This is a genomic window from Flavobacterium sp. ENC (assembly GCF_020991415.1).
In the GTDB taxonomy this organism is placed as follows: Bacteria; Bacteroidota; Bacteroidia; order Flavobacteriales; family Flavobacteriaceae; genus Flavobacterium.
The window spans coordinates 461372-519042 of the sequence record NZ_JAJMOY010000004.1 but is presented as its reverse complement, the minus strand read 5'-3'; the positions used below and the strand labels follow the sequence as shown (position 1 = coordinate 519042).

At 36.1% G+C, this 57671-nt stretch carries 56 protein-coding genes (2 of these 56 running past the window's edge); 25 read left to right on the top strand and 31 right to left on the bottom strand.

Features of this window, described 5'->3' with window-relative positions:
* Nucleotides 1-318, top strand: partial view of a GNAT family N-acetyltransferase gene (locus LPB89_RS13765; protein WP_230702341.1) — the 3' portion only. The gene continues 189 nt to the left of window position 1, outside the view; only the last 318 of its 507 coding nucleotides appear in the window; the start codon falls outside the window, past its left edge; it ends in the stop codon at nucleotides 316-318.
* Between the two features lie 251 nt (nucleotides 319-569).
* Here LPB89_RS13765 and LPB89_RS13760 read toward each other — a convergent pair whose 3' ends face one another.
* On the bottom strand, nucleotides 570-1139 hold the full coding sequence (locus LPB89_RS13760) for a Crp/Fnr family transcriptional regulator (protein WP_230702340.1): 570 nt from the start codon (nucleotides 1137-1139) through the stop codon (nucleotides 570-572).
* Nucleotides 1140-1368: 229 nt separating this feature from the next.
* On the opposite strand from LPB89_RS13760, the gene LPB89_RS13755 reads away from it, so the two are divergent.
* Nucleotides 1369-2475: a polysaccharide lyase family 1 protein gene (locus tag LPB89_RS13755; RefSeq protein ID WP_230702339.1), complete on the top strand. Its 1107-nt coding sequence runs from the start codon at nucleotides 1369-1371 to the stop codon at nucleotides 2473-2475.
* Nucleotides 2476-2685: 210 nt separating this feature from the next.
* Here LPB89_RS13755 and LPB89_RS13750 read toward each other — a convergent pair whose 3' ends face one another.
* The 3 genes from LPB89_RS13750 to LPB89_RS13740 form a co-directional block, all read right to left on the bottom strand.
* Nucleotides 2686-3069, bottom strand: a complete 384-nt coding sequence (locus LPB89_RS13750; RefSeq protein ID WP_230702338.1) for a DUF3037 domain-containing protein — start codon at nucleotides 3067-3069, stop codon at nucleotides 2686-2688.
* Nucleotides 3059-3841, bottom strand: a complete 783-nt coding sequence (locus tag LPB89_RS13745; RefSeq protein WP_230702337.1) for a HipA family kinase — start codon at nucleotides 3839-3841, stop codon at nucleotides 3059-3061. The genes LPB89_RS13750 and LPB89_RS13745 overlap by 11 nt, the downstream gene beginning before the upstream one ends.
* Nucleotides 3842-3910: 69 nt before the next feature.
* Nucleotides 3911-4759: an NAD(P)H-hydrate dehydratase gene (locus tag LPB89_RS13740; protein WP_230702336.1), complete on the bottom strand. Its 849-nt coding sequence runs from the start codon at nucleotides 4757-4759 to the stop codon at nucleotides 3911-3913.
* 235 nt (nucleotides 4760-4994) lie between these two features.
* Here LPB89_RS13740 and gcvT point away from each other — a divergent pair, with 235 nt between their 5' ends.
* From gcvT to LPB89_RS13725, 3 genes are all read left to right on the top strand, one after another.
* Nucleotides 4995-6077, top strand: coding sequence for a glycine cleavage system aminomethyltransferase GcvT (gcvT, locus tag LPB89_RS13735; RefSeq protein WP_230702335.1), 1083 nt, complete (start codon nucleotides 4995-4997; stop codon nucleotides 6075-6077).
* A gap of 219 nt (nucleotides 6078-6296) precedes the next feature.
* Nucleotides 6297-8327, top strand: a complete 2031-nt coding sequence (locus tag LPB89_RS13730; RefSeq protein ID WP_230702334.1) for a S41 family peptidase — start codon at nucleotides 6297-6299, stop codon at nucleotides 8325-8327.
* A gap of 344 nt (nucleotides 8328-8671) precedes the next feature.
* Nucleotides 8672-9385, top strand: a complete 714-nt coding sequence (locus tag LPB89_RS13725; RefSeq protein WP_007811539.1) for a YebC/PmpR family DNA-binding transcriptional regulator — start codon at nucleotides 8672-8674, stop codon at nucleotides 9383-9385.
* 296 nt (nucleotides 9386-9681) lie between these two features.
* Here the strand turns inward: LPB89_RS13725 and LPB89_RS13720 are convergent, their stop codons facing one another.
* The 3 genes from LPB89_RS13720 to LPB89_RS13710 form a co-directional block, all read right to left on the bottom strand.
* Nucleotides 9682-10590: a LamG domain-containing protein gene (locus LPB89_RS13720; RefSeq protein WP_230702333.1), complete on the bottom strand. Its 909-nt coding sequence runs from the start codon at nucleotides 10588-10590 to the stop codon at nucleotides 9682-9684.
* A gap of 634 nt (nucleotides 10591-11224) precedes the next feature.
* The gene (locus LPB89_RS13715; RefSeq protein ID WP_127337202.1) at nucleotides 11225-12265 is read right to left on the bottom strand and encodes a PLP-dependent cysteine synthase family protein; all 1041 of its coding nucleotides are present in this window, start codon (nucleotides 12263-12265) and stop codon (nucleotides 11225-11227) included.
* Nucleotides 12266-12335: 70 nt separating this feature from the next.
* Nucleotides 12336-14396 carry a S9 family peptidase gene (locus tag LPB89_RS13710; RefSeq protein WP_230702332.1) on the bottom strand — a complete coding sequence of 687 codons (2061 nt, stop codon included), beginning with the start codon at nucleotides 14394-14396 and terminating at the stop codon, nucleotides 12336-12338.
* Between the two features lie 143 nt (nucleotides 14397-14539).
* On the opposite strand from LPB89_RS13710, the gene LPB89_RS13705 reads away from it, so the two are divergent.
* Nucleotides 14540-14860, top strand: a complete 321-nt coding sequence (locus tag LPB89_RS13705) for a YbaB/EbfC family nucleoid-associated protein (RefSeq protein WP_127337200.1) — start codon at nucleotides 14540-14542, stop codon at nucleotides 14858-14860.
* Between the two features lie 162 nt (nucleotides 14861-15022).
* Here LPB89_RS13705 and LPB89_RS13700 read toward each other — a convergent pair whose 3' ends face one another.
* Entirely contained in the window at nucleotides 15023-16042 is a 1020-nt protein-coding gene (locus LPB89_RS13700; RefSeq protein ID WP_230702331.1) for a low specificity L-threonine aldolase, read from the bottom strand.
* A gap of 150 nt (nucleotides 16043-16192) precedes the next feature.
* Between LPB89_RS13700 and prfB the strand changes: the two genes are divergently transcribed.
* The 8 genes from prfB to hemN all read left to right on the top strand — a co-directional run bounded on the left by prfB (nucleotide 16193) and on the right by hemN (nucleotide 24405).
* Nucleotides 16193-17291, top strand: a protein-coding gene (gene prfB, locus LPB89_RS13695; RefSeq protein WP_127337198.1) for a peptide chain release factor 2 whose coding sequence is annotated in 2 segments (ribosomal slippage) — nucleotides 16193-16255 and nucleotides 16257-17291 — 1098 coding nt in all. Because the reading frame shifts where the segments join, the coding sequence is not laid out codon by codon here.
* Nucleotides 17292-17435: 144 nt separating this feature from the next.
* Nucleotides 17436-17882 (top strand): peptide-methionine (R)-S-oxide reductase MsrB, encoded by a 447-nt coding sequence (gene msrB / locus LPB89_RS13690; RefSeq protein WP_230702330.1) that lies wholly within the window; start codon nucleotides 17436-17438, stop codon nucleotides 17880-17882.
* Nucleotides 17883-18536: 654 nt separating this feature from the next.
* Entirely contained in the window at nucleotides 18537-19535 is a 999-nt protein-coding gene (lpxD, locus tag LPB89_RS13685; RefSeq protein WP_230702329.1) for a UDP-3-O-(3-hydroxymyristoyl)glucosamine N-acyltransferase, read from the top strand.
* 165 nt (nucleotides 19536-19700) lie between these two features.
* Complete coding sequence (locus LPB89_RS13680) at nucleotides 19701-21329, top strand: acyl-CoA carboxylase subunit beta (RefSeq protein WP_230702328.1); 1629 nt, start codon at nucleotides 19701-19703, stop codon at nucleotides 21327-21329.
* 119 nt (nucleotides 21330-21448) lie between these two features.
* Complete coding sequence (locus LPB89_RS13675) at nucleotides 21449-21871, top strand: DoxX family protein (protein WP_230702327.1); 423 nt, start codon at nucleotides 21449-21451, stop codon at nucleotides 21869-21871.
* A gap of 121 nt (nucleotides 21872-21992) precedes the next feature.
* Entirely contained in the window at nucleotides 21993-22340 is a 348-nt protein-coding gene (locus LPB89_RS13670; RefSeq protein WP_230702326.1) for a hypothetical protein, read from the top strand.
* A gap of 103 nt (nucleotides 22341-22443) precedes the next feature.
* The gene (locus tag LPB89_RS13665) at nucleotides 22444-22914 is read left to right on the top strand and encodes a hypothetical protein (protein WP_230702325.1); all 471 of its coding nucleotides are present in this window, start codon (nucleotides 22444-22446) and stop codon (nucleotides 22912-22914) included.
* Nucleotides 22915-23040: 126 nt separating this feature from the next.
* Nucleotides 23041-24405, top strand: coding sequence for an oxygen-independent coproporphyrinogen III oxidase (gene hemN, locus LPB89_RS13660; RefSeq protein WP_230702324.1), 1365 nt, complete (start codon nucleotides 23041-23043; stop codon nucleotides 24403-24405).
* Between the two features lie 11 nt (nucleotides 24406-24416).
* Here the strand turns inward: hemN and LPB89_RS13655 are convergent, their stop codons facing one another.
* The 8 genes from LPB89_RS13655 to LPB89_RS13620 all read right to left on the bottom strand — a co-directional run bounded on the left by LPB89_RS13655 (nucleotide 24417) and on the right by LPB89_RS13620 (nucleotide 33034).
* A complete protein-coding gene (locus LPB89_RS13655) occupies nucleotides 24417-25118 on the bottom strand; it encodes a sulfite exporter TauE/SafE family protein (RefSeq protein ID WP_230702323.1) in 702 nt (233 codons plus the stop codon).
* 5 nt (nucleotides 25119-25123) lie between these two features.
* Nucleotides 25124-25573, bottom strand: a complete 450-nt coding sequence (locus tag LPB89_RS13650) for a FixH family protein (protein ID WP_230702322.1) — start codon at nucleotides 25571-25573, stop codon at nucleotides 25124-25126.
* Nucleotides 25574-25585: 12 nt separating this feature from the next.
* Complete coding sequence (ccoG, locus tag LPB89_RS13645; RefSeq protein ID WP_230702321.1) at nucleotides 25586-27004, bottom strand: cytochrome c oxidase accessory protein CcoG; 1419 nt, start codon at nucleotides 27002-27004, stop codon at nucleotides 25586-25588.
* Nucleotides 27005-27013: 9 nt separating this feature from the next.
* A complete protein-coding gene (locus LPB89_RS13640) occupies nucleotides 27014-27949 on the bottom strand; it encodes a cbb3-type cytochrome c oxidase N-terminal domain-containing protein (RefSeq protein WP_230702320.1) in 936 nt (311 codons plus the stop codon).
* Nucleotides 27950-27967: 18 nt separating this feature from the next.
* Nucleotides 27968-28144, bottom strand: a complete 177-nt coding sequence (locus tag LPB89_RS13635) for a CcoQ/FixQ family Cbb3-type cytochrome c oxidase assembly chaperone (RefSeq protein ID WP_127337187.1) — start codon at nucleotides 28142-28144, stop codon at nucleotides 27968-27970.
* A gap of 5 nt (nucleotides 28145-28149) precedes the next feature.
* Complete coding sequence (gene ccoN, locus LPB89_RS13630; RefSeq protein WP_230702319.1) at nucleotides 28150-30339, bottom strand: cytochrome-c oxidase, cbb3-type subunit I; 2190 nt, start codon at nucleotides 30337-30339, stop codon at nucleotides 28150-28152.
* 2 nt (nucleotides 30340-30341) lie between these two features.
* Nucleotides 30342-30533, bottom strand: coding sequence for a cbb3-type cytochrome oxidase assembly protein CcoS (gene ccoS / locus LPB89_RS13625; RefSeq protein WP_230702318.1), 192 nt, complete (start codon nucleotides 30531-30533; stop codon nucleotides 30342-30344).
* Nucleotides 30534-30646: 113 nt separating this feature from the next.
* Nucleotides 30647-33034 carry a heavy metal translocating P-type ATPase metal-binding domain-containing protein gene (locus LPB89_RS13620; RefSeq protein ID WP_230702317.1) on the bottom strand — a complete coding sequence of 796 codons (2388 nt, stop codon included), beginning with the start codon at nucleotides 33032-33034 and terminating at the stop codon, nucleotides 30647-30649.
* A gap of 201 nt (nucleotides 33035-33235) precedes the next feature.
* Here LPB89_RS13620 and LPB89_RS13615 point away from each other — a divergent pair, with 201 nt between their 5' ends.
* Nucleotides 33236-33916, top strand: coding sequence for a Crp/Fnr family transcriptional regulator (locus LPB89_RS13615; protein WP_230702316.1), 681 nt, complete (start codon nucleotides 33236-33238; stop codon nucleotides 33914-33916).
* Here the strand turns inward: LPB89_RS13615 and mazG are convergent, their stop codons facing one another.
* The 3 genes from mazG to def form a co-directional block, all read right to left on the bottom strand.
* Nucleotides 33917-34687 carry a nucleoside triphosphate pyrophosphohydrolase gene (gene mazG / locus LPB89_RS13610; protein WP_127337182.1) on the bottom strand — a complete coding sequence of 257 codons (771 nt, stop codon included), beginning with the start codon at nucleotides 34685-34687 and terminating at the stop codon, nucleotides 33917-33919.
* A gap of 102 nt (nucleotides 34688-34789) precedes the next feature.
* Nucleotides 34790-35290 carry a DUF5606 domain-containing protein gene (locus LPB89_RS13605; protein ID WP_154340882.1) on the bottom strand — a complete coding sequence of 167 codons (501 nt, stop codon included), beginning with the start codon at nucleotides 35288-35290 and terminating at the stop codon, nucleotides 34790-34792.
* A 61-nt stretch (nucleotides 35291-35351) separates the two neighbouring features.
* Nucleotides 35352-35942, bottom strand: a complete 591-nt coding sequence (gene def / locus LPB89_RS13600) for a peptide deformylase (RefSeq protein WP_230702315.1) — start codon at nucleotides 35940-35942, stop codon at nucleotides 35352-35354.
* Between the two features lie 198 nt (nucleotides 35943-36140).
* On the opposite strand from def, the gene LPB89_RS13595 reads away from it, so the two are divergent.
* Nucleotides 36141-38363, top strand: coding sequence for an FUSC family membrane protein (locus LPB89_RS13595; RefSeq protein WP_230702314.1), 2223 nt, complete (start codon nucleotides 36141-36143; stop codon nucleotides 38361-38363).
* A 40-nt stretch (nucleotides 38364-38403) separates the two neighbouring features.
* Here the strand turns inward: LPB89_RS13595 and LPB89_RS13590 are convergent, their stop codons facing one another.
* From LPB89_RS13590 to LPB89_RS13580, 3 genes are all read right to left on the bottom strand, one after another.
* Nucleotides 38404-39900, bottom strand: coding sequence for a malate:quinone oxidoreductase (locus tag LPB89_RS13590; RefSeq protein ID WP_230702313.1), 1497 nt, complete (start codon nucleotides 39898-39900; stop codon nucleotides 38404-38406).
* Nucleotides 39901-40024: 124 nt separating this feature from the next.
* Nucleotides 40025-40441: a Holliday junction resolvase RuvX gene (gene ruvX / locus LPB89_RS13585; RefSeq protein ID WP_230702312.1), complete on the bottom strand. Its 417-nt coding sequence runs from the start codon at nucleotides 40439-40441 to the stop codon at nucleotides 40025-40027.
* Nucleotides 40442-40573: 132 nt separating this feature from the next.
* Nucleotides 40574-41194 (bottom strand): PAS domain-containing protein, encoded by a 621-nt coding sequence (locus LPB89_RS13580; RefSeq protein ID WP_230702311.1) that lies wholly within the window; start codon nucleotides 41192-41194, stop codon nucleotides 40574-40576.
* A 293-nt stretch (nucleotides 41195-41487) separates the two neighbouring features.
* Here LPB89_RS13580 and LPB89_RS13575 point away from each other — a divergent pair, with 293 nt between their 5' ends.
* Nucleotides 41488-42303, top strand: a complete 816-nt coding sequence (locus LPB89_RS13575) for a 2,3,4,5-tetrahydropyridine-2,6-dicarboxylate N-succinyltransferase (RefSeq protein ID WP_127337175.1) — start codon at nucleotides 41488-41490, stop codon at nucleotides 42301-42303.
* An 86-nt stretch (nucleotides 42304-42389) separates the two neighbouring features.
* Here the strand turns inward: LPB89_RS13575 and LPB89_RS13570 are convergent, their stop codons facing one another.
* Nucleotides 42390-43136, bottom strand: a complete 747-nt coding sequence (locus LPB89_RS13570) for a glycosyltransferase family 2 protein (protein WP_230702310.1) — start codon at nucleotides 43134-43136, stop codon at nucleotides 42390-42392.
* Nucleotides 43137-43264: 128 nt separating this feature from the next.
* Between LPB89_RS13570 and LPB89_RS13565 the strand changes: the two genes are divergently transcribed.
* Both LPB89_RS13565 and LPB89_RS13560 read left to right on the top strand, forming a co-directional pair.
* Nucleotides 43265-44341: a glycosyltransferase family 9 protein gene (locus LPB89_RS13565; protein ID WP_230702309.1), complete on the top strand. Its 1077-nt coding sequence runs from the start codon at nucleotides 43265-43267 to the stop codon at nucleotides 44339-44341.
* Nucleotides 44342-44351: 10 nt separating this feature from the next.
* Complete coding sequence (locus tag LPB89_RS13560; RefSeq protein ID WP_230702308.1) at nucleotides 44352-45131, top strand: glycosyltransferase family 2 protein; 780 nt, start codon at nucleotides 44352-44354, stop codon at nucleotides 45129-45131.
* Here LPB89_RS13560 and LPB89_RS13555 read toward each other — a convergent pair.
* A complete protein-coding gene (locus tag LPB89_RS13555; protein WP_230702307.1) occupies nucleotides 45109-45876 on the bottom strand; it encodes a Kdo domain containing protein in 768 nt (255 codons plus the stop codon). The two genes, LPB89_RS13560 and LPB89_RS13555, sit on opposite strands and share 23 nt — an antisense overlap.
* A gap of 80 nt (nucleotides 45877-45956) precedes the next feature.
* On the opposite strand from LPB89_RS13555, the gene LPB89_RS13550 reads away from it, so the two are divergent.
* The 4 genes from LPB89_RS13550 to LPB89_RS13535 all read left to right on the top strand — a co-directional run bounded on the left by LPB89_RS13550 (nucleotide 45957) and on the right by LPB89_RS13535 (nucleotide 49924).
* A complete protein-coding gene (locus LPB89_RS13550; protein ID WP_230702306.1) occupies nucleotides 45957-47033 on the top strand; it encodes a glycosyltransferase family 1 protein in 1077 nt (358 codons plus the stop codon).
* Between the two features lie 134 nt (nucleotides 47034-47167).
* The gene (locus LPB89_RS13545; protein ID WP_230702305.1) at nucleotides 47168-48130 is read left to right on the top strand and encodes a hypothetical protein; all 963 of its coding nucleotides are present in this window, start codon (nucleotides 47168-47170) and stop codon (nucleotides 48128-48130) included.
* Between the two features lie 2 nt (nucleotides 48131-48132).
* Nucleotides 48133-49098 (top strand): hypothetical protein, encoded by a 966-nt coding sequence (locus tag LPB89_RS13540; RefSeq protein ID WP_230702304.1) that lies wholly within the window; start codon nucleotides 48133-48135, stop codon nucleotides 49096-49098.
* 10 nt (nucleotides 49099-49108) lie between these two features.
* Nucleotides 49109-49924, top strand: coding sequence for a glycosyltransferase (locus tag LPB89_RS13535; protein WP_230702303.1), 816 nt, complete (start codon nucleotides 49109-49111; stop codon nucleotides 49922-49924).
* 53 nt (nucleotides 49925-49977) lie between these two features.
* Here LPB89_RS13535 and LPB89_RS13530 read toward each other — a convergent pair whose 3' ends face one another.
* From LPB89_RS13530 to LPB89_RS13505, 6 genes are read right to left on the bottom strand one after another with little or no spacing between them, the layout of a single operon-like run.
* Nucleotides 49978-50613 carry a sialic acid O-acetyltransferase gene (locus LPB89_RS13530; protein WP_230702302.1) on the bottom strand — a complete coding sequence of 212 codons (636 nt, stop codon included), beginning with the start codon at nucleotides 50611-50613 and terminating at the stop codon, nucleotides 49978-49980.
* Nucleotides 50613-51623 carry a ketoacyl-ACP synthase III gene (locus tag LPB89_RS13525; protein ID WP_230702301.1) on the bottom strand — a complete coding sequence of 337 codons (1011 nt, stop codon included), beginning with the start codon at nucleotides 51621-51623 and terminating at the stop codon, nucleotides 50613-50615. Before LPB89_RS13525 ends, LPB89_RS13530 begins: the two co-directional genes overlap by 1 nt.
* A 7-nt stretch (nucleotides 51624-51630) precedes the next feature.
* Entirely contained in the window at nucleotides 51631-52374 is a 744-nt protein-coding gene (locus LPB89_RS13520; protein WP_230702300.1) for an SDR family NAD(P)-dependent oxidoreductase, read from the bottom strand.
* Nucleotides 52374-53459 (bottom strand): aromatic ring-hydroxylating dioxygenase subunit alpha, encoded by a 1086-nt coding sequence (locus LPB89_RS13515; RefSeq protein ID WP_230702299.1) that lies wholly within the window; start codon nucleotides 53457-53459, stop codon nucleotides 52374-52376. The genes LPB89_RS13520 and LPB89_RS13515 overlap by 1 nt, the downstream gene beginning before the upstream one ends.
* Nucleotides 53456-54511 (bottom strand): 3-oxoacyl-ACP synthase III family protein, encoded by a 1056-nt coding sequence (locus tag LPB89_RS13510; RefSeq protein WP_230702298.1) that lies wholly within the window; start codon nucleotides 54509-54511, stop codon nucleotides 53456-53458. Before LPB89_RS13510 ends, LPB89_RS13515 begins: the two co-directional genes overlap by 4 nt.
* A 5-nt stretch (nucleotides 54512-54516) precedes the next feature.
* Nucleotides 54517-54747, bottom strand: coding sequence for a phosphopantetheine-binding protein (locus tag LPB89_RS13505; protein WP_127337161.1), 231 nt, complete (start codon nucleotides 54745-54747; stop codon nucleotides 54517-54519).
* A 256-nt stretch (nucleotides 54748-55003) separates the two neighbouring features.
* Between LPB89_RS13505 and LPB89_RS13500 the strand changes: the two genes are divergently transcribed.
* Nucleotides 55004-56080 carry a DegT/DnrJ/EryC1/StrS aminotransferase family protein gene (locus LPB89_RS13500; RefSeq protein ID WP_230702297.1) on the top strand — a complete coding sequence of 359 codons (1077 nt, stop codon included), beginning with the start codon at nucleotides 55004-55006 and terminating at the stop codon, nucleotides 56078-56080.
* Between the two features lie 45 nt (nucleotides 56081-56125).
* Nucleotides 56126-56698 carry an L-threonylcarbamoyladenylate synthase gene (locus LPB89_RS13495; RefSeq protein ID WP_166924393.1) on the top strand — a complete coding sequence of 191 codons (573 nt, stop codon included), beginning with the start codon at nucleotides 56126-56128 and terminating at the stop codon, nucleotides 56696-56698.
* A 249-nt stretch (nucleotides 56699-56947) separates the two neighbouring features.
* Here LPB89_RS13495 and LPB89_RS13490 read toward each other — a convergent pair whose 3' ends face one another.
* Nucleotides 56948-57671 carry the 3' portion of a cysteine desulfurase family protein gene (locus tag LPB89_RS13490; RefSeq protein ID WP_230702296.1) on the bottom strand. Its footprint extends 401 nt past the window's final position, so only the last 724 of its 1125 coding nucleotides appear in the window; its start codon lies off the right edge, out of view — the gene reads right to left on this strand; the stop codon is at nucleotides 56948-56950.

Here is a 57671-nt window from a genome sequence, read left to right as displayed (position 1 = left end):
AACGACAAGATCATCGGTTCTGTTTTACTGGTGGAAAAAGAACATCAATTGTATTTGGGAATGCTGACCGTTTCGCCCGAATTGCAAAATGGCGGTATCGGAAAAAAGATGCTGGCTGAAGGCGAAAAACATGCTAAAGCTTTGGGGTTGTCCAGTATTGTTATGACGGTGGTTTCGGTTCGTTCGGAGCTTATTGCGTGGTACAAACGCCACGGTTATGTTGAAACCGGAGAAAGGGAAGCTTTTCCGGCGAGCGATATTCATATTAATATTTCTCATGAGCCTTTGGAGTTTATTTTTTTAGAAAAGAAAATCTAGGCGGGTTTTACCGCAAAGTTCGCAAAGGGTTACGCAAAGATTCGCAAAGTTTTTTTAAACTGAATTTTATAATCACGCAAAGGCGCAAAGTCGCAAAGTTTTATTTTCTTGGCGGCTTTGCGTCTTTGCGTGGTTTTTCAAATAATATGTTAGACGCACTGCTGTGTGCCTCTATAGTTAGACGCACTGCTGTGCGCCTCTACAGAAAACCTTTGAACCTTTGTTACTCTGTACCTTTGAACCTTAGCACCTTAGCACCTCTTTTTAATCTTCGACAAAAACTCGTGTGAAACGCCCAGATAGGAAGACAGATTCCTGTTGTTGATCTTATCCACTTTGTGTGAATATTTTTCGATAAACTCCAGATACCTTTGTTTGGAGGTTTTGTTTAAGACATCTAAAAGTCTTTGCTGAATCGCAATATTGGCTTTTTCGACCATAATAATGTGAAACTGGATTAGCTTTGGCACTTGCTCAAATAAGAGTGTTTTATTGGTCTTGCTAATGACCAGGATTTCGCTGTCTTCAATTGCCTTGATGTTGTAGGTGGTAGGCTTTTGATGATAGAAACTTTCGAGATCACACATCCATTCGTTTTCGAAGGAGAAAAAAATAACACTTTCGGTGCCGTTGTCATTCAAAATGTAGGTTTTGAAAGCTCCTTTTAAAATAAAGCCTTCATAGGAACTGTTGGAATCCTGAACTTGCAGGAATTCATTTTTTTTGAGTTTGATAAACTCGGCTTTTTCAACGACAAATTTCCATTCTTCATCTGTTAATGGAATTTTGCGTTCAATACTTAATCTGAGGGGTTTGTACATGTGTTTTTACTTTTATTCTTACTTGGGGCGTAAGTATTGGAATGAATTAAAAAATAATGTAATCGATTACGTAAAAGTACTTTTTTTAGACCTTTTTGTCACTTTCCAATTGTTAAAAAAACGCTTTTTGCAAATATTTTTTCAAAACATTGAACTTGTTCAACTTTTTTAGGTGCAATTATCCGCAGATTTGTACTGTTAAAATATTATAAACCCCCAAACTTAAATTATGAAACTTAAATCAAAAATCTCAATGTTTTTGTTAACATTGGTACTCGGTTTTACAGCCTGTAATACCGAAGAAATTGGTTCATCACAAAATGATGAAAACAGTACTGCTGCAACTAATGCAGGAAGCGGCTTAACAGCGAAAGTAGGAAACTGTGCGCAGGTTCCCGGATGGGCCTCCCAAAATGGCGGAACAACCGGAGGAGGAACTTCGGCAGAAACAACGGTTACCACTTACGCACAATTGAAATCTGCTATAGAAAATGCGGCTGTAAAGGTTATTAAAGTGAGTGGAACGATTACAGTTACGACAAGATTGTCCTTTCAGGATCAGACCGGTAAAACCATTTACGGTGCAAGTGGTGCAAAACTGGTTTCTACGAATCAAACCAAAGATGCTTCCGGAATTATCAATATTAAAAGATGTAAAAACATCATTATCAGAAACCTGATTTTTGAAGGTCCCGGTGCTTATGATACTGACGGCTGGGATAATGCGATTCTTGACGAATGTACAAATGTATGGGTAGACCACTGCGAATTCAGGGATGGTGTTGACGGAAACTTTGACATCAAAAACAAATCCGATTATATTTCAGTAACGTATTCTAAATTCCATTACCTGAAACCCCCAAAAGCAGGAGGTTCAGGAGGTTCTGACGATCACAGGTATTCCAACCTGATTGGTTCCAGCGATGGTGCAACAGCAGACCGTGGAAAATTGAGAATTACTTTTGCCCGTTGCTGGTGGGCTCCCGGTTGTAAAGAAAGAATGCCAAGAGTTCGTTTTGGAAAAGTACATATTATCAACAGTTACTTCAACAGTACGGTAAGCAATAAATGTATTGCAGCTGGTTTTGAAGCTGACATTCGCGTAGAAAAGAATGTTTTCGAAGGTGTAAAAACACCTATTGATTTAATGACCGGATATACAGCTGTGACAGCAGTTGATAACATTTTCACAAATACAAGTGGCAATACCGCAGGAAGCAAAACAGCTTTCACACCTCCCTATTCTATTGTAACACTTGCCTCATCAGCAGTTAAAGCAGATGTTAGCGGTGGTGCCGGCGCAACATTAGGAGGAAATACCTGCGGCTCGTTTTAATTGAAAGAAATCTTTATTGCCCAATTTCAATCCTATACCTGAAAAACGATGGCAATAAGAATCTGAGTTAGTTAGTTTTAGTTTTAACCACGGATTACACAATCGTAAGATTGTTGTAATTCGTGGTTATTTTTTTAGAAAGAAAACATCCAGTTTTCATCTTTCATCTATATTCTTTATTCTATTCTCTTTATTCTTTCATCTTTCATCCTAAAGTACCAACTCAGCAAACAACCGCTGAATCGTATTTTCAAGATCCTCACAAAGTCCCGGATGCGGCCTCGAAGTCTGAATTGCCGAACTTCTGATAGCTGTTAACCAGCGAAAACGGGATGGGATATCCATTTCTGCAATCGGACCGCCGTCCTTGGCTCCGTTGGCAATTTTCACTAGTGACGTTAAATTACATTCCAGCTGTTCGATATCAAAATCATCAGAAAGTGCTTCAATCTTAGTGGCATTAATGTGAAAAAGTACCTTTATAAATTTAGCTCTTTTGCAGAACAAAATGATTCCGATATTTAGAAATTCTTCGCGCTCCACCCTTGGTACCACACGAATTACGGCATACTCATATAAGTGATTATCTTGCATTTTGAGCCTGGTTTACAAAGATTTCTGAATGATTTAATCGGGTTAGCAAAAACTGTAAATATACATTTCGCAAAGCCTCGGGTGTTTCGTCGGTATCCTCCCATTGCAGCCATTCCAATGGAATTGTATTGGTAATTTCCTCCAGGATTTCCGGAGTCAGCAAAGCTTTATATTCGGCGTCGACTTCCTTTAAAAGCGAAGCCTGAGGCAATAAGACGTGGTCTTTTATCAAAGCAAACGGACTTTTGGCATGTTGTTCCCAATTATTCCAGGAATGATGAAAATACAAACATGCACCGTGATCGATAAGCCATAGTTCTTTATGCCAGATCAGCATATTGGTATTTTTAAAGGTACGGTCGACATTGGTAATATAAGCATCAAGCCAGACAATCTGTGAGGCTAATTTCGCATCAGCAGTGGTTACGACAGGATCAAAAGTAATGGCACCGGATAAAAAATGAAGCGCCAGATTCAGTCCCTGGCTTCCCTGCAGCAAATCCTGAATTTCTTCGTCGGCTTCGGTTCTTCCAAACGCTTCATCCAGGTTGGCAAAAACCAATTCGGGAAGTTGCAATTTTAAGGCTTTGGCAATTTGTCCGCCGACTAGTTCGGCAATCAAAGCTTTCACCCCATGTCCGGCTCCTTTAAATTTCAGGACATATTTAAAATCATCGTCGGCTTCTGCCAAAGCAGGTAAAGAACCGCCTTCACGTAAAGGTGTAATATAACGTGTTACATTTACCGTTCTCAGGTCGAAATTGTTTTTCATAAGCAGTATTTACTGAAATACAAACTTACGAATTTAGATTTCTGATTTTATATTTTAAAAATTCAAGTTTTAAAAATCCAGAGACAAAAAAGCCTTCCCCAGATTTTTAATGATATCTGACGCGATAAAAGACTGATAACCTGTTTGAGGAAGGGCGATATCGGCCGTTAATCCGTGAATAAAAACACCTAGCCGTGCAGCCTGATCCGGTGAATATCCCTGAGCTAAAAAACTGGTAATAATTCCAGTCAGCACATCTCCGCTTCCTGCCGTTGCCAATGCTGCATTTCCGGTGGTATTCTGATAGATTTTACTTTGATTAATGATAAAAGTCGGTGCGCCTTTCATAACAATAATAACTTTATACTGCTCTGAAAAGGCAATCGTATTTTCAAATTTTTCATTCTCTGATTCCCATTTGCCTATAAGTCTTTCCAATTCTTTCGGATGTGGCGTTAAGATGGTGTTTTCCGGTAATAACTCAAGCCATGATTTATGGAGTGACAAAATATTTAAGGCATCGGCATCTAAAACCAGCGGACATATATTGGTGCTTAAAAACTTGAAAAATGCTTTTTGCGTTTCTTCCTCCTGCCCCATACCGGGACCAATTCCAATCGCTTGCGGTTCTGTTTTAAAATTTATTTTGCTAATGAAATTTTCGCTCTCATCCGTCACTACCATTACTTCAGGATTGCTTATTTGAAGTATGGCATAGCCACATTTTGGAATAAAAGCAGTTACCAGTCCGCAGCCCGATTTCAGGCAGGCTCCTGAGGCCAAAACCGTCGCTCCTATTTTTCCGTAACTTCCTCCTATAAGCATTGCATGACCCTGCATTCCCTTATGTGTCAAGGGATTTATGAGTTTGTAAAAAGTTAAAATTTCCTGTTTTGTAATCTGAAGAGGTACTTTCATCTGGTTTTCCTTTGTGTTTTTAAAATTACAAAAAAAAATAATGAGAAGAATTTTCTTATATATAAAAAATTTACTTATGAGATTCAGTAAACGATCCCTTTTTCTGTTTCAAAAAGTAAAAGAAATAATGAATTAACAAGAAATGAGACTTAATCTTTACGGATTTTATAATTTAGACTAGCTTATTTCGATATTTTTTAAATAAATTTGCGTCACAATTTTATAAAACAACACAATGAAAAATACTGCGCTTACGCAAATACATGAAGGTTTGGGAGCAAAAATGCTGCCGTTTGCCGGGTATAATATGCCAATTACTTATGAAGGTATTAATGCTGAACATGAGACAGTTCGTAACAGTGTGGGCGTTTTTGACGTTTCGCACATGGGCGAATTTTTGCTTACAGGACCAAATGCCCTGGCTTTAATCCAAAAAGTAACTTCAAATGATGCTTCGACTCTAACGATCGGAAGAGCGCAATATTCCTGTCTGCCAAATAATGATGGTGGAATTGTGGATGACCTTATTGTCTATAAAATGAAAGAAGAAGAGTATTTACTTGTTGTAAATGCTTCTAATATAGAAAAAGACTGGAACTGGATTACCTCACATAATGATTTGGGTGTTGAAATGAAAAACCTTTCTGACGACTATTCCCTATTGGCTATTCAGGGACCAAAAGCTGTGGAAGCGATGCAGTCTTTATCTTCTATCGATTTGTCGGCTATAGCTTATTACCATTTTGAAGTAGCGGATTTTGCAGGATTTAATGATGTAATCATCTCTGCAACTGGTTATACCGGTTCCGGCGGATTTGAAATTTATTGCAAAAATGAGGATGCTGAATCGATCTGGAATAAAGTTTTTGAAGCCGGTGCTGCTTTCGGAATCAAACCAATCGGACTTGCTGCCCGTGATACGTTGCGTCTCGAAATGGGTTTCTGCTTATACGGAAATGATATTAATGACACTACTTCTCCACTGGAAGCCGGTCTAGGATGGATTACAAAATTCAATAAAGAATTCACCAATTCTGACAACCTGAAAAAACAAAAAGAGGAAGGTGTTACTAAAAAATTAGTCGCTTTTGAAATGCAGGAACGTGCGGTACCAAGACATGACTACGAAATTGTTGATGCATCCGGTGCTGTAATTGGCGTGGTAACTTCTGGAACTATGTCTCCTTCAATGAATAAAGGAATTGGTCTTGGCTATGTGACCGTTAACAATAGTGCGGTTGACAGCGATATCTTTATCAGAATCAGAAAAAATGATGTGCCTGCCAAAGTGGTAAAATTACCATTTTATAAAAAATAGATTTATTCAAACCTAAATCTTCACAGATTATTTGAGGTTTACTTTTACAAATGCATTACACCACTTGTGTAGTGCATTTTTTTTGTCCTGAATTCACAAATTTGAAGGTCTTAAAAGCTGCTGATTGTCAAATTTATGGGGTCGCCGATATTTTAAATAAATTACTGTCTTTTATCAAAAAATAACCGTAATTTTAGTGTAAACGATGACTTTCTCCCTATGAAAAAAATACTTTTAGCATTTATATTGACAACAAGCACCACATTTAGTCAGACCAGCGACAAAACCTGCGAAATACTAAATAAGATAAATGCATTGATTCAGACCGAGCATGTTCGTCCTAAACCGGTAAACGACAGCTTGTCTGTGTTTGTTTTTGATAATCTTATTAATGAACTGGATCCTTCCAGAAATATATTTTTCCTGAGCGAATACAATGAACTTTCTCAAAAATATCGCCTCAATTTAGACGATTTGATTCTGCAGAACGATTGTAGTTTTTTACCCGATATCACTTCAAAATACAAAGCCGGACTGATCAGAACCAAAGCTGTGCTGCAAAAGATCCAGGGGGAACCGATCGATTATACCAAAAAAGATACCATTCGGTTTTACAAAAAAGCATTTGCGTTCTATCTTCAGAAAGAAAACACAGAAAAAGTATGGCTTAAGAAACTGCGCTACCAAATTCTGGACGATATCGCGGAAACCAGTGATAATTTAGATTCTGTAAAAACCAATTTCAAATCGATTGAAATGGCGTCAAAAAACAGGATTCTGACTAACGAAATCTGTCGGATAAATACACTTCTCGAAGAAAAAAGTACACAGGCTGAAAAACTGTATAATTTTTTCTGCACCTATTTTGATCCTCATACCGCCTATTTTAGTGATGATTCCAAATCAAGTTTTGTTGCCTCTCTGTCAAAAGAACACTTATCCCTGGGAATGACAGTCAATCTAAACGAGAAAAACGAAATCATAATTGATGAAATCGACCCCAATGGCCCGGCTTTTAAAACAGGGCAAATCAAAAAAGGAGATCAGATTGTTTCTGTTTCAAATCAAAAAGAAACGTTACAGGTTTCCTGTGCTTCATTAGAATCGGTTTCAACCATGATTTTATCAGAATCGAATAAAAATATTGTACTTACTTTAAAACGAAATTCCGGTAAAAGTTTTGATGTACATGTCGAAAAACAGGTCATGAAAGATGAAGACAACTCTGTTTTTAGTTTTATAATTGGTAAGGACAGTAAAATTGGCTATATCAAAATCCCAAGTTTTTATGCTGACTTAGACGGAAATAGCCGAAAAGGCTGTGCCGACGATGTAGCACGCGAAATAATAAAGCTGGAGAAAGACAACATAAAAGGTTTGGTCATTGATTTGATCGACAATGGCGGCGGTTCTATGGAAGAAGCCATAAAATTAGCCGGAATGTTTATCGATTACGGTCCCCTGTCTATCGTTGTTGACAATAAGCAGGGCGCATCAGTGATCAATGATCCCTATAAAGGACTTATTTACAAAGGCCCGATCGTAATTTTGGTAAACAGCAATACCGCTTCTGCCAGTGAATTTTTCTCTTCTATTCTACAGGATTACAACCGTGCTTTATTATTAGGCAGTACAACATTGGGGAAAGCTACCATGCAAACGATTCTTTCGCTTGACGAAAATAAAAATACCGACTATCTGAAAATTACCATCAATAAATTCTACAGGGTTACCGGCAAAAGCCATCAATATGTGGGGGTTACTCCGGATGTAGTGCTCCCGGAATTTTATGAAGATGTCTACCAAAAGGAAAGCGATTTTCCGACCGCCATTAAAAATGACAGCATTGCCCCTTTCTTAAAATACAAAACTTATGTAAAGCGAAACGTCATCGATAAAATTGCAAAAAACAGCTCCATCCGATTGGCCGATAATTATTATTTTAATGACATCAAAAAAATCAACCAGAAAATTGACATGATGATAAATGTTCCCAAAACAGAAATTGCAATGACCCTGGATGCTATTTTTGAGCAGAAAAAGGTAATAAACTCCCTCTGGACAGAGATTCATACCTTCAATGATGACAACAATCCTTTAGATGTTTATAATTCAACAGTCAATCAATTTTTACTGGGTGTTTATCCCACTGAAAAAACCATAAATCAATACCAAATCGATAATCTCAAAACAAATCCGTACTTAAATGAAGCCGTAAATATTATTACAGAGTTTAACGGGGCGAAATGACTTAGATTCTTAGATGCTTAGATTCTTAGATTCTTAGATGCTTAGATTCTTAGATGCTTAGATTCTTAGATTCTTAGATGCTTAGATTCTTAGATGCTTAGATTCTTAGATGCTTAGATTCTTAGATTCTTAGATTCTTAGATGCTTAGATTCTTAGATTCTTCATAAAAAATCCATTCGTAAACGAATGGATTTTTTATTTTATTGTTTCCCGTAAAACCTGAAACATGAAACTTGAAACTTTTTAATCTATAAACTTCTAACTATCTCCAAAAAAGAACAGTTTTGATTTTGGAAAAATAAGGAATAACCGTATTTTTGCATCACAAAATAAAAAATCAGTAATGGGAAGAGCGTTCGAATTTAGAAAAGGAAGAAAAATGAAACGTTGGTCTGCAATGGCCAAAACATTTACCCGAATTGGTAAAGACATCGTTATGGCCGTTAAAGAAGGCGGACCTAACCCGGATGCCAATTCCAGATTAAGAGCTGTAATACAAAATGCAAAAGCGGCCAACATGCCTAAAGATAATGTTGAGCGTGCTATAAAAAATGCCAGCAATAAAGATACTGCCAACTATAAGGAAATTTTGTTTGAAGGATACGCTCCTCACGGAATTGCAATCCTGATTGAAACAGCATCTGACAACAATAACAGAACCGTTGCTAATATCCGCAGCTATTTTAATAAATGCAACGGAACAATGGGAACCCAGGGCTCTGTGGAGTTTATGTTTGATCATACTTGTAATTTCCGAATTGCAAAAGGTAATCTTGATCCTGAAGAATTAGAACTGGAATTAATTGATTTTGGTGCAGAAGAAGTATTTGAAGACGAAGACGGAATATTAATCTATGCTCCTTTCGGAAGTTTTGGTGCTTTACAAAAGGAACTGGAAAACAGAGGTCTGGAAATTTTATCTTCAGGTTTTGAACGTATTCCTCAGATTACTAAAGAACTTACTGAAGCTCAGATTGCCGATGTAGAAAAATTAATCGAAAAAATCGAAGAAGATGATGACGTAATGAACGTTTATCACACGATGAAAGAAGAATAAAATATACCCGCATAAAGATAAAAGCTCTGAAATTTCAGGGCTTTTTTTGTTTTACATTGTTTTAATTTTAATTATAAAAAACCAGATTAACTATTATATTTGCAGCAGTCAAAATTCTTTAAATTAAAAAACCGATCCAATGAAATCATCAAAATACACCAAATTCGCCGTAATCATTCTGGTAATACTATTTGTAGTACTTAGCGTAATAAGCTAAAAAGTCAAATTGAAAAGTAAAAAACAAAAGCCTTCTGAAGTTGTACATCAGAAGGCTTTTTAACTATATAATAAGTTTATTATTTTTTTGAGGGATTGTTAGTTATCTTCAGCAGGTATGTGCCTTCGGGCAAATCACCAATATTTGTAGCGTTGCTCCCCATTATTTTTTTTCCCTGTGAAAAAACCTCAACAGTCTTAGCACCGCTATTGGTTTCAGCCGGAGTTACGACAGCTGTTGTTTTTGCAGGAATAACAGGTTTAGTAGTGACAGCAACTGCTTTTTTTACTGTATTCGAAACCGGAACTGTTTCTGTCACAGCCGGAGCAAGTGCTTTTGAGCTGTTATAAGATTCCATAACCTGTTCATCTGTCATGGCTACACTATACAGCCTGAAATCATCAATATCGGCGTTTATAGCAGTCGTAGCGTTTAATTTTCCCAGATTCAGAATGTAGCCTTTTGTCACACGCGGAATTCCATCTACGGATTTTAATAATTCGCCATTTCTGTAAATTTTTGAAGTATTGCCATCGTACGTAATGCTGTATTGATACCAAACCTCTTTTGCAAGCGGTACTGAAACAATTACATCATTTCCGGTTCCCCAGCCTGCAAGGCTTAAATCAGCATTTCCATTGGAGGAAGCCTGCTGCAATAATCCAAAATATTGTGCCGTTACCGCTCCGCCATAGCCCAAAATATAATGGGGTGAAGTAATAGCATTAAATTTCACCCAAACAGATATAGACCTGGGTTTATTGCCTTGCGGAAGATCACCAACTACTGCCTGAAAAGATTTGTTAGTCAGCCGGAGAGCGCTTTTGGCAACTCCCATTCTGTCGTTTACAAAAGTAGCGGCTCCCAAAAAGGAAATCGTATTATCTTTATTATTTAAATTTCCATTGAAATTAAATTCCTGAACAGGATTTTGTGCATTCGTACTTAAAAAACTTACAAACATTAAAGTGAGTAATAATTTTTTCATATAATAAATTTTAAGGGCCTATTTTTAACAGCATTGCTTCCAGTGCGTTAAGCGAATTTTATTCAGTACTACTTCAAAATAATCAAAATTGATAATTTTGAAATAACAATTATATTTGTCGATACTTTTTAAAAATTTGTTAAAACTATAAATTTAATTCAATATCACCAAACACTTTTCACATTTAAGTATAGTATTCTCACATAAATAAAAACAAAAAAGCCTTTTGATGTTAAATCTCAAGAGGCTTTTCAATTCAAAAATTTAATATTTACTAAAACAACATAAAACGAACTAATTTCTACTAATCAAAATCGTATACTTAATTGGAAGTGAGTCTTTAAGATTCGTGAATTGGTGTTTGGCAGCAAGGTTCAGAAAATTACAAACAAAAAGTACGAGTAGCGATTTTTAGATTTAGCATATTAAAAACAAGGTGTCATTTTAACATTACTAAACTAAATTATAATGCATTAGGACAGAAATTTTTTCGTTAACTAACCTAAATAATCGTTTAAACAACAGAATTGATGATTTTATTTAAAAGATAAAATATTTTATATAGAAGCTTCCAAAAACAAAAAAAACTCCACCCGCTTCTGCAGATGGAGTTTTATATCTAAAAGTCTTTAAACTATTTTACGAATTCTATTTTCTGAACTTCTTCTTCATTGACACTGTCAAAGAAACCTTGTTCGTTCATCCAGTCATCGCTGAATACTTTACTCATATAACGGGAGCCATGATCTGGAAAAATAGCAATAATATTGCTTTCTTTAGTAAATTCGCCTTCTTCTGCATATTGCTTAATAGCCTGCATTACTGCTCCTGAAGTATACCCCACAAATAAACCTTCTTTTCTGGTAATTTCTCTTGCAGAGTGGGCACTCTCCTCATCAGTCACCTTTATGAATTTATCAATAATATCAAAATCTGTAGCAGACGGGATCAGGTTTTTACCTAAACCTTCAATTCGATAAGGATAAATTTCTTTGTTGTCGAATTCTCTTGTCTCGTGGTATTTCTTCAATACGGATCCGAAAGCATCGACACCCAGGATTCTAATATTTGGATTTTGCTCTTTTAAGAATTTTGCTGTTCCGGAGATCGTTCCTCCGGTTCCGCTGCAGGCAACAAGATGTGTGATTTGCCCTTTTGTCTGTTCCCAAATTTCAGGACCTGTAGTGTTGTAGTGCGCATCAATATTTAACTGATTAAAATATTGATTAATATAAACCGAACCTTTGGTTTCTTCGTGTAATCGTTTAGCGACATTATAGTAAGATCTTTCATCATCTGCTGAAACGTGCGCAGGGCAGACATATACTTTGGCTCCTAAACTTCTTAGCATGTCAATTTTATCTTTCGATGATTTTGAGCTTACTGCCAAAATACAGTTGTAACCTTTTATAATGCTTACCATTGCTAAGCTAAATCCTGTATTTCCAGATGTGGTTTCGATTATGGTGTCTCCGGGAGAAAGAATTCCTTTTTTCTCGGCTTCTTCAATAATATATAACGCTATTCTATCTTTTGAGGAATGTCCCGGATTAAAAGCTTCTACCTTTGCGTAGAAATTTCCTTCTAACTCTTCGGTGATTTTATTTAGCTTAATAAGTGGGGTGTTACCTATTAACTCTAAAACATTATTATAAGCGTTTATTTCTTCTTTCATAAAAAAATAGTTAATCAAAGGTATTTTTAAATAACCTCGATAGGTTGCAAATTTAACAAAAAATTTCTAATTAGCTTTTAATTTTTTCTAAATCTAATAAAAAACTAAATTCTTTTGCTAAGTCTTTTAGTGCTTCGAATCTTCCTGAAGCGCCACCATGTCCAGCGTCCATATTGGTATCTAAAAACAAAAAATTATTATTTGTTTTCAGCTCTCTTAATTTGGCTACCCATTTGGCTGGTTCCCAATACTGCACTTGTGAATCGTGCAATCCTGTAGAAACGTACATGTTTGGATAATTTTGTGCCTTTACATTGTCATAAGGCGAATAGGACAACATATAGTCATAATATTTTTTATTATTTGGGTTACCCCATTCATCATATTCTCCTGTTGTTAACGGAATACTGTCGTCAAGCATCGTCGTGATCACATCAACAAAGGGTACCTGAGCGATAACTCCGTTATATAATTCCGGGGCTTCATTTATGATAACTCCCATCAATAATCCTCCTGCTGATCCTCCTTCTGCATACAAATGTTTCGAAGAAGTAAATTTTTCGTTAATTACAAATTTAGAGCAATCGATGAAATCTGTAAAGGTATTTTTCTTTTTTAACAGTTTCCCGTCCTCATACCATTGTCTTCCTAAGTCCTCACCTCCCCTGATATGGGCAATTGCGAAAACAAATCCCCGATCTAACAAAGAAAGCCTGGTAGACGAAAAATAAGCATCCATTGTGATTCCGTAGGACCCATAGGCATAAAGCAGTAATGGATTTTTTCCGTTTTTTTCCAGTCCTTTTCTGTAAATCATAGAGATCGGAACCTTTACTCCGTCTCTGGCAGTAGCCCAAATACGCTCTTCAATGTAATTTTCTTTATCAAATTTTCCGCCTAAAACCTCTTGTTCTTTTAAGATCTCTTTGGTTTTGGTTTTCATATTAAAATCAATAACAGAAGAAGGCGTTCCGAGCGATTGATAACTGTAACGCAAAATATCGGTATCAAAATCTATATTGGTGGTTGTGTAAGCATTATAAGTTTCACTTCCGAAAGGCAAATAGTAATCAGCTTCGCCATTCCAGGGCATAATACGAATATGATTTAATCCGTTGGAACGCTCTTCTACCACTAAGTAATTTCTGAAAATTTCGATATCTTCCAGCAAAACATCCTCACGGTGCGGAATAACATCTACCCAATGCTTCTTTCCCGTTTTATTTTCAGGCGTTTTCATCAACTTAAAGTTCGTCGCCTTGTCTTTATTGGTCAAAATGTAAAAGGAGTCCTCATAATGCGAAATACTGTACTCTAAACCACGTACACGGGTCTGAAACACTTCAAATTCCCCATCCGGATTATCGGAGTTCAGAATTCTGTATTCAGTCGTCAAAGTGCTTCCTGAGCCTATGACAATGTATTTTCTTGATTTTTCTTTGCTGATGGAAACATTAAAAGTGTCATCGGTTTCATTATAAACCAATACATCTTCTTTTGAATCGGTATTTAATTTGTGCCTGAAAACCTTATCGGCTCTTAAAGTCACTTCATCCTGTTTGGTATAAAAAATCGTATGGTTATCATTTGCCCAGACAGATCCTCCTGTGGCATTTTCAATTTTATCCTCCAGGATTTTTCCGGTTTCCAGATTCTTGATCTGTATCGTGTAAATTCTTCTTCCGACAATATCAACACCAAAACTCGCAAATTTATTATCCGGGCTAATACTCAGTCCTCCCAGTTTAAAATAAGCATGCCCTTTTGCTAATTCATTACAGTTGAATAAAATTTCTTCCGCTGCCGAAAGACTTCCTTTTTTTCTTGAAAAAATCGGATAATCCTGTCCGGTTTCAAAACGTGTGATATAAAAATAACCATTATAAAAATACGGAACAGACGAATCATCCTCTTTAATTCTCCCTTTCATTTCCTCATACAAAGCATTCTGAATATCTTTTGTATGCGCTGTCATACTTTCGTAATAAGCATTTTCCTGGTTCAGATAATCAATAACTTCAGGGTTTTCCCGATCATTCAGCCAGAAATAATTATCGATTCGGGTTTCTTTATGTTTTTTTAATTTTTTAGGAATTATGTTGGCCTTTGGGGCAATTATATCGTTTGGCATGAATTAAGCATTAGTTTTTATATAAGAAGGAGCAAAAGTACTATAAACACAACAGAACAGAATTAATATTTTCATAAAATATTATATTGATTTCATACAGCAATATACTAATTTTGTATGAAATAATTTAAAAATCAACAAAAATGGATTTAATGGGAATGATGGGTAAACTTAAAGAAACCCAACAAAAAATTGAAGATACAAAAAAACGCCTTGATACGGTCCTAATCGACGAACAAAGCGCTGATGGATTATTGAAAGTAACATTAACCGCTAATAGAAAAGTGACAGCTATTTCTATTGATGACTCTTTATTGGAGGACAAGGAACAACTGGAAGATTACTTAATTGTAACGTTAAATAAAGCGATTGAAAAAGCAACAAGTGTAAACGAAAAAGAACTTGATGCCGTTGCAAAAATGGATATGCCAATGATTCCGGGAATGGATAATCTTTTTAAATAGAGACAAAGGTTCATAGGAACAAAGGTACAAAGGTTTTGATTTTGTAAACCTTTTTGAGCTTTCTGAATAAAAAAAGACGCACAATAGTGCGTCTTTTTTTTTAAACCCTTTGTACCTCTGAGCCTTTGTACCTCTGAACCTTTGCTCCTTTGTACCTTTTTCCTAAATCTTCGAAAGCGTCTCAAGCACATACGTATGCATGACTTCTTTATAATCCAGATGTGTTACAATTCGGAGCTTGTTGTGCCCCATTGAACTGATTAAAATATTTTTCTGTTTCAGTTTTTCTATTAACAGCTGATCGCTGTAACCTTCGGCCAACGAGAAGATCAAAATATTGGTTTCTACGGGTTCTACCGCCGACACCCAGGATTTTGTACTTAAAATTGCGGCAATTTCTTTTACTCTTCTGTGATCTTCGGCTAATCTTTCGATATTATGTGCCAAAGCATATAAGCCTGCAGCAGCCATATAGCCTACCTGACGCATTCCTCCTCCAAGTATTTTCCTGATCCTCAACGCCCTATGAATATCTCTTTTACTTCCCAACAAAATAGAACCGATTGGAGCTCCTAATCCCTTAGATAAGCAAACTGAAATGGTATCGAAAATAGCTCCAAATTCTTTCGGATTTTGTCTTTTTGCTACTAATGCATTCCAGATTCTAGCACCATCAAGATGAAATTTCAAATTATTGGCGTCACAGACTTTTTTTATTTCTCTCAGGTCTTCTAATTCATAACAGGCACCACCGCCTTTATTAGTGGTGTTTTCCACACAAACCAAACTGGTTAGCGGACTATGATAAGATTCCGGATCATTGATTGCCGCAGCCACCTGGGACGCAGTAATCATTCCACGGTGTCCCTCTATCAGGCAGCAGGAAACGCCACTGTTAAAAGATACTCCGCCACCTTCATAATTGTAAACATGTGCGTATTTGTCGGCAATTAATTGCTCACCGGGCTGCGTATGTAATTTGATTGCTGTCTGATTGGCCATAGTTCCAGACGGAAAAAAAAGTCCGGCTTCCATTCCAAAAAATTCCGCTACTCTGTTTTCAAGTTCAATGACTGTAGGGTCTTGTTTATATACGTCGTCGCCAACCTGGGCATTAAACATATACTGCAACATTTCGAGTGTAGGTTTGGTAATGGTATCGCTAATTAAATTTATTTCCATATTCTAAAAACTATGTCTTATTTTTGTACAACAAAATTACGTATTACTGATAGTTATTCGAGATAAGTTTTAATAAACTTTAACGTGTGAATATCCCAGAACCAAATTAACGTAATATTTATAAAAAACATATAAAACTAGTATTAATTTATGACAACTACCGAACAAATAAAAGGTATTGTGGAGCGCCTTGGTGCGTTGAGGAGGTATCTTTGACGTTGATGCCAAACTAATCGAAATCGCCAACGAAGAAGAAAAAACCTTCGCTCCTGACTTTTGGAACAATGCTAAAGAAGCTGAAATCATTGTAAAAAACCTTCGAAACAAAAAAAAATGGATCGAAGATTACAATAAAGCCATCGAGCTTACCGATGAATTACAGCTTGCTCATGACTTTTACAAGGAAGGTGAACTTTCCGCTGAAGAGTTAGATGAGCATTACAACACGACGCAGACGCATATTGAAAACATAGAATTCAAAAATATGCTTTCTGATGAAGGCGACAGTCTAAGTGCTGTCGTTCAGATTACAGCGGGTGCAGGCGGAACTGAAAGTTGCGACTGGGCCGGAATGCTGATGCGCATGTACATCATGTGGGGAGAAAGCTATGGATTCAAAATAAAAGAACTTAACTTTCAGGCTGGCGAGGTAGCAGGTATCAAAACGGTGACTTTAGAATTTGAAGGAGATTATTCTTTTGGCTATCTAAAAGGAGAAAACGGAGTACACCGTCTCGTTCGAATTTCACCTTTTGACAGTAATGCCAAGCGCCACACTTCATTTGCATCTGTGTACGTATATCCGCTTGTTGATGACAGTATCGAAATTGACATTAACCCGGCTGATATCGAAATTACAACTTCCCGTTCCAGTGGGGCCGGAGGACAAAACGTAAATAAGGTTGAAACCAAGGTACAACTGGTCCATAAACCAACCGGAATTCAGATTCAGTGTTCCGAAACACGCTCTCAGCAAGACAACAGGCAACGTGCCATGCAAATGTTACGTTCTCAGTTATATGAAATTGAGCTAAAAAAACAACAGGCCCAACGCGCTGATATTGAAGCCGGAAAGATGAAAATCGAATGGGGTTCGCAAATACGAAATTACGTTATGCAGCCTTATAAACTGGTAAAAGATGTCCGTACAGGCTATGAAACCAGCGATGTCGATGGCGTTATGAACGGAAATATCGATCCTTTCCTGAAAGCATTTCTAATGATGATGGGACAAAGGGAGGAGGAATAAGTTTGCAGTCGCAGTTTGCAGTCGCAGTCGCAGTACTGCAGGCGTAAACTGTTACTGAGACTGAGACTGAGACCGAGACTGAGACTGAGACTGAGACTGATCCCGATAGCTATCGGGAGAAACTGAAAACTTAAAAATAAAGTTATGATAAAATGGGCAGATGTAATTCGTTTTACAAATAAGGGAAATCCGGCTCCTGAAAAAAGAGTGGAGAAAACGGAAGAAGAATGGAAACAGCTTTTAACTCCTGAAGAATATCAGGTAACGCGCTTAAAAGGAACTGAAAGGTCTTTTAGTTCTGAATTATGCAGTTTATTTGATCCCGGAATCTACGAATGTAAATGTTGCGGCACTTTACTTTTTGATGCGAGCGAAAAATTTGAGTCAGGAACAGGATGGCCTTCATTTACGCAGCCGATTAAAGAAAGCGCCATTGGTTATCATGCAGACAAGTCATACGGAATGATCCGTGTTGAAGTAATCTGTAATACCTGCGATGCACATTTAGGTCACGTTTTTCCTGATGGTCCTGAACCTAGTGGATTGCGTTATTGTATCAATGCTATTTCTCTTTCTAAAATTAAAGAGTAATTATAAATTTAAAATTATGAAAAGCGATTCCTTTTACAAAGTGAATCGCTTTTTTCGTTTAATGCTAACCTTAGAAATTTATCAGCAATTTTCAGTATCCAATCTTCCTGCCATTGATTTAAAAAAAGAATAGTTGTTTTTTTATTTATCCTATTAATACTACTATTTTTAAAATAAATTTGCTGCTGTTGAAAAAAAACACTTATTCCATTAATTTTTGCTTTCTACTTACAATCAATCGATTATAAAAAACTGCTTCAATTTTATTTTTTTTAATTAAAATCCGAAATCAATATTTTTTTAGTTTTTGTGATATTTTATAAAAAACAGACAATTAACACATCTGAGGTATCAGAAAGTACCAAACATTTCAAAGATACCATCATGATAATCAACTAGTAAGACCTTATTTTAAACCCTTTTACTCCCATAGAAATTTAAGCACCGAGTATAAATTTATATCAAATTGAAAAAATATCACCCTTCATTAAATTACATAACAGACAAAAATTTAGTAGTTATTATGTTAAATTTGTAATATTTAAACTGTTATTTAAAGAGTAACTTAAAAAACTTCAAAATAAGATTAGGTAATTCGAATCTAATTGATTTTATTTGGCGAAAATTAACCCCCATAATCAATTAATTTATTCTATGAAATCCTATTCAATTCAAGAGATTAACGAAGTAATACAAGGTGTAATTTATGGCACTACCTCTCAAAGTGTAACAGCAACTGAGCAACTAGAAAAAGCAACAACTTCTGAAATTTCTTTTATAGGAAATAAAAAATACGAAAAATTATGGGAAGCCTCAAAAGCTTCAATAGCAGTTGTCAACGAAGATATTTCAATTGAACCGGGTGATAATCGTGCTTTTATTAAAGTAAAGAACGCCGATCTTGCGATGTCACAGATTCTTGCTCTTTTCGCCCCACCCACTCCAGTATTTCACAATCAGATTCACAGAACTGCCGTAATAGATGAAACAGCTATTATTGGTGAAGGAAGCAAAATTGGTGCCGGCTGTTATATTGGACCAAAAGTAGAAATTGCAGCAAATGTTACAATTTATCCGAACGTAACTGTCTTAGACGAATGTACTATAGGTAAAAATACAGTAATTTGGTCGGGTGCAGTAATTCGTGAGCGTTGTCATATCGGAAACGATTGTATTATTCATCCAAATGCGACAATCGGAGCAGATGGTTTCGGATTCCGTCCTTGCAGTGAAAAAGGTCTGGTGAAAATTCCACAAATCGGAAATGTAATTATAGGAAATAATGTTGAAATTGGAGCAAACACTTGTGTTGACCGTGGAAAGTTCAGTTCCACTATTCTTGGTGATGGCTGTAAAATTGACAACCTGGTTCAGATCGGACATAACAGTAAATTAGGTAAATTCTGTATCATGGCGGGAAATAGTGGCCTTGCTGGTTCTGTAACGCTAGGAAACGGGGTAATAATTGGCGGCAGCGCCTCTATCAAAGATCATACGACTATCGGTGACGGAGCCATTGTTGGTGCCGGATCAGGAGTAGTTGGCGATATTCCGGCCGGAAAAACCATGTTGGGATATCCTGCTGTAGAAGCTCGTGACGCCTTAAAACAATGGGCAATCCTAAAAAGAATGGTTTGCGATTCTAAAAAATAATTCAAATAATTGAAAAACATAACAAACAGAAGTTCGCTTCTGTTTTTTTTTGCCCTAAATTTTAAAAACGGGAAAATTTCAATTGTAAACAATTCAGTTTATTATATTTATTTCAATTGATTTTGTAAATTAGCACACACTATTTTGTAAAAACATCAATATCTTATGGATTTAAACTTCAATAAAAACGAAGATCACAATAAACTGCTACTTTCTGATTTAAAACAAAGATTTGCTAAAGTCAAATTAGGCGGAGGCGAAAAACGAATTGCAAAACTTCATGCAGAAGGCAAAATGACTGCCCGTGAACGCATTGATTATTTATTGGACGATAACGCCAAAAGTATCGAAATCGGAGGATTTGTCGGAGATGGAATGTATGCAGAACATGGTGGCTGTCCTTCCGGAGGTGTTGTTATAAAAATAGGATATATTAAAGGAAAACAATGCATTGTTGTAGCTAATGACGCTACGGTAAAGGCCGGAGCATGGTTTCCTATCACAGGAAAGAAAAACCTTCGTGCCCAGGAAATCGCAATGGAAAACAGATTGCCAATTATATATTTAGTAGACAGTGCAGGAGTTTACCTGCCGCTTCAGGATGAGATTTTTCCGGATAAAGAACATTTCGGGCGTATTTTTAGAAACAATGCTCAAATGAGCAGTATGGGAATCACCCAAATAGCCGCTGTAATGGGCAGTTGTGTTGCCGGTGGAGCCTATTTGCCAATTATGAGCGACGAAGCCTTAATCGTTGATAAAACAGGAAGTATTTTTCTTGCCGGAAGCTATCTGGTCAAAGCAGCCATTGGAGAAACAATCGATAATGAAACTTTAGGCGGTGCAACAACCCATTGCGAAATTTCGGGTGTCACCGATTATAAAGCAAAAGATGATGCCGACGCTTTAGACAAAATAAAAAACATAGTTGATAAAATAGGCGATTTCGATAAAGCCGGTTACAGCAGAATCAAAGCCGAAAAGCCTGCATTGGACCCAAAGGATATTTACGGAATTTTACCAAAAGCCAGAAATGAGCAATACGACATGATGGAGATCATCAATCGTCTGGTTGACAATTCCGAATTTGAAGCCTATAAGGAAGGATACGGACAATCACTTATTACCGGTTATGCCAGGATTGATGGCTGGGCTGTAGGTATTGTAGCCAACCAAAGAAAAGTGGTAAAAACCAAAAAAGGGGAAATGCAGTTTGGCGGTGTTATCTACTCGGATAGTGCTGATAAAGCCACCCGTTTTATTGCGAATTGCAACCAAAAGAAAATTCCGCTCGTTTTTTTACAGGATGTGACCGGTTTTATGGTCGGGTCAAAATCAGAACACGGCGGAATCATCAAAGATGGTGCTAAAATGGTAAATGCGGTTAGCAACTCGGTAGTGCCTAAATTTACAGTAATCGTTGGTAACTCGTATGGAGCCGGAAATTATGCCATGTGCGGAAAAGCATATGATCCAAGATTAATTTTTGCCTGGCCAAGCGCAGAACTTGCCGTTATGGGAGGAACTCAGGCCGCAAAAGTACTCGCTCAGATTGAAGCTTCTTCGCTTAAAGCAAAAGGTGAAATTGTAGATGAAGCCAAAGAAGCAGAATTATTTGCCAAAATAAAAGCACGATACGATGAGCAGACTTCACCGTATTATGCAGCTTCAAGATTATGGACCGATGCTATTATTGATCCATTAGATACCAGAACATGGATTTCGATGGGTATCGAGGCAGCCAATCACGCCCCTATTCAAAAAGCATTTAATTTGGGTGTCATTCAGGTTTAATTTTAAGGGATTCTTAAAATGCGTTAAATAAAAAGTAAAAAACTTATTTTCAGGCACTTAAAAATGGATATATGATTAAAAATTAGTAACTTAGTATACAATTTTAATCACGTAGTATCATGGAAAATGTAAAAAGCTTAAATAAATGGGCTAATGCGCACACTTATTTACCAGTTGATTTAGTACGTATTGTATTGGGTGTTTTTTTATTTATGAAAGGAATTTCATTTGTAACCAACGTTCAGTATCTGCATGATTTAATTTCTCCCATAGACCAATTTGGAGGCGGAATGTTCCTTTTACATTACATTGCACCAGCCCATATGATTGGAGGAATTATGATCTTCTTCGGATTACTTACCCGCTGGGCGATTGCAGCACAGCTACCGATATTATTTGGAGCTGTTTTGGTTAACTCTCTGGGACATATGCACTCTGAAAGTTTAATTTTAGCAGTAATTGTATTATTGGTTTGTATTTTCTTTTTATTTTACGGAGGGGGAAAACACTCTGCTGATTATTATTTCAGAATGCAACAATAACATTGTTTTATCCTCAATTGTACCAAAAAACGATTGAGGATAAGATAATAACGCATCACTTCAGTGTTAATTAATACTGTAAAATTTCTTTAATTGTGTTTTATGAGTTAATTTCGCCAATATGAATTGGATTCGTAAAACCGTCATCTTTGTTTCACTTTTGATTATAGCTTTCTTCGCTTCCCAAGCGAATGATATTGCCGTAGAAAAAAACGAAAGTCAAAAAACGGATACTACCTTTTCTGTTGAAACACCCGATTCGTTAGCTTTTATACAGCCTCATGCAAGTTACCATTTTGCTGCACATATCAAAACCAACTACACAGGTGTAGCGAAATGGTTTGATGCGATATTGATCACCATTTCAGGTCATCAGGCTGTTAAATCAGTAACAAATTTTTCCAATCAGTATTTAAATCAGAGCAAAAAAGTATTACTCCTGCTCTTTCCCTTCCATTATTTTTGGTAATTATTTCTTGAAATCTTAATCGGAAGAATCCTTTCTTCTCAAGTCGTTAAACTGTTTTCAAAACGAAAACCGTTTATTATTTCATTCAATTAATAAAACAAAAATGGATACAAGTGTAACTATAATTGGTATTGTGATTGCGATCATAGTAGCCATCCCAATATATTTTTCTGCACGGACAAGTGCTGTCAACAAGGCAAAAATTCTAGATATAAAAAAAAGATTCAATCCAAATCATCCACAGGATTTTGATTTAACAGAATCTCAAAGTAATAAAACACTTACCATAGATCAGAAAAACAGAAAATTCATTCTTATGAATTTCAATCCCAATCAACAGGAATCAATATATGTTGATTTGAAGACGGTTTCATCCTGTAAGCTGGTTTTAACTTCTGACTCAAATTCAGATACTATCCTGAAAATTGATTTTGAATTTCAGGAAAGAGAAAACTCAAAGAAAATCGTAATTCCTTTTTATGATTTCGACGACGACCGTATCAAACAAATAAGTGCCTATCAAGATCATTTATTTGCAAAAAAATGGCTTAAAATCATTCAGGATTCTATTTAATGTTAGTTATTTAATTCACCGGAGAGACCCAATTATGGGTCTCTTTTTTTATACTGCTTATATGACAATTATCATTTTATCTGTTAACCTCAACAACTAATTTTGACAGATTCAAAATCCACTTTTATGAAAATTTCCCTCACTCAAAAATACAACGTTCCTGGCCCAAGATATACCAGTTATCCAACAGTTCCGTATTGGGATGAAAACGGTTTTACAGAACAAAAGTGGATAGAGTCCTTTCAAAAATCATTTTCAGAAAGCAATTCTGAAAACGGAATCAGCCTATACATCCATTTGCCATTTTGCGAAAGCATGTGTACGTTTTGCGGCTGCAATAAACGAATTACGAAAAATCATGCTGTTGAGGAAACGTATATAAAAGCACTTTTAAAAGAATGGAGTTTATATTGCAGATTACTTCCGGAAAAGCCATTTATAAAAGAAATACATTTAGGCGGAGGTACTCCTACGTTTTTTTCTTCAAATAATTTAGAACATCTTATCAATGGCATTTTTTGCTTTGCCAATAAAGCGGCGCATTATGAATTTAGTTTTGAAGGCCATCCTAATAATACGACGTACGAACAACTTAAAAAATTATATGAACTCGGTTTCCGTCGTGTAAGTTTTGGTGTTCAGGATTATGCCGAAAAAGTTCAGAAAGCGATTCATAGAATACAGCCTTTTCACAATGTGGCGAAAGTAACTTTTTGGGCAAAAGAAATAGGCTACACTTCTATAGGACACGATCTGATCTTTGGTTTGCCTTTTCAGAATATCGAAAATATAGTGGATACCGTGGAGAAAACAAATTCCCTAAAACCGGATCGACTGGCTTTTTACAGCTATGCTCATGTACCCTGGATAAAGGGAAACGGACAGCGTGGTTTTAATGACGAAAACCTTCCAAAAGATGCCGAAAAGCGAAAACTGTATGAAATCGGAAAACAATTGCTTGCGAAAAACGGCTATCACGAAATTGGAATGGATCATTTTGCCTTAACTTCTGATAATTTATACAAAGCATCCCAAAATAATAAACTGCATAGAAATTTTATGGGCTACAGTGCTTCCAAAACTCAGCTTATGATTGGATTAGGAGTTTCTTCTATTAGTGACAGCTGGTACAGCTTTGCGCAAAACACTAAAAATATCGAAGATTATTATCAATTACTGGAATGGGATAAATTACCAGTTGTGAAAGGTCATATCCTTACTAATGAAGATCTGATTATTAGAAAACATATCTTAAATCTAACCTGTGAATTTGAAACCTCCTGGAATGAAGAAAGTCTTCGTTTTAATGATCTTTCTGATGTTTTATTCAATTTGAAAGAATTGGAAAAGGATAATTTAATTTGCATTGAAGAAAATAAAATCACAATCACGGAAGCCGGAAAACCTTTTGTCCGTAATATTTGTATGGCATTTGATTTACATTTAAAAAGAAAATCACCGGAAACTAATTTGTTTTCGATGACTATCTAAATAAAACTATTTTAATGGCAATTTGGAGTCTGCTGCACAAATAAACTCATATTTGAAGGAGATATATAAGGAATGCCCAGCCCTAGCCCCCTTAATATAAACAGCACTCCAATGACTACTGCTACATAAGGAATTACTTTTTGAATTCTATTTCGAAAAGATACTGTCAGTATCGAATTAACGTATAATACAATTGTCATTAACGGTACGGTTCCAATTCCAAAGAGAAGCATATACAAAACTCCTAAGCCGGCACTTTGCATTGCTATAGCTCCAAATAAAGCGACATAAACCATTCCGCAAGGGAGAAATCCGTTTAATAAGCCAATTATAAAAAGTGATTTGTAACTCCTGTTTTTAAAATGAGCTCCCAAACCTGATTTTATTTTCGAAATGACTTTGTATACCGGTTTTGAAAAATTGTATTTTGAGAATATCTTTTCCGGAATCAAAACTACGAGTATCATGGCCAAACCAATAAAGATGGACAGTTTTTGTTGTAATCCTGCCAGAAAAAAAACTCTCCCCAACAATCCGAAAATTAACCCGATAGTTGAATAAGCCGTTAATCTTCCCAAATGATAGGTTACAATTTGAGTTACTTTCTTTGCCTCATTCTGGCGATCAACAGGCAGCATTATAGCAATGGGACCGCACATTCCAATGCAGTGAAAACTACTAATTAATCCGAATATAAAAGCGGAATACAACATTTTTATTAATTTACATAAATTACTTCCTTAGACAAATATTTTATTCCATTGTACTGCCATTCCATACTCACATCCCAGCGTCCTTTAATTAATTTTGTCTGAGGAATTAACAAAGAATTCCCTGTCAGGACAATTGAAATATTAAAATCAAACTTTTTATTTGATGGGCGATATAGCAATACGTTACCTTTTATTTTTTCGCTTGCCAATGTATTGGGAAATGTAATTTTAAGGCCTTCAGCTGTATAAACCATAGAAGGTTTTTCCATTAAATCGTGTGCATTTTGAATTCGTGCCATTTCATCCTGAAAATGCGAATCATGTTTGTAGTATTCTTCGACAACCAGATCGTTATCATATTTACTATTCGATTGCACTTCAAAAACAAAGTACAGAATAAAGGTCATAAATAATCCAAAAGCAATTACTATTCCTGTTCCCCAGTTGATTTTCATGGTATTTTTATTTTAATTAAAACTTCTTGGTCCGAGAAAATTTGTTGTGGATGTTTCCAGCAATTGTTTCCCGTTATAAATTCCAATTTTCAGTTTGGTCTTGTCACTTTCTAAAAGAGCCTGATCAATTTCTATAAAAAGAGTTCCCTGCGAAATTCCTTCTTTTAATACTTTAAAATGCTGATTACCTACATTTTTAATATCCCCTTTCTGTTCAATTAATTCAAAATGGATATCGTGGTAGTCTTTCATTGTTTTATTCACAATCTTATACGTATACACATTGCTGATTTTCTCTCCTTTGTGTTGGAAAAGTTGTCCTGGTAAACGTAAAATAATGGCCTGAACATCTGTTCTTAAAAACAACATCCCAACAAAAACACTTAACAAAATTAGCAAGACTGCGGTATAGCCTTTCATTCTGGCAGTAAATTTAAAAGGCTCTTTTTTCTCGATTTCATCTTCAGAAGCATATCGGATAAGGCCTTTAGGTAAACCTACATTTTCCATGATCGCATCGCATTCATCAATACAAGCGGTACAATTGGTACATTCTAACTGTGTTCCGTTTCTAATGTCAATTCCCATCGGACAAACATGAACACACTGATGACAATCTATGCAATCTCCTTTTCCTGTTGAAGCCCTGTCTTCTTTTTTATTGAATTTTGCCCTCCCTTCTTTTTTTTCACCCCGAACAAAATCATAGGCTACATTTATTGACTTACTGTCTAAAAGTACGCCTTGCAATCGGCCATAAGGGCAAGCAATAATACAAACCTGCTCCCGAAACCATACAAAAACAAAATAGAAAACCGCTGTAAAAATAAGCAGTGCAGTAAAATTACTCGCCTGTACCACCGGCCCCTGTTCCATCATTAGGAACAATGTATCACTTCCGACCAGATAAGCCAGAAAAACATTGGCAATTCCAAAAGAAATTAAAAAAAACACAAACCATTTTAATACTCTTTTTCGAATTTTTTCGGCATCCCATTTTTGCCTGGACAGACGTAATTGTGCGCCACGATCTCCCTCAATCCAATATTCAATTCTTCGAAAAACCATTTCCAAAAAGATAGTTTGGGGACAAATCCATCCGCAAAAAATTCTTCCAAAAACAACTGTAAATAAGATGACAAAAACCACTCCCACCAGCATCGATATCACAAAAAGATAAAAGTCCTGTGGCCAAAATGGGAACCCGAAAATATTAAACCGACGTTCCAGAACGTTGAACATCATAAACTGATTACCATTTACTTTTATAAATGGGTTAGCAATTAAAATGGCAAGCAATACATAGCTAAGCCATTTCCTGTATTCATAAAACTTACCAGACGGTTTTTTTGGAAAAATAAATTTTCGCTTCCCACCTTCATCAATCGTTCCAATGGTATCTCTAAAAGCTTCGTCTGGTAAATTTGACATGATTTTATATTATTTAACTTGGGTACTATCGACCTTTTTATTTGCTGCAGCATTATTTTTAGAAGCACTTTGATCCACCCAGATTTCACCCTGCGGTTCTTTTGGGTCCTTCGGATTACTTCCCTGCAAAGACAAAATATAACTTGCTACTTTTTGAATTTCTTTAGGTTTTAAAGTTCCTTTCCAGGATATCATTCCTTTTCCATCACGTCCCCCATTGGTTATGGTATGAAATAAATTCTTAATTCCACCTCCTAATATCCAGCGATCATCAGTCAGGTTTGGTCCGATTTGCCCACCTGCATCGGCACGGTGACAAGCGGCGCAATTGGTAGTAAAAATTTCTTTTCCTGCGTCTAAACTAGGTGCATCGGTCAATAAAACGACTGTTTTTTCATCCATTAAATCAGGTGCAGTCTTTAGATATTCTTCTACATCCATTTTTGCCTGAGCCATTTCTTTTTTGAGTTCCATTTCCTGATCATCTCCTCCGAAAATCTCATAACGCGCCACGTAAACCACTCCGAAAACAATGCAGATATAGAATAAATAGACCCACCATGGTGGCAAATTGTTGTCTAATTCTTTAATTCCATCATAATCATGATCCATTAGCAAATCGCCTTCTCTTTCAATTGGCTGTGTCTTCGTCAGTTTTTGCATCAGGTTTTTATACCAGTCGCTTTCCTTAAAAGGCAAACTATTTTCATACGCTGCTTTTGCCTTTTCTTCTGGCGTCATCAATTGGTACATCACGCGATTAACGGCACTTAAGGTAATTTCAATAGCTATCAGAATAAACAGGAATACAAATAAAAAGACCGAAACCATTGGATATTTTATAAATGCAGCCCTGTCACCGGAGTCTATAAAATACTCTAACAAAGCAAAGACGATAAAGAAAATTACAGGGACTCTTACATATACCGGGAAAAATTTTTTCATTTTATTTATCTTTTGAATTTAAACTAATCCTTCATCTAAAGGAATTTCACTCATTTCCTGTATCTTTTCTTTTTTATAAGAGAACACCCAAAAGGCTAAGCCTACAAAAAAGAAAAAGAATATCAGTAGCGAGAGAATCGGGTAAATTTCTATACCCTTGATATTCTCCATATTGTGTTTTATCTGCTCGAACATAGCCCTTATTTTTTAACGGTTTCTTTTACTTTAATGTCCGTACCTAGTCTTTGGATATAAGCAATTAGTGCCACAATCTCCCTTTCATTCATAGGGATAAATTTTTCTCCCTTTGCAGCCGCTTTTTTCTTACTATCCTCATAACTTTTTACAAAATCAGGGTCATTTTCTAAGTTTTTCTCTATCACTAATGCCTGAGTTCTTAAGAGCTGCTGTGCATTTGCTACTTCACTATCTGTATAAGGAACCCCAAGCGAAACCATTGCTTTCATTTTTCTTTGAGTCAATGAAATATCCATTGGTTTATTATCAAACAACCATTTGTAACCCGGCATGATTGAACCTGCTGAAATACTTTGCGGATTCCAGAAGTGATTAAAGTGCCAGTTATCGTTGTACTTTCCTCCAACTCTTAACAAATCAGGACCGGTACGTTTTGATCCCCAAAGGAAAGGATGATCGTAAACAAATTCACCTGCTTTGGATTGTGGGCCATAACGTTCTACTTCACTTCTAAACGGACGAACGGATTGTGAGTGACAACCAACACAGCCTTCACGAATGTATAAATCACGGCCTTCGAGTTCTAACGGTGTATAAGGTTTTACACTTGAAATGGTCGGAATATTTGATTTGACCATAATTGTGGGTACAATCTGAATTATTCCTCCAATTAAAATAGCAACTGTAGCTAAAATGGTTAACTGAATTGGTCTTCTTTCTAACCAGGAATGGAATTTTTCTCCGTTAAGTCTGTTAGTACTGATTCGTTGTAAAGCCGGAGCCTGAGCTAGTTCATCTTCTACCGGTTCACCGGCTCTTACTGTCATTATGATGTTATAAACTAGTGCAAACATTCCAACCAGATACAAAGTACCACCAATAGCTCTCATCCAGTACATTGGCATAATCTGAGTTACTGTTTCAAGGAAATTTCCATAAGTTAAAGTACCATCCGGATTAAACTGTTTCCACATGGATGCCTGAAGAAAGCCAGCCACATACATTGGTAAAGTGTACAGTATAATTCCTAAAGTTCCAATCCAGAAATGAAAGTTGGCTAATTTATTGGAGAATAATTTGCTTTTGGTCATTCTCGGAACTAACCAGTAAATAATACCAAATGACATAAATCCGTTCCAGGCTAAAGCCCCTACGTGTACGTGAGCAATAATCCAATCGGTATAATGAGCGATAGCATTTACATTTTTCAAAGAAAGCATTGGCCCTTCAAAAGTGGCCATTCCGTATCCGGTAATTGCTACTACAAAGAATTTTAAAACCGGCTCTTCACGAACTTTATCCCATGCACCTCTTAAGGTTAAAAGACCATTAATCATACCTCCCCAAGATGGAGCAATAAGCATTACAGAAAATGCTACTCCTAAATTCTGCGCCCAATTTGGTAAAGCAGAGTATAATAAGTGGTGCGGTCCTGCCCAGATATAAATAAAGATCAGGGACCAGAAATGAATAATCGATAAACGATACGAATAAACAGGCCTGTTGGCTACCTTGGGAACAAAATAATACATCAGTCCCAAAAATGGCGTGGTAAGGAAAAAAGCAACAGCATTATGCCCGTACCACCATTGCACCAGGGCATCCTGAACTCCGGCATAAACAGAGTAACTTTTTAAAGCTGAAACCGGAAGCTCAATATTATTAAAAATGTGCAAAACGGCAACGGTAACAAATGTAGCCAGATAAAACCAGATCGCCACATACAAATGACGCTCACGGCGACGCAACATAGTACCGATCATGTTAATACCCATTACCACCCAGATAAGTGCGATAGCAATATCAATTGGCCACTCCAGTTCTGCGTATTCTTTTGAAGAAGTATACCCTAAAGGCAACGTAATGGCAGCAGCAACAATAATAAGCTGCCATCCCCAAAAATGGAGATTACTTAAAAAATCACTAAACATTCTGGCTTTTAGCAGACGCTGAAGTGAATAATACATTCCTGCAAAAAAGGCATTCCCGACAAAGGCAAAAATCACAGCATTGGTATGCAAAGGTCTCAAACGACCATAACTTAACCACGATATCCCGTCGATCATGTTTGGAAAAAGATACATAACTGCTAACGTTAGCCCGACCAACATTCCGACGACTCCAAAAAGGATCGTAGCGTAAATGAATTTTTTTACAATTTTGTTGTCATAATAAAACTGTTCCATTTCCATAATTAGATTTGTTTTTCTTCGTTTATTGATTTATTTATTTTTGGAATAATTTTGGTTTCGTCGTCAAAAAGCATTCTGACCGAAGGTGTATAATCATCATCGTATTGTCCGGATTTGACAGCGATAATAAAGGCAATAAAGAATCCTATTGCAACGAAAATACTTACTGTAATTAATAGATAAATGACACTCATAACTCAAAATTTATGTTAACAAAATTATCAGCTTACCGGCAGATAAAATATGATAATTGTCATGACAAATGATAAATGTTAATTACAGCAAACAATTATTTTTTTTGTTTTTATTACTTTAAATCCCTATTGCTAAAATAGTTAGACATCACCGTGACAAAACTCACAATAGTGATTGTGCTTAACGGCATGATGATAGCGGCTACTAAAGGAAGCAGATTGCCTGTCACAGCAAAAGACAGACCGACTATATTATAAAGCAGGGACAAAGCAAAACTCATTTTGATGATCAGGATTGATTTATGCGAAAGGCTTAAAAAATAATTTAAGCGCGAAAACCCGGTTGCATCTAAAATTGCATCACAGGCCGGGGAGAAAACATTGACATTTTCAGAGATAGAAATCCCGACATTACTTTGTGCCAAAGCTCCTGCATCATTCAGACCATCCCCAACCATCATTACATTCTGTCCTTTTTCCTGCAGGCCTCTTATAAACTCCAGTTTTTGTTCGGGTTTCTGGTTGAAAATTAGTTCTGTATTTTCGGGAAGTATCGCTTCAAGATTAGCTCTTTCCCCGTCATTATCACCTGAAAGCACTTTTATCTGATACTTTTTGCTTAAAGACAGAAACAGTTTTTCGAGGCCATCTCTATATTGATTCTGAAAAATGAACCTTCCGTAATAAACACCATCTATCTGAATATGCAATGAAGTTTTTTCAGTTTCCGGTGTATTAAAAACTGGTATATCAACAAATTCTGAAGAGCCAATACGTATTATCTTATGGTGAACAGAACCCTGGATTCCTTTTCCTGTTATTTCCTGATAATCATCTATTTTTATTTTTTCAGTTTCAGGCAAAAAGTCATACAGCATCCTGCTTAACGGATGATTTGATGCGCGAAGGATATTTTTTACAAGGATATTATTTTCATTAGAAATTACACTCCCTTCATAATGAATATTGGCTTTTTTATTGGTGGTAATTGTTCCCGTTTTATCAAAAACTATCGTATCTACTTTTGCCAGTTGTTCGATAACCAAAGCATTTTTAAGATATAATTTCTGTTTTCCTAAAATCCTCAGAATATTTCCAAAAGTAAAAGGTGCTGTTAAGGCCAATGCGCACGGGCATGCTACAATAAGTACAGCCGTGAAAACATTAAAAGCGGTATTGGCATCCAAAAATATCCAATATCCAAAACCGGCAAATGCGATTAATAATAATATCGGAGTAAAATAACGGCTAATAGCATCTGTAATCGTTTTATGTTTCTGCTGTACATTCTTTTGAAAAATCTCATTACTCCATAATTGTGTCAGATAACTTTGGGAAACAGAATGCAAAACTTCCATTTCGATCACTTTGCCTATTTGTTTTCCTCCGGCAAATACTTTGTCTCCTGATTTTTTGGTAATCGGAACGGCTTCTCCTGTCACAAAACTGTAATCGATTTCAGCTTTTTCGCTCATTAAAATACCATCGACCGGAATTAATTCCTGATTTCGGATGATTAACCTGTCTCCTTTTATGATATCGTACACCGGGACACTTTCTTCGGATGTATTTGAATTAATGCGGGTAACAGCGATAGGGAAATACGATTTAAAATCCCTTTCAAAACTTAAAAAACTATAGGTTTTAATCTGAAACATTTTGCCCAGCAGCATAAAGAAGACAAGGCCTGTAAGACTATCAAAGAAGCCGGGGCCATAATCCATTATGATATCAAAAACACTTCGGATAAACATGACAATAATCCCTAAAGCGATCGGAATATCAATATTTAGCATTCTGGCCTTTATACTTTTATAAGCTGAAACGTAATATCCGCTTGCCGAATATAAAAAACTCGGCAGCGATAAAAGCAGAATCAAAGCCCTGAAAAAGGGTTTGTAATTATCGAGCCAAAATTCCTTTATTTCAAAATATTCAGGAAAAGACAACAGCATGATATTTCCAAAACAGAAAAATGCAACTCCTAATTTGTATGTTAGCGTCCGGTTTACATTATTTTTTCCTGTCTCATAATTTTCTAAGCTAATATAGGGCTCATACCCTATTGAACTTAACATATAAACAATTGTTCTAAGGGAAACAAGCTTAGAGTCAAAGGTAATCCTGACAGTCTTTTCCGGAAAATTAACCTGTGAAATATTTATTCCCGGTTGAATTTTATTAAGGTTTTCCAAAATCCAAATACAAGAGCTGCAGTGGATGTACGGGATACTTAGAGAAACAATGGCGGTATTTCCTTCCTGAAATTCCAGTACTTTAGATAGTATCGTTTCATTTTCCAGAAAGTCATATTTACCCTGAATATCCTGCGGAGTAGCACCGGGCGATTTTTCGAAATCATAATAGGAGGTTAAATCATGAAGGCTGAAAATTTCGTAAACCGTTTTGCAACCAGTACAGCAAAACTTTTTTTCATCAAAATTGACTTCTTCATTTTTGGTCATAACTAACCCGCAATGAAAACAACCTTGCTCGCTCATAATTTGTTTTTTTACTTATGCAAAGGTTATAAATTGCCAAATGTTTTTAATATGACATTTATCATGCTTCCTTAAATTATAATTTTAAGTTTCATAGAAAAAAAGAGAAAATAACATTAATAAATTATTTCCCGCATTTTCTGCAATAATTGAGTCTAAGAAGACGAATAATAGTTAATTTTGCAGTAAATACTTTTTGCCATGAATAAATGTGATCAATGTATCGTAAGACAGCTTACCTCTCTGAAAGCTTTGAATAAGGAGGAAGTTATTAAATTGGCTAACAGCAAAACAACCTACAGCATAAAAAAAGGGGAGGCTATTTTTGAGGAGGGTGAAATCACGAATGGTGTTTTTTGTGTCAAAGACGGTATTGGAAAACTTTCAAAATTAAGTGCCAACGGAAAAGACCAGATTGTAAAACTTGTTAAATCGGGAGAGCTTTTAGGTCAGCGCTCCATGATTAGTAATGAACCTGCGAACTTATCTGCAAAAGCTGTCGCCGACATGGAAGTTTGCTTTATTCCAAAAGCAGAAATTATTCATTTTTTCAACAATAACAATCAGTTCTCAATGAACCTGATGCAAACGGTTTGTGAAGATTTGAAAGAATCTGAGAACGATAAGATTGCATTGGCCCAAAAGACCGTAAAACAAAGGCTGGCCGAAACCTTATTATATCTTCATGCCACTTTTGGCGAGAATCCCGACAAAACCCTGAAAGTTCAGCTTACGAGAGAAGAACTGGCCGGAATAATTGGTACTGCAACCGAAAGCTGTATCCGATTATTATCAGATTTCAATAAGCTCGAACTCATTGAATTGACAGGCAAAAAAATTGTACTTAAAAATGAAAAGGCCTTAAAGAAACTGGCAGAATAATCAGAGTTTTTTTGCTTCGTTCCAAAATACATCCATTTCTGCTAAAGTCATATCCATCAGGGGTTTTCCCAGTTCACCCGCTTTACTTTCCAGGTATTGAAAACGTTTGATAAATTTTTTATTGGTACGCTCCAAAGCATCTTCCGGGTTTACGTTTAAAAATCGGGCATAATTAATCATAGAGAACAATACATCTCCAAATTCAGCTTCAATCTTATCCTGATCACCTGCTTTTACTTCTTCCTGCAACTCTTCTAATTCTTCCTGTACCTTATCCCAAACCTGATGTGGCTCTTCCCAGTCAAAACCTACACCTTTTACTTTATCCTGAATTCTGCTCGCTTTTACCAAAGCCGGTAAACTTCTCGGAACTCCTTCCAGCACCGATTTTTTTCCTTCTTTAAGTTTCAGTTTTTCCCAGTTTTGCTTTACTTCTTCTTCATCTTTTACCACCGTGTCACTATAAATATGAGGATGACGGTGAATTAGTTTTTCGCAAATTTCATTACAGACGTCAGCAATATCAAAATCGTTGGTTTCGCTGCCTATTTTAGCATAAAAAACGATATGCAGTAATAAATCGCCAAGTTCTTTTTTAACTTCATTTAAATCATTGTCCAGAATGGCATCTCCTAATTCATAGGTTTCCTCAATTGTAAGGTGTCTCAGCGTTTGCAAAGTCTGTTTTTTATCCCACGGGCATTGCTCACGGAGTTCATCCATAATAATTAATAATCTTTCGAAAGCCTGAAGTTGAAGTTCTTTACTCATTTTTGAAATGTTTTTTGGTTGTATGACCGAATGTTGTAAAAGTAAAAAATCCTGCCAAGAAAACATCTTAACAGGATTATTATATTTTGAATGTAAAGTGTACTATTCTTCTTTTTTAGTAGCTGCTTTTTTTGCAGGAGCTTTTTTAGCGGCAGGAGCTTTTTTTGGCTTTTCTTCTGCAACAGGAGCTTCTTCTTTTTCTTCAGCCGGAGCCGGAGCAAGATCCGTCACTAATCCTTTTGCCTGAAGTGTATTGTACCAGTTTAATACTTTTTTAATATCAGACGGATAAACTCTCTCTTCATCATAATCAGGCAAAACTTCTTTAAAATAAGCAGCAAGAGTTGCATTATCTTCTTTATGGGAAATCGCCTGACCTTTGTTTTCCTTAGCGGCAATGCGCTGCATTACTTCAGTCAGTGGTTTTTCACCATCTTGGGTATAAATTGAAATTTCAGACAATAAACTTACATTACTTTTTAAGCTTACAGTGATTTTTTTTCCATCTGTTAATGATTCAGCTACAAATCCTGTACGAGTCTGTACTTTTAAAGCATATAAACCTGGTTTCCCGGAAACAGCTAATATTTTTTCTAAATTCATGTTTATTATAATTTGTATTAAGAATTTCGTTTATTTTTTATGGCTTATTTTATCAAAAATATTATCTCCCTTTTTTAGCCGCGGCAAATTTCATTTTGTAATCCTGAAATGTTTTGCCTTCGGTAATATTTTTTAATTTCTTCTGAATCAAACGCTTTTTTAAGGAAGATATTTTATCCGTAAACAAAACGCCTTCTATATGATCGTATTCGTGCTGAATAACTCTTGCTATCAAACCATCAAACACTTCTGTTTTCATTACGAAGTCTTCTTCACAATATTCAATTGTAACGGTTGGTTTTCTGTAAACATCTTCTCTAACATCAGGAATACTCAGACAGCCTTCGTTAAAACTCCACTCTTCACCTTCTTCTTTAACAATTTTGGCATTGATAAAAGTTTTTTTGAAACCTTTCAGTTTATTTTGTTCTTCTTCTGATAAATCTTCATCATCACTAAAAGGATTAGTATCGATTACGAACAAACGAATTGCCATCCCTACCTGTGGCGCAGCAAGACCAACACCATACGCATTGTACATGGTATCATACATGTTTGCTAATATCTCTTTTAAGTTTGGATAATCCGGCGTAATTGCCTCACCCACTTTTCTTAAAACTGGATCACCGTATCCTACAATTGGTAAAATCATTTGTATTATTTTATGTATTATCTACTGAAAACACTGAATTTTATTCTCATAATTCAGCTGGCAAAAATAGTAAAAAATAGTCAATGAATAATTCTAAACAACATATAAATATCAATTTTGCATGCTTATTAAAAACTCAGCTATAATTGTGCCAAAATAATTCGTACAATTCTTACCTTTGCTGGTAAACCTTATTATATGTTTGATCGTGTCGCTAAATTTACTAATAGTACCTCTTTTTTTAATGCCTCAAAAGTAACGATTGCTTCAGTTGTTCCTGTTATAATTTTAAACTTTCTGGGACATTTTGAAATTGGATTTACGATTGCTTTAGGTGCTTTCTATACGTATCCGAGTGATATTCCGAGCACTTTAGTGCATAAAATCAAAGGTCTTGTTGTGGCATCACTGATTGTTTCGGGAGTTAATTTACTGGTGAATCTTGCTTATCCTTTTCCATTCTTGTTTTATCCGTTTTTAGGATTACTGCTGTTTTTATGCTGTATGATTTCTGTTTATGGGCAGCGCGCCACTTTAGTATCATTTTCTGCTTTGCTTTCTATTTCATTATCTTTTGGTCATTTACATGAAGGCTGGGATGCTGTTGAATATTCCGGTTTTATCTTTGTTGGCGGTATTTTATATCTGATTGTATCACTTGTGTTCCATTTTGTACAACCTTATAAATATGTTGAATTACAAATTGCGGAAGGCATAAAATTAACAGCCAAATATTTAAAATTAAGAGGCGATTTATGGAGCCCCGAGGCCAATCGCGAAAAGATAACGGAAAAACAACTGGCCCTTCAGGTAGAGTTAAACCTAATCAATGAGGACCTGAGAAAGGTTTTAATTGGCAACCAGAATACTTCTGCCGCCACAAGCCAGAATCGAAAAATGCTGCTTGTCTTTATTACTTTGATTGAAATTCAGGAACTGGCGTTATATACGTCGTTTGACCATAACAGACTACTTGAGAAATTTGACAAACATCCCGAAGTTTTGAGAACCTATCAGAATGTTGCCTATAAACTGGCTTCGACCTTAAAAAAACTTTCTAAAAACGTCAATCATATTGCTGCTTATGTAGACAAAAATGACCTGAAAAATGAAATAGATGCTCTTGAATTTGCCATTTTTGACTATGAAAAAAAATTAGGAAAAGAGGAAGCCGGGGAAGGTGTACTGATGTTGACGAATATGCTGAAGTATGCTAAAAACCAGGTCGGGAAAATTAAGATTATCCAAAGGGCTTTTTCGCTTGCCATGCAATCTTATAAACTAAAGGACAAGGATAAAGAGCTGGAAAAATTTCTGACCCCACAATATTATCCGTTCCGCACCCTTATTGAGAATATGAGTTTTTCTTCTTCTATTTTCAGGCATTCCCTTCGATTGACGATTACGATTCTGATTGGTTTTTTTATTGGAAAATTTCTTCCTTTCCAGAATGTATACTGCATTTTACTAACCATCGTTGTCATCATGCGACCGGGATACGGACTGACAAAAGAACGCTCTTATAACAGAATTTTCGGAACTGTCTTAGGCGGTTTGCTTGCATTCGGAATTGTATCACTGGTTCAGAACCATGTCGCCCTGAGTATCTTTTCTATTGTCTGCATGCTGCTTGGTATCTCTTTTACACAGATTAATTATAAAATAAGTGCCACGTTCGTCACAATGTATGTGGTTTTTATTTACGGAATCCTGACTCCGAATGTAGTAGAAGTAATTCAGTTCAGAATACTGGATTCGCTGACGGGAGCTATTCTTGCCTTTATTGCCAATCAGTTTTTATGGCCTGCCTGGGAATTCATAAATACTCCTATACATATTGAAAATTCGATTCGGGCCAACAGAAATTATCTGAAGGAAATTGCCGATTTCTATAATAAAAAAGGAGAGACACCAACTTCTTACCGTTTATCGAGAAAGAATGCCTTTGTGGAAATTGGCAATCTCATGACTTCTTTTCAGCGTATGATGCAGGAACCGAAATCAAAACAGAAAACCCTTCCCCTTGTCAATAAACTGGTTGTTCTGAATCATTCACTGCTTTCCGCCCTGGCTTCCTTGTCAACTTATATTCAGTCGCATCAGACAACTTCTGCGTCGGAATCATTCAATTATATTATAAAAACGATCTTATTGAATTTAGACCATTCGATTTCAGTTTTAAAAAACGAAACGATTTTAACCGATACTTTTTTTGATAAGGAAGATGTAACCTTGCAGTTTGAAGAGCTGAAACGTATTAATTTCACTCGTCTGGCAACAGATGACGAACTCGATAAAGAAACCCGTCAGGCGAAGATGCAGGAAGCCCAGATGGTTATTGAACAACTGATCTGGATGAGTAACCTGGCAGAAAAAATATTGAAAATCACGAAAGAACTAAAAGCAACAAATCCAGATTAATTCATCTGGATTTGTTTATTTCATTTATTAAGATCTGAATCTAATTAGTAAGTTTTAAAACTTCAGCAGTATGTTTTCTGGTTGCTGCTAACAGCTCCGGATTGTCGTTAAGGGTTTTTCCGTAAGAAGGAACCATATTTTTCATTTTCGCTTCCCATTCCGGTGTTTTCATTTGATTTGTAAAACATCTGCTCACTAAATCTATCATAATGGAAACTGCTGTTGAGGCTCCCGGGGAAGCTCCTAACAAAACCGCTAAAGTTCCGTCATGGGTATTGATTACTTCCGTTCCAAATTCTAAAACCCCACCTTCTTTTTCATCTTTTTTGATCACCTGAACACGTTGTCCGGCTCTTTCCAGTTTCCAGTCTTTGGAACGTGCTGTTGGCAAATATTCACGAAGTGCTGTCATTCTGTCTTTTGGGGACTGACGCACCTGCTCAATTAAATATTTCGTCAGCGGTATATTATGGAATCCCGCTGATAACATCGGAATTAAATTATTTGCTTTTATGGATAATGGCAAATCAAGGTAGGATCCGTTTTTCAGGAAACGTGTCGAAAATCCTGCGAAAGGTCCGAAAAGAAGTGCTTTTTCGCCATCAATTACGCGTGTATCTATGTGAGGAACAGACATTGGAGGTGCTCCTACACTCGCTTTCCCGTATACTTTTGCCTGATGCTTTGCAATTACTTCGGGATTGGTACATTTTAACCATTGCCCGCTTACTGGGAAACCGCCGTAACCATTTCCTTCGGGAACATTTGCTTTTTCCAGCAATGGCAATGAACCACCTCCTGCTCCGATAAAGACGAATTTGGTATAGGCTTTTCTTTTTTGGCCTGTAGACAAATCGGTAATTTTAATTCTCCATGATTTATCTTCGCGCTGATTTAATTTTTTAACCTCGTGATTAAAATATAAAGACACCCCATCCAGTTTTTCCAGATAATTAAACATGCTTCTGGTCAGTGCACCAAAATTTACATCGGTACCGATGGGCATGTGTGTGGCGGCTAATTTTTCATTGTTTTCCCTGCCTTCCATTACAAGCGGCATCCATTGTTTTAATTGTTCAAAATCTGTACTGAAAGACATTTGAGCAAAAATCGGATTGCTTTGTAAAGCTTCAAAACGCGTTTTTAGGTATTCTACGTTTTTATCTCCCCAGACAAAACTCATATGGGGAACGCTTTTAATGAAATTTTCCGGAGACGGAACTTTATTTTGCTGCACTAAGTACGACCAAAACTGACGGGAAACTTCAAATGATTCTGCTATACTGATTGCTTTTTTAGGATCAATACTTCCATCAGCCTTTTCGGGAGTATAATTTAACTCACAAAAGGCCGAGTGTCCCGTTCCTGCATTGTTCCAGGCATCAGAGCTTTCGGCTGCTGCAACATCTAATCTTTCGTAAATTTCAATTTTAATATCGGGTTGTAACTCCTTCAAAATTAATCCGAGAGTTGCACTCATAATTCCAGCTCCAATAAGCACTACTTCACTATTGGAACGTATTGTATTGTCAGGCATAACAGTAATTTGTTTTTAAAGTGCAAAGGTACTTTTTTCAAACGCAAAAAAAAACTAATTTTTACATGATAAAAGTTAGAAAATTATAATTTTTTCCTAAAAAGTAAAATTAACGGAATTATACTTAAAACCGTTTCGAAGAAAGATAGTCCTGGAGCATAATGGTAGCCGAAATTTCATCAATCAGGCCTTTATTCTGGCGCTGTTTTTTACTTAATCCACTATCTATCATCGTCTGAAACGCCATTTTTGAAGTAAATCGTTCATCGACGCGAACGACTTTCATCTCCGGAAAAATATTCGAAAAATGGGTCACAAAACCTTTGACTATCGAGGCACTTTCGGACGGAAGCCCGTTCATTTGCTTAGGTTCGCCAATTAATACGGCTTCGACTTTTTCTTTTGAAAAATAGTCTTTCAGAAAGTCTATTAAAGTGTTTGTCGGAACCGTTGTCAACCCTGAAGCTATAATCTGCATTTCGTCGGTAACGGCAATTCCGGTACGTTTTTGTCCGTAATCTATAGATAGGATTCTTGGCATTTTGTAATTTTTATCAAAGATAGAAAGGAAAATGCACAAACGTGAAAAGAAATATTTCATTTTGCAAAAAAAATCCGCTTTGATTTCTCAAAACGGATTTCCCCAATATTTAAAACCTAAAAAAAAGCGGGATTATCTACCAAATAAACGACCAAAAAAACCTCTCTCGTCTTCCTCTTCCACTTCTTCGTGATGAGCAGATTTTGATTGTGTTTTTTCATGTTCCAAGATCAATTCTTTGATATATTCAATATAAGTTCTTTTCTTTTCTTCTAAGAAACCAATCAGGTATTTTTCACTAAATTCTACTCCGCTTGCGGCTTCAATCTGCAATAATTTTTTATACAAAGGCTCAATGTGCAGTGCGACAACCTCCTGAGGAACTGCCTGTCTTCTTCCGAAATAATTTACGATGACACCATTTTCATCTTTGGCAATTTCAAAATCCGTAATTACCCAATAATATCTTCCTGATTTCGCCAGGTTTTTTACAATGGCATGAAAGTTTTTACCTGCCTTCAGATTTTCCCAAAGCACCTTAAAAATTACTTTTGGCATATCGGGATGCCTGATAATATTATGGGGCTGTCCCATAAGCTCGTAGTCTTCGTATCCGCAAACATCTATAAAGACCTCGTTTGCATATTCAATAATACCAAAGGCATTTGTTTTACTCATAATAACCTGGGTTTTATCCCACGAGACTTCCTTATCAATAATGGTTCGACCCTGAAGCTGATTTTCCTGATTCATATCTTAGCAGATTAATTTGTTTATTTTGGACTGGTACTTGGTATTTGATAATTCCGATTGTAATACTTTCGAATTATGGCGCAAAACTAATGAGAAGTAAAAACTCAAAATCTGACTTTTATCATATTTCGTCAGCTAAAAAACATCTATCATATGTCGGATTGACTGGCATTGCTATCAACAAAATTTTATTTATCAAATTAAAAACAAAATGTTATGCCTGTAACATTTTCAAAGGGTTTAACTTTTTGGCTTTTGGCCAAATACGCTATCTTTGCAAAAAATTAAAACTTATGAATTCTTTACAGACGATCATTGAACAAGCTTGGGAAAACAGAGCTTTATTACAGGAAACTACTACCACTGATGCTATCAGAGAAGTTATAGAATTATTAGACGCAGGAAAATTACGTGTTGCTGAGCCGGTTGGCGAGGGATGGCAGGTAAACGAATGGGTAAAAAAAGCAGTTGTCATGTATTTCCCAATTCAAAAAATGGAAACGTTGGAATCCGGTATTTTCGAATATCATGATAAAATGTTACTAAAAAGAGGTTACGCTGAAAAAGGAATTCGTGTAGTACCTAATGCTGTGGCACGTTACGGGGCTTACATTTCAAGCGGTGTTATTTTAATGCCAAGTTATGTAAACATCGGAGCTTATGTTGATGAAGGAACGATGGTAGATACCTGGGCTACTGTAGGTAGTTGTGCGCAAATTGGTAAAAATGTTCACTTAAGTGGTGGTGTTGGTATTGGCGGGGTTTTAGAGCCATTACAGGCTGCTCCGGTAATTATTGAAGACGGTGCTTTTGTGGGTTCCCGTTGTATTGTTGTTGAGGGTGTTCACGTTGGTAAGGAAGCAGTTCTTGGAGCCAATGTATGTCTTACTGCCTCTACTAAAATTATAGATGTTACGGGTGACGAACCTGTTGAAATGAAAGGTTATGTTCCTGCACGTTCTGTGGTAATTCCGGGAAGTTATACTAAGAAATTTGCTGCCGGAGAATTTCAGGTTCCTTGTGCACTGATCATTGGTACACGTAAACCTTCTACAGATTTAAAAACTTCACTGAATAATGCGCTTCGTGAATACGATGTAGCGGTCTAGGTTTAAAAAATTCCAATAAAAAAAATTCCAAATTCCAATCAGTATCAATTGGGATTTGGAATTTTTTATTTGAAATTTATTTACTTTTATTGTTTTTTCTGAAGCTTTAACAGCTTCGCATATTTCATATACGAAAAAAAGCTCTGAATCATTGCAATGGACAATCCATCGATACCATTGAATATTCCTTTCTTAAAAAAGTAGCAGCGAATAAAAGCTACTGTACCATTCAGAACGGGTTTGAAAGCATTAATCCTTTTTCCCTGATCAAACAATTGTTGTGCATGCCAGCCTGAATATTGATTTTTCTTCGCAATAATCTGATCTAAGGAATCCCAGCCGTAATGTAGGATATGTACCGCTACTTTTTTCTCGTTTTGCGTTATGATTTTCTGGTGCACTATAGAATCTGAAGGTCTTGCTGTTTGCTTGTTAAAAAAACGAACTTTATGGTCCGGATACCAGCCCGAAAAATCGATAAGTTTATTTCCTAAAAAATTTTTAACCCTGAAGCTGAAAGCATCGTAATTGCCTTCTAAATATTTTTGTTTCAGTATAAATTCCTCGGCATCTTTATCCAGAAATTCATCTGCATCAAGATTCAGGATCCAGTCGTTTTTACAATAAGGCAAACCGTGCGTACGCTGTGGACCGTCTCCTAAAAAAGACTGTTCTACTACTATAGCCCCTTTTTTCCTGGCAATCTCAACCGTGCGGTCTTTACTGAACGAATCTACGATAATGACTTCATCGCAAACTTTTTGCAAAGCATCAATACATTTACCAATGTTTTTCTCTTCATTAAAAGTAATAACCAAACCGCTAATCTTCATTGTAAAATTTAATTTATGAGCTACAAAAATATAACTTTTTTAATTTAGTTTGGCCTTATTGTCGTGATACGGTTGCACACTTTATAAAATAGTTTGTAATTTAGCCTGCAAATTGAATCTTAAATTAAATGAGAATATTAGTCATTCAGCAAAAAAGAATTGGGGATGTGTTAACCAGTACTATAATCTGTAACAACCTTAAAACAAAGTTTCCGGAAGCCGCAATTGATTATATGTGCTATCCAAATTCTGTTGATGTACTAAAAGAAAACCCAAATATTGACACTATCATTCCATTGACGAATAAGGTAAGAAAATCTATTCCTTCCTTATTTAAATTTATTTTCCAGATCCGTAGAAAAAAATACGATGCTGTCATTGATGTGTACTCTAAATTAGAGACGAACCTCATTACCTTGTTTTCAGGGGCAAAATATAAGGTTTCGTATCGTAAATGGTATACCAAAATATTCTATAATTATACGTACGAACGTTTTGATGCTATCGAATCTGAACACGGACTGGCCATTGAAAACAGGTTATTGCTTCTTAAACCTTTTATTTCTGAAAAAATCACAGATGTAAAACCAAAGATTTTCCTGAAAGACTCCGAAATTGAAGAAGCCAAAAACCTCCTGAAAAAGTACCACATCGATACGGAAGAGAATCCACTGATTATGTTTGGGATTTTAGGAAGCGAAGTGTACAAAACCTATCCTCTGGAAGGAATGGCAAAAATAATCGATTTTACAGTGGCGAAAACCAATGCTAAAATTATCTTTAATTATATCCCGGATCAGAAAGAACTGGCTCTTGAAGTATATAATTATTGCAGTGAAGCGACCAAAAAACATATCATTTTTGATTTATACTGTACAGAATTACGTCCTTTTCTGGCGTTACTTTCACAATGTGACATGCTGATCGGAAATGAAGGCGGTGCCGTAAATATGGCGAAAGCCCTTGACATTCCTACCTTCTCTATTTTCACGCCTTCGGTACGAAAAGAAACCTGGCAATTGTTTGAAAATGAAGCCAAACACTCTTCTATTCACCTGAAGGATTTAAAACCGGAAATATACGAGCAGCACACCGAGCAATATATCAAGGAGCATACTTTTGAGTATTATGCTGAATATCCTTTAGAGCTTATGCTTGAAAAACTGGAGACTTATTTTCAGGAATATAAAAATGAAGAACAGTAAAAATCATTAGATGAATACTACTTCTGAAAAGCAAAAGTTATCCGTTTTGATCATTACTCTTAACGAAGAATTGCATATAAAATCACTATTGGAGGATATCGATTTTGCTGACGAAATAATTGTAGTGGATTCTTATAGTACTGATCAGACCGTACCTGTAATTGAGTCTTTTAAAAACGTCCGTTTAATTCAGCACCAATTCATTAATTATACTTCGCAGCGCAATTTTGCACTGGATCAGGCCAGCAATGAATGGATATTGTTTATTGACGCCGATGAGCGTTTAACACCTGAACTGAAAACTGAAATTATTGCTACCATCAATACTAAAAGTCCGGACAGTGCTTATTTAATCTATCGTACTTTTATGTTCAAAAACAGGAAACTGCGCTTTAGCGGCTGGCAAACAGATAAAATTTTCAGGCTTTTTAATAAAACCAAATGCCGGTATACCGAGGACCGCATGGTTCATGAAAAGCTGATTGTAGAGGGGCCGATTTCTGTTTTAAAAAACAAACTGATTCATTTTTCTTATTCGAATTACGGGGATTACAAAAACAAAATGTATCTGTACGGTATTTTAAAGGCCAGTGAAAAACTAAAAAAAGGACAGCAATCATCGCGTTTACTGATGATTTTCCATCCTGTTTATACTTTTTTGTATCAGTTTCTAATTCGTCTTGGATTTTTAGACGGTGTGAAAGGCATTACCATCTGCTATTTAAACGCTTACAGTATTTTTATACGCTATAAGGAATTGCAAAAACTCACTGCTTCTTCCAGAATTTAAGTTTCTTTTTCAGGCGTTTTTTTCTGTAGAATTGTTCCTGAAAATCAGCGGTATACTTCCATAACGTATCAAATGTCTTTTGCTCGGATTCTCCGTACAATCTGGCGTATTCGTTACTCATTACCGCCACCATTTCTTTTACGGGAGTCAGACGGCAGAGATTTTTCATTCGCATTTCAAAGCTCATGGTTTCATGAAATTCCATTCTGTTTAAGTCAACCAGAAAAAAATCATAGGTGTCTTCTGTAATCTTTTTAATTAAGGTATTTCCGGGGGAATGATCGAGGAACTCAATTCCTTTTTCGTGAAGGCCAAAACTAAATCGGGTAAATTGCCTTAATATATTTTCATGATCGGGGTAATCCGGAATTTCAACCAGTTCCCGATATGTTAACTCTGTTACTAAATGTTCACTCACATAATAACTGTCCCTAAGCCCCAGCCAGTTAAAATTTTCCAGAAATGCAATGGGCTGCGGGGTTCCGATCCCTTTTTCAAGTAAAATCGTAGCATATTCAAAAGAGCGTCTTGCCTTTGATTTTCTAAAGTATTTATACGCTACCTTATTGATTACATTTGGAATTTTAAACGACTTTATATTGATCGTTTTATGATTGAATTCAAATAGTTTTATAATATTACGTTGTCCATTACCAAAGATCGTTCCTGAGGTATTAAATGCTTTAATAATAGCAAGTATCGATGCAGTTTCGTCAGCAAAAATCGGATTTATTTTAAAATTCATTGGGTCTGGTTATAAACGAACAAAAGTACGTATACAATTTAATTCTTCAAATTAATATTGTATTTTCGTAAAAAAAAATAATGCCACATCACAAGAGTGTTTTTTTAGAAACTCATAATATCAATAACAGAGCGGGCGGTTTAGGAACTTTTAACTACGAGTTAATCAAGGGATTGTCAGCATTGAATTTTGAAAATATGAAGTTAACACTCAATGCGAAAGATGTAAAACTTCTTGAAAGTGAATTTGGAGAAAAATTCAATTATAACAAATATACGAGTTTATCCAGATTAGGCTTCTTCAGGACACGTACAAAATATGATTTATGGCATTCTGTAAATCAAAATACAAAGGTTGAACCTTTTCATTGTAACAAATACCTGCTTACTGTTCATGATATCCACTTTATAGAAGAAGGATCTTCCGATTACAATCAGGAATTGACTAAACTTTTTGAAGCTAAATTAAAAAAAGCAAGTGCGATTACTTATATTTCAGAATTTGCAAAAAAACAAACGCATGATTTTTTTGATGTTCCGGATGTTTCCGAATATGTGATTTATAATGGTAATCCGATTTCTAAGCTGCTAGATACTTCCAGCTACGTTCCCAACGTTCCTGTAGACAAGCCTTTTTTCTATACCATTGGGGATTTTATAGAGCGAAAAAATTATGAATCCATCATTAACATGATGAAATTTATTAAAGATTTCAATTTAATCATATCGGGAAACAACAATAAAAAATACGGCGAGGAAATTAAAAAACTGATTACAGATAAGGGCTTATCCAATCAGGTTTTTTTAACAGGAAAGGTCTCTGATGAAGGGAAGCAGTTTTATATGAAAAACTGTACTGCTTTTCTTTTCCCATCCATAAGGGAAGGTTTTGGCCTCCCTCCTATTGAAGCCATGAGTTTTGGAAAGCCTACATTTTTATCAGACCGGACTTCTCTGCCCGAAATTGGCGGAAGCGAATCGAATTACTGGACCAATTTTGATCCGGAATACATGAAAACAGTTCTATTTACAGGATTGGAAGAGCACGAAAACAACAAATCTGAAAAAGAGAATCTCATCAAAAAAAGAGCTGCAAGTTTTAACTGGGAAGCATCTGCTGCTGAATATTTTAATATTTATAAAAAAATATTATATTGAAATTACCGCAATAATGGTGCGATTTTTGAGTTTTAAAAACAGAAGCAAAATAAAAAGTCCAAACAAAATCACAATCCACCTTTTATTGTTAAAATTTTCTTAATTTCGCGTCGTCGTTTCAACAACTTTACATTATGCACATAACCTTAATAAGCCTTGATAATTGGGGATTCAATAATCATATTGCTACTGCCTTAGAAAAACAGGGCCATAATGTACACCACATTAATTTTAATAAATACGAGTATAAATACTCGAGCATACTATACAGAGCTTACAATTTTTTCCTTAAAACATTCCTTAAGAAAAACCTTAAGACTATGTACTTCGGTAAAAAAATAATTGAAAACCTAAAAGAGATTGATAAAATCCAGGATTTAATCGTAGTAATCAAAGGTGATTTTATTGATCCGAAAAGTGTAGCAGAATTAAAGAAATACGGAAAAAAAACAATTGCTTATTTTAACGACAACACTTACCGATGTCCAAAAATAATTCGTGTTATTCCACATTTTGATGAAGTTTATTCTTTTGAAAAAGAAGATTGCAAGAAGTACAATTTAAAATTCGGCACCAACTGGATTTACAATTCCGTTTGTGTTACAAACGAAAAACCATTTGAATACCAGGTTTTCAATATTATATCACAGGATAAAAGGCTTTCCATTCTTTCCAAAATTGCCAGTGATTTAAAAGCAAAAAACATTAGTCACAAATTTTTTGTGTATAACAAAAAGTTTCAGAGAAGGACCTCAACGATTGAATTTATAACCAATCATATTCCCTTATCAGAAATAAATGAATATATAAGCCGCTCTCAGGTTTTACTTGATATCAACCGAAAAAAACAAATTGGATTAACATTCAGGGTATTTGAAAGTATCGGGCTTCAGAAAAAGTTAATTACTACCAATTCGGATATTGTAAATTATGATTTTTACAACCCAAATAACATTTTGGTAATTGATGAGAAAAATCCGGATATTCCGGTTTCCTTTTTCGAAAAAGAATATCAAAAGATACCTGAAGAAATTTTTAATAAATACACTTTAGAAGGCTGGATTCAAAATGTAGTTTATAGTAATATCTCCAAATAAACATGTCACAAAATATATATATTATCTGTCCTCCCAAAAAAGCTACCGGAGGGCCTGAAGCATTACATCAGTTAGGTTATATTCTGAATACACTGGGATATAATGCAAAAATGTTATACACCAAATATAAAAAGGACCCTGTTCATCCTTTTTACAAAAACTACAATGTTCCGTACGTAAGAAGAATAAAAGACAGCGCGGACAATGTGATCATCATACCGGAGTCAATGACCAATCTTATTGCTAAATATCCTTTGTCGGAGAAGAAAGTATGGTGGTTAAGCCTTGATTTTTATGAGGTACTGATGAACAGCAGAGAAAAGAAAAAAAACTGGATCAGAAAGATTTTTGTTCCTTACAAACATACCGAATATCGTTTTGAGCCTAATAAAACGGTAACACACTGGTATCAGTCCCAAAGAACAAAAGAGTTTTTACTGACCAAAAAACTGGACAATGAAATCGCTTACTTATGCGACTATGTGACGGAACTTTTTTTCGACGATCTTCCTGAGACGTTTACAAAAGAAAATATCATTACCTACAATCCTAAAAAAGGACTGGATAAGATTGAGAAATACATGGAACTTCTTCCACAATACCAGTGGACACCATTGTCGGGTATGACGAGAGAGCAAATGAGGGATACTTTACGAAAAACCAAACTTCATATTGACTTTGGTTATTTTCCCGGCCGCGATAAAATTCCGAGGGAAGGACTTGTCTCCGGCGTTTGTTTGTTAACAGGCCGTGATGGAACCTCAGCCTTTAAAGAAGATTTGGGAATACCGGAAAAATACAAATTACACGCCGACGACAGGCAGCCTGAAAAAGTAACGGAACTCATTAATCATACCATGAATAATTATGAAGAGGTTTTTCAGGAATTTTCAGTTTTCAGAACGTTTGTGATGAATGAAAAAAGCAGGATGATCGAAGACGTAAAAAAACTTTTTAATAAAAACTAACTTAAATACTATGTTTGTAAGTGTTGTAATGATTACCTATAATCACTCGGCGTATATTAAGCAGGCCATAGAAAGTATCTTGTCTCAGCGTACTGATTTTGAATTTGAACTTGTAATCTCTAATGATAAATCAACGGATGACACAGATGCCATCATTAAAGAAACAATCGCCAGCAATCCTAACGGACATAAGGTAAAGTATTACAATAACGAGACTAATCTCGGAATGATGCCTAATTCTGTTGCGGCCCTTGAGAAAGCTTCCGGAAAATATATCGCTTTATGCGAAGGGGATGATTACTGGTGCGACGATCAAAAATTAAGTATACAGGTTGATTTTTTAGAAGCCAATCCTGATTTTAGCATTTGCTTTCATAACGTGTATTTGCTGACCGATACGGAAATGAAAGAAGACAATCCGAGAAAGAGAATCCCGGAGGTTTCAACCATTAAGGATCTTGCCAAAAACAATTACATTCACACTCCGAGTGTAGTTTATCGCAACAATCTTTTTGGCGAATTGCCACAGTATTTCAGTGAAGCCCCTATCGGCGATTACTTTCTACACATGCTGAATGCCCAGCATGGAAAAATAAAATATATCGATAAACTGATGTCTGTTTATCGTATTCATAACACCTCGTACTGGTCTTCGAAAAAAGATGCCGAACAAAGGGTGATCATGATCAATTTCCTGACGAAACTGAAAACCTATTTTGATACTGACGTTCAGAAAATATTAAACAAGCAGATTTTAAAGATTCGTTCTAAAGATGCTTCGTTTTTTGAAAAACTAAATTATAAAATAAAGGCTCTGTTGCAATAACAGAGCCTTTGTTTTATAGTCGTACTTTTTACATTTCACATTCACAAAAAAACTTAAAAGTCCAGTTTTTTAGCAGGAACGCCAAAAACAGTAATGCCTTCTTTTACATTTTTAATGACCAGGCTTGACGCTCCGACTGTAGCGCCTTTTCGAACAATTACGTGCGGTAAAACAGTAGCCCTGGTATTTAGGAGTACTTCCTCTTCCAATACCACGAAACCGCCTGTAAAGCTGTAAGCGCTTAAATGCGACCATTTATCGATCCTTGTATCGTGTCCTAAGCCAACATAACCCTGTATGGTCACAAAATCGCCAATGGTGCAATCGTTACTGATGTTGGAATTCATAAAAACAATCAGGCCGTTTCCCACGACAGCATTGGTGTTGAGAGTTGTTGAAGGATGTATTAAATTGATAAACTGAGCTCCCTTATTCAGGATTAGTTCTGTATAATGTTTCTTCCATTTGATACTGCCTAAGGCGCAAACAAAAACGTCATTTTCTACAATTTCATAATCTTCCACTGATCCAATAATTTCAGGATAATTTTCGAAACCTGCCAAAGCATCTGCTTTATCATCCAAAAAACCCTTAACCACGTATTCTATATTGAATCCGGCACATTGTATGGCCAGATCATATACTTCACGTCCGAAACCTCTTGCTCCTATTATGATTAAATTCTTCATTATTCCACTATTAAATTACAGGCCGCCCAGGAATATCCGACACCAAATCCTGCCAGTATTACATTTTTGCAGTTATTTATTTTTCCTTGCTTCTGCGCTTCATATAAGGCAATCGGAATAGTTGAGGAAACCGTATTTCCGCACTCTTCCATAGCGATAAAGAATTTCTCTTCGGGAATTTTTATTTTTTTTCTTAAGTGGTTCAGCATGTATTTATTCGCCTGGTGGAAAACAAATAAATCAATATCTTCTTTGGCTAAATTTGACTTTTCTAAAATGGCCTCTGTCAGCTGTGGAACAAATTCTCCGGTGAAATTGAAGATTTCGGTTCCGTTCATAAACAGGTTTTTATCGTTTCGGACATTTCCAAATTCATCCACTATATCTTCATTTTTATCGGAAACCGGAAAACGCATTCCGCCTTGTTTTACAATCAGGTTATCAGCCCCTTTTCCATCTGTTCCGAAAACAAAATTACCCAGCGTACAAAATCCTTTTTCACTGCTAATCAAAGTTGCAGCGGCGGCGTCACCAAAAATAGTTTTATTGCTTTTGTCTTTGGGATGAATAAATTTTGAGTACGTTTCTGAAGTGATCAGCAACACGTTTTTTGCCATTTCTCCAGCGATCAGTCCTTTGGCAAGGCTTAAACCATACACAAAACCGGAGCATCCTAAATTAAAATCGAGGGCACCAATGGTGGTTTCGAGGCCTAATTTTTCCTGAATGATACAAGCCGTCGTTGGCAAAAAATAATCGGGACTTTGTGTACAAAACAATAAAAAATCAATTTCTGATCGGTCGATGTTATGTTCAGCGAATAATTTTTCGGCAGCCTTAACCGCCATGTCGGATGAAAACTCATCTTTGGCACTGATATGCCGGGCATTGATTCCGGTTTTTGCACTGATCTTTTCAATACCCCATTCCGGAAATTCCTGATTTATCAGATCATTTGTCAGCACTGATTCAGGTAAATAATACGAAATGGCTTTTATATTGGCTTTCATTGTAAATTTATATCGTTGAAGTTCTTCCTCCGTCTAAAACTATATTTTGTCCCGTGATCCAGCTGCTGGCTTCCGATAGTAAAAACACAATTGGATTGGCCACCTGAACCGGGTCACCATATCCCAAAGGATATTTTTTTTCATCCTGCTGAATGACTTCCAAAGATAAATCTTCAATAGACCTTGCTGTTATTTCTGTTTTTACCATTCCAGGCGAAACACAATTGACACGTGTTTTACTGTTGGCGAACTCACTTGCCCAAACTTTTGAAATCGCAATTAAGGCCCCTTTTCCGGCGGCATAAATTCCGTTTCCTTTCATTCCGAACAAACCTGCGATCGACGAAACCAAAACAATGGAACTTCCTTTGTTTATTTTTTTCTTTTTGAAAATCAGGTTTACCAGATAGACAACGGAGTCAAAATTTATCGATCTCATCTCGTTCATTAATTCTTCCGTATAGAATTTAACCGGCGCTAAAGATACAATTCCAGCCGAATGCACGATTCCGTCAATATTTTCAATCGTGTCTACAATAGCCTTAATGTCTTCCATTTTAGATAAGTCGGCAGCGATAAAACTATTTTCAGTTCCGCATACTTCAATTAATTTTTCGAGAAAATCACGGCGTCTGGCGATCGCTATAAAGGTTCCTCCCTGTCTTGCAATAGCCAGACAGGTTTCGTAACCAATGCCCGAAGAAGCTCCCGTTACTAGTATTTTTTTTCCTGATAAATCAAATGGATTCATTATATATCGTTTAATTCTTTTTTATTAAAATAGTCATAGAATTTTAAAATCCTGAACTCTTCATCACCGAATATCGGTGAACTGTCTTTAAAATGCTCCAGATTGGTCTGAATATTTTCGACTATTTTTTTGTCTTCATTCAAAACCAAATCCAGTGATTCGTTGGAACTGTTGTTAATGAAATCAATAATATTCTGTTGTGATTCGCTTAGTTCTTTTTCGAATTTAGGAGCGAAATAACGCACTCTTAAATTGGTTTTTGAAGGGGACTCCGGAAACATAAATCCGAAATAAAATCCTTTTCCTTCTACCGAACTTATAAAAGCATTGGGATAACTGTAAAAATGCAGATAGCCCTGTGGTTTGAAAGTTCTGTCGGCTAATGATTTTTCGATGATTTTATTTGACTTTACGGCTTCTCCTTTTGGAAATTCACACCAGCTGTGCGCTTCGAAAAAATCAAACTTTTCCGGAGCTACCGATCCGAATCCCATTTTTGCAAATGAATTTTCGTGAACAGAAGTACAGTGGTAACATTCCAGGACATTTTCTACCAGAAGTTTCCAGTTGACTTTATGTTCAATCGTATAATCAATGGTTTTTGCACCAAAATGCTGACTGATTTCTGCTAAAGACGTAAATACGTTTCCCAAATAATTGTTTAAACTTCTGTCGAGCTGATCGTTTAATTTTATGAAAACAAAATCACCGCAATAATCAATTTCATATTCTTTTAGCCTTAATGTACTGATATTATCTTTTTCGAATGAATTTCGGCACATTAATCCGATTACATTTCCTTTTTTGCCATAAGTCCAGTTATGGTATAAACAGGAAGAAACCCTGTTTCCGTAAGGTTCCTCATGGATGGTATTGAACCGGTGCAGGCAAACATTCTGAAAAGATTTCAGGGTACCGTTATAGTTTTGGATAAATATCTTATTTCCAAAATACTCTAAAGTAACAAAATCATTGTTGTTTGCTAATTCATTCTTATGTGCAACTAATATCCAGGACTCCTTAAAAAACAAAGATTTTTCTTTTAGAAAAACGGTTTCATCTATGTAATTTAAATTTTTTATCATAGTTCAATTAAATCTGAAATTACAGCATTGTTCAATGTTATTTTTGCTGTTCCCCAGGATAAACCTACTCCGAATCCGCAAAGGATTAAATCCTGAGCAGCGTTGTTCAGCTTATCTTGTAAAGCTGTTACGATCGTTAACGGAATGGTAGTAGAAGACGTGTTTCCAAATTCTTTTAATGAATAAGGTACTTTTTCGACCGGTAATTTTAATTTTTTAACGATCATTTTGTTCATCATTAAATTGGCCTGATGAAATACAAAATGATCAATTGCTTCCTTATCGATCTCAAACTTTTCAATCAGTTTGTTGACCGTTTTCGGGGCTTGTGATATTCCGAAGCTAAAAACATCCATTCCGTCCAGGATCAGCTGGCAGGCGTTTCTTTCGATTCCCGGAGAAATTGTATGATAGGTTAATGAATCCGAATTAATTCTGTTTCTGGATCCGCCGTCGTTTACAATTATGGTTTTGTAGCCCGAACCATCGGTTCCTAAGTCAAAAAGTAAATCCGATGCATTTTCATCAAATTCAAATGCTGTGGCGCTTCCTCCGTCCCCAAAAAGCGGAACAGTGCTTTTATCTGATTTAGAAAGCAGTTTACTGCTTGTGTCTCCGGCGAGAAGCAATCCTTTTTTTAAACCGGTTGCTTTCATCATACCGGCTATTATAGACATTCCGTACACATATCCTGAACATCCTAGAGGAACGTCAAAAGCGATACAGTTGGTCGATAATCCCAATCTGTCCTGAAGTATGGCTGCAGAAACGGGTAAAATATAATCGGCCGTCTGCGAAACAAAAACCAGGATTTCTATTTCGTCTTTTTGCCAGTTCAGGTCTTTGATTAATTTTTCAGCAGCTTCAGCGCACAAATCAGAAGTACAGATTTCCTTGGTTGCAATACGTCTTTCTTCCACCCCGGTTGCATCAATAAATCTCTGAATTTCTTCCTCTGTCAATATATCTAAATCAATATTGCGCTCCAGATTTTTTGGAACGCAACACGATATACCTTTTATTGCAATATTATTTACTGAAAAAGTAGCCATTTCAATTACCCTTTATTTTTTATTATTTCGAAGATGTCGTTTAATGAATTGGAAGATTTAATATCATCTCCGGTCAGTTTTACTGAATATTCTTCATCAGCCATAGCGATTAGTGACAAAGCGGTCAGCGAATCCCATTCTTCCAAATCTCTAAAAACAGTTTCTTGTTTTATTAATGTTGCATCTGTATCATCTAAAAGATCTGCAAAATTTTGCAAAAAAGTGTTGATTTCCATAGTATTCCTAAATTTATTTTGTTTTTATTCTATTTCTGATTTTTTATAAAAGCCCAAAAGGGAAATTAGTATTTATTCCGCTAAAACCATTCCTAAAAACTTGTTTTTCAAAGCGTCAGGCCTGCCGGATAATGCTTCTGTTTTTTATAATTCCCGCTTATGCTGATAAATCAGCATTCTTTTGTTATTTTTACCCCGCAAATATAACAATAGTTTACCCTTAAAAGGTTAATTAAACTTACTAAATACATAATAAATGATTCCAGTAACCAAAACTTTTCTGCCTCCGCAAGAAGAATACAATTCTTATGTAAAACGGGCGTGGGATAAAGTTTGGCTCACAAATCGCGGTGAACTGACAATAGAATTGGAAGATAAACTTAAAAATTATCTGAATGTTCCTCACATTACTATTACTAATAACGGTACTATACCTTTACAAATTGCCTTAAAGCTATTTGGAAAAGGAGGAGAAATCATCACAACTCCGTTTTCGTATGTGGCTACTTCGGCTGCGATTGTATGGGAAAATTGTACGCCGGTTTTTGTTGATATCCATCCGGATTACCTGACTATAGATGAAACCAAAATTGAAGCCGCCATTACTTCCAAAACAACGGCAATTCTGGCGACTCACGTTTTTGGGAATCCATGTGCTATTGAAGCTATAGCAGCCATCGCAGAAAAATACAATCTGAAGGTGATTTATGATGCCGCACATTGTTTTGGGGTAACTTATAATAACGAATCGATATTTCAATTTGGAGATGTAAGCACCTGCAGTTTTCACGCTACGAAATTATTTCACACCGGAGAAGGCGGTGCCATGTTCTGTAAGGATGAAGAAACACAACATACTTTATTTTACAGTCATAATTTCGGACATAACGGCCCTCTGGCTTTTCACGGACTGGGCATAAATGCTAAAATCTCAGAACTGCAGTCGGCTATGGGATTGGCCCTTTTTCCCTATATGGAACATATTATTGCAGAAAGAAAAAAAGTAACCGATTTTTACAATGCCAATCTGAATTTCAAAAACCTTAAAAGTATAAAAATCAGGGAAAATACCGAATGGAATTACAGCTATTACCCGGTAATTTTTGAATCCGAAGCGATTTTACTGGAAGTTCAGGAAGCACTGGCAAGAGAAAACATACAGCCAAGACGTTATTTTTATCCTTCTTTAAACACGATACCTTACACCAAGGGTGCCGAAATGCCGGTATCGGAATCTATCGCTTCAAGAGTAGTGTGCCTTCCCTTATATGTTGGCCTTGCTACCGTTGATTTACAAAAAATTACTACTATTATCAATACACTAACCTCTTAAAAGTACAAGTCCAATAAGTTGTTATTAAAATAAAAATTTGCTATTATGAGTCAGGATATCAATCAGGAAATCATCAACGCTTACGAAGTGATTAAAGAAGGCGGAATTATTCTTTACCCTACAGATACCGTTTGGGGAATTGGTTGTGATGCTACAAACCCGGAAGCGGTTGCCAAAATATACAAACTAAAACAACGTGCAGAAACGCAAAGCATGATTGTATTGATGAATGGTGAAAAAATGATGTACAATGTCTTTAAAAACATTCCTGAAGTCGCCTGGCAGCTGTTGGACCTGTCCGAAAAACCGACAACATTAATTTTAGACGAACCTCGAAATGTAGCTCCGAATATCATTGCAGCCGATAATTCACTTGGTATACGTTTGGTTAAAGAACCTTTTTGCTTCAAATTATTAGAACGAATGAAAAAACCGCTGGTTTCTACTTCAGCAAATATTTCCGGCCAGCCCACTCCTATCGCCTTCAAGGATATCAATCCTGAAATTGTAAATGGTGTCGACTATGTTGTAAAACTAAACCAGGATAAGGTTGCCGGAAAACCATCGACTATCATCAAGTTAACAAATGATTCGCAGGTGAAAGTGATTCGGAAGTAAGTTTTTTGTTTCAGGTTTCAGGTTTCAAGTTTCAAGTTTCAAGTTTCAAGTTAACTCATTGGGATTTGGAATTTTCATAATTGGAATTTATTTGCAGATTTCAGGTTCAATCCTTTGGAATTTGGAATTTCCATAAATTGGAATTTGTTTGCAGGTTTCAGCCTAAACAGTTGGAATTTGGAATTTTCACAATTTGGAATTTCAACCTCTGTACCTTTGTACCTCTGCACCTTGCACCTCAAAAAAAAACTAAACCATTTTCAAACTTTCCACCAGCCAGTCAATATCCTCTTTGGTGTTATAATGGCTAAATGAAATGCGAAGATTCGGTAATTTTAAATCTTCCTCAGAAAGCATTTCTTTTAAAACATGCGAAGGCTTTATGCTTCCGGACTGGCAGGCGCTTCCTCTGGAGACCGCTATTCCTTTCATATCCAGGCTAAATAAAAGCATTGACGTTTTATCCGAAGAAAAAGGAAGAATGATATTGATGATATTATAAAAATCTTCTTTTTTACCATTGATTCTAAAACCCGGAAAATGAATTCCAAGCTGATCAATAAGGTACATTTTCAAGTCCGAAATGTAGTTTCTTTCCTCATCCAGGTTTTCGTATGAAAGCGACAGCGCTTTTGCCATTCCGGCAATCTGATGTACGGCTTCCGTTCCTGCACGAAGTCCTTTTTCCTGTTCTCCGCCAAATAGCAAAGGCTGTAAACCTGTATTTTTTCGAATAAAAGCAAATCCTACTCCTTTCGGCCCGTGAAACTTATGCGCACTGGCCACAATAAAGTCAACGGAGGTCTTTTGCAGGTCAATTTCCGTTTTCCCTACAGATTGTACCGTATCTGAGTGAAACAAGGCGTTATATTGCCTGCAAATAACGGCTACCCGGTCCAGATCGAGAATCGTACCGGTTTCGTTATTGACATGCATTAAACTTACAAGTGTTTTTTTCTCCTGGGCCAGCAAA

Coding starts and splice junctions, on each gene's coding strand:
- LPB89_RS13760 (WP_230702340.1), bottom strand. CDS start 1,139: ATGTACAAACCCCTCAGATTAAGTATTGAACGCAAAATTCCATTAACA.
- LPB89_RS13755 (WP_230702339.1), top strand. CDS start 1,369: ATGAAACTTAAATCAAAAATCTCAATGTTTTTGTTAACATTGGTACTC.
- LPB89_RS13750 (WP_230702338.1), bottom strand. CDS start 3,069: ATGCAAGATAATCACTTATATGAGTATGCCGTAATTCGTGTGGTACCA.
- LPB89_RS13745 (WP_230702337.1), bottom strand. CDS start 3,841: ATGAAAAACAATTTCGACCTGAGAACGGTAAATGTAACACGTTATATT.
- LPB89_RS13740 (WP_230702336.1), bottom strand. CDS start 4,759: ATGAAAGTACCTCTTCAGATTACAAAACAGGAAATTTTAACTTTTTAC.
- gcvT (WP_230702335.1), top strand. CDS start 4,995: ATGAAAAATACTGCGCTTACGCAAATACATGAAGGTTTGGGAGCAAAA.
- LPB89_RS13730 (WP_230702334.1), top strand. CDS start 6,297: ATGAAAAAAATACTTTTAGCATTTATATTGACAACAAGCACCACATTT.
- LPB89_RS13725 (WP_007811539.1), top strand. CDS start 8,672: ATGGGAAGAGCGTTCGAATTTAGAAAAGGAAGAAAAATGAAACGTTGG.
- LPB89_RS13720 (WP_230702333.1), bottom strand. CDS start 10,590: ATGAAAAAATTATTACTCACTTTAATGTTTGTAAGTTTTTTAAGTACG.
- LPB89_RS13715 (WP_127337202.1), bottom strand. CDS start 12,265: ATGAAAGAAGAAATAAACGCTTATAATAATGTTTTAGAGTTAATAGGT.
- LPB89_RS13710 (WP_230702332.1), bottom strand. CDS start 14,396: ATGCCAAACGATATAATTGCCCCAAAGGCCAACATAATTCCTAAAAAA.
- LPB89_RS13705 (WP_127337200.1), top strand. CDS start 14,540: ATGGATTTAATGGGAATGATGGGTAAACTTAAAGAAACCCAACAAAAA.
- LPB89_RS13700 (WP_230702331.1), bottom strand. CDS start 16,042: ATGGAAATAAATTTAATTAGCGATACCATTACCAAACCTACACTCGAA.
- msrB (WP_230702330.1), top strand. CDS start 17,436: ATGATAAAATGGGCAGATGTAATTCGTTTTACAAATAAGGGAAATCCG.
- lpxD (WP_230702329.1), top strand. CDS start 18,537: ATGAAATCCTATTCAATTCAAGAGATTAACGAAGTAATACAAGGTGTA.
- LPB89_RS13680 (WP_230702328.1), top strand. CDS start 19,701: ATGGATTTAAACTTCAATAAAAACGAAGATCACAATAAACTGCTACTT.
- LPB89_RS13675 (WP_230702327.1), top strand. CDS start 21,449: ATGGAAAATGTAAAAAGCTTAAATAAATGGGCTAATGCGCACACTTAT.
- LPB89_RS13670 (WP_230702326.1), top strand. CDS start 21,993: ATGAATTGGATTCGTAAAACCGTCATCTTTGTTTCACTTTTGATTATA.
- LPB89_RS13665 (WP_230702325.1), top strand. CDS start 22,444: ATGGATACAAGTGTAACTATAATTGGTATTGTGATTGCGATCATAGTA.
- hemN (WP_230702324.1), top strand. CDS start 23,041: ATGAAAATTTCCCTCACTCAAAAATACAACGTTCCTGGCCCAAGATAT.
- LPB89_RS13655 (WP_230702323.1), bottom strand. CDS start 25,118: ATGTTGTATTCCGCTTTTATATTCGGATTAATTAGTAGTTTTCACTGC.
- LPB89_RS13650 (WP_230702322.1), bottom strand. CDS start 25,573: ATGAAAATCAACTGGGGAACAGGAATAGTAATTGCTTTTGGATTATTT.
- ccoG (WP_230702321.1), bottom strand. CDS start 27,004: ATGTCAAATTTACCAGACGAAGCTTTTAGAGATACCATTGGAACGATT.
- LPB89_RS13640 (WP_230702320.1), bottom strand. CDS start 27,949: ATGAAAAAATTTTTCCCGGTATATGTAAGAGTCCCTGTAATTTTCTTT.
- LPB89_RS13635 (WP_127337187.1), bottom strand. CDS start 28,144: ATGTTCGAGCAGATAAAACACAATATGGAGAATATCAAGGGTATAGAA.
- ccoN (WP_230702319.1), bottom strand. CDS start 30,339: ATGGAAATGGAACAGTTTTATTATGACAACAAAATTGTAAAAAAATTC.
- ccoS (WP_230702318.1), bottom strand. CDS start 30,533: ATGAGTGTCATTTATCTATTAATTACAGTAAGTATTTTCGTTGCAATA.
- LPB89_RS13620 (WP_230702317.1), bottom strand. CDS start 33,034: ATGAGCGAGCAAGGTTGTTTTCATTGCGGGTTAGTTATGACCAAAAAT.
- LPB89_RS13615 (WP_230702316.1), top strand. CDS start 33,236: ATGAATAAATGTGATCAATGTATCGTAAGACAGCTTACCTCTCTGAAA.
- mazG (WP_127337182.1), bottom strand. CDS start 34,687: ATGAGTAAAGAACTTCAACTTCAGGCTTTCGAAAGATTATTAATTATT.
- LPB89_RS13605 (WP_154340882.1), bottom strand. CDS start 35,290: ATGAATTTAGAAAAAATATTAGCTGTTTCCGGGAAACCAGGTTTATAT.
- def (WP_230702315.1), bottom strand. CDS start 35,942: ATGATTTTACCAATTGTAGGATACGGTGATCCAGTTTTAAGAAAAGTG.
- LPB89_RS13595 (WP_230702314.1), top strand. CDS start 36,141: ATGTTTGATCGTGTCGCTAAATTTACTAATAGTACCTCTTTTTTTAAT.
- LPB89_RS13590 (WP_230702313.1), bottom strand. CDS start 39,900: ATGCCTGACAATACAATACGTTCCAATAGTGAAGTAGTGCTTATTGGA.
- ruvX (WP_230702312.1), bottom strand. CDS start 40,441: ATGCCAAGAATCCTATCTATAGATTACGGACAAAAACGTACCGGAATT.
- LPB89_RS13580 (WP_230702311.1), bottom strand. CDS start 41,194: ATGAATCAGGAAAATCAGCTTCAGGGTCGAACCATTATTGATAAGGAA.
- LPB89_RS13575 (WP_127337175.1), top strand. CDS start 41,488: ATGAATTCTTTACAGACGATCATTGAACAAGCTTGGGAAAACAGAGCT.
- LPB89_RS13570 (WP_230702310.1), bottom strand. CDS start 43,136: ATGAAGATTAGCGGTTTGGTTATTACTTTTAATGAAGAGAAAAACATT.
- LPB89_RS13565 (WP_230702309.1), top strand. CDS start 43,265: ATGAGAATATTAGTCATTCAGCAAAAAAGAATTGGGGATGTGTTAACC.
- LPB89_RS13560 (WP_230702308.1), top strand. CDS start 44,352: ATGAATACTACTTCTGAAAAGCAAAAGTTATCCGTTTTGATCATTACT.
- LPB89_RS13555 (WP_230702307.1), bottom strand. CDS start 45,876: ATGAATTTTAAAATAAATCCGATTTTTGCTGACGAAACTGCATCGATA.
- LPB89_RS13550 (WP_230702306.1), top strand. CDS start 45,957: ATGCCACATCACAAGAGTGTTTTTTTAGAAACTCATAATATCAATAAC.
- LPB89_RS13545 (WP_230702305.1), top strand. CDS start 47,168: ATGCACATAACCTTAATAAGCCTTGATAATTGGGGATTCAATAATCAT.
- LPB89_RS13540 (WP_230702304.1), top strand. CDS start 48,133: ATGTCACAAAATATATATATTATCTGTCCTCCCAAAAAAGCTACCGGA.
- LPB89_RS13535 (WP_230702303.1), top strand. CDS start 49,109: ATGTTTGTAAGTGTTGTAATGATTACCTATAATCACTCGGCGTATATT.
- LPB89_RS13530 (WP_230702302.1), bottom strand. CDS start 50,613: ATGAAGAATTTAATCATAATAGGAGCAAGAGGTTTCGGACGTGAAGTA.
- LPB89_RS13525 (WP_230702301.1), bottom strand. CDS start 51,623: ATGAAAGCCAATATAAAAGCCATTTCGTATTATTTACCTGAATCAGTG.
- LPB89_RS13520 (WP_230702300.1), bottom strand. CDS start 52,374: ATGAATCCATTTGATTTATCAGGAAAAAAAATACTAGTAACGGGAGCT.
- LPB89_RS13515 (WP_230702299.1), bottom strand. CDS start 53,459: ATGATAAAAAATTTAAATTACATAGATGAAACCGTTTTTCTAAAAGAA.
- LPB89_RS13510 (WP_230702298.1), bottom strand. CDS start 54,511: ATGGCTACTTTTTCAGTAAATAATATTGCAATAAAAGGTATATCGTGT.
- LPB89_RS13505 (WP_127337161.1), bottom strand. CDS start 54,747: ATGGAAATCAACACTTTTTTGCAAAATTTTGCAGATCTTTTAGATGAT.
- LPB89_RS13500 (WP_230702297.1), top strand. CDS start 55,004: ATGATTCCAGTAACCAAAACTTTTCTGCCTCCGCAAGAAGAATACAAT.
- LPB89_RS13495 (WP_166924393.1), top strand. CDS start 56,126: ATGAGTCAGGATATCAATCAGGAAATCATCAACGCTTACGAAGTGATT.